This window comes from Neobacillus sp. PVCKKU3, from assembly GCF_058323225.1.
In genome coordinates this window covers 115,344-173,014 of sequence record NZ_JBLVQN010000001.1, presented here as the reverse complement: position 1 = coordinate 173,014, position 57,671 = coordinate 115,344, and the positions used below count along the sequence as shown (strand labels likewise).

61 protein-coding genes and 1 pseudogene (2 of these 62 cut by a window edge) are annotated in these 57,671 nt (G+C 41.6%); 12 read left to right on the top strand and 50 right to left on the bottom strand.

Translation table 11 applies throughout. The annotated features are described in order from the left end of the window. A protein-coding gene (locus ACNQGS_RS00875; protein ID WP_491485696.1) for a Na/Pi symporter crosses the window boundary here: on the top strand, nt 1–463 show its 3' portion. 482 nt of this gene lie to the left of the window's left edge; 463 of the gene's 945 nt are visible here — the last part of the coding sequence; the start codon falls outside the window, past its left edge; its stop codon occupies nt 461–463. 783 nt (nt 464–1,246) lie between these two features. Here the strand turns inward: ACNQGS_RS00875 and mtaB are convergent. The 12 genes from mtaB to gpr all read right to left on the bottom strand — a co-directional run bounded on the left by mtaB (nt 1,247) and on the right by gpr (nt 15,576). After that, on the bottom strand, nt 1,247–2,620 hold the full coding sequence (gene mtaB, locus ACNQGS_RS00870) for a tRNA (N(6)-L-threonylcarbamoyladenosine(37)-C(2))-methylthiotransferase MtaB (RefSeq protein ID WP_491485695.1): 1,374 nt from the start codon (nt 2,618–2,620) through the stop codon (nt 1,247–1,249). Between the two features lie 7 nt (nt 2,621–2,627). After that, a complete protein-coding gene (locus tag ACNQGS_RS00865; RefSeq protein ID WP_491485694.1) occupies nt 2,628–3,377 on the bottom strand; it encodes a 16S rRNA (uracil(1498)-N(3))-methyltransferase in 750 nt (249 codons plus the stop codon). Between the two features lie 110 nt (nt 3,378–3,487). Further along, nucleotides 3,488–4,429 (bottom strand): 50S ribosomal protein L11 methyltransferase, encoded by a 942-nt coding sequence (prmA, locus tag ACNQGS_RS00860; RefSeq protein WP_491485693.1) that lies wholly within the window; start codon nt 4,427–4,429, stop codon nt 3,488–3,490. Nucleotides 4,430–4,446: 17 nt separating this feature from the next. After that, nucleotides 4,447–5,583 (bottom strand): molecular chaperone DnaJ, encoded by a 1,137-nt coding sequence (gene dnaJ / locus ACNQGS_RS00855; protein WP_491485692.1) that lies wholly within the window; start codon nt 5,581–5,583, stop codon nt 4,447–4,449. Between the two features lie 360 nt (nt 5,584–5,943). Beyond that, nucleotides 5,944–7,779 carry a molecular chaperone DnaK gene (gene dnaK / locus ACNQGS_RS00850; protein WP_491485691.1) on the bottom strand — a complete coding sequence of 612 codons (1,836 nt, stop codon included), beginning with the start codon at nt 7,777–7,779 and terminating at the stop codon, nt 5,944–5,946. Between the two features lie 31 nt (nt 7,780–7,810). Further along, the gene (gene grpE, locus ACNQGS_RS00845; RefSeq protein WP_491485690.1) at nt 7,811–8,437 is read right to left on the bottom strand and encodes a nucleotide exchange factor GrpE; all 627 of its coding nucleotides are present in this window, start codon (nt 8,435–8,437) and stop codon (nt 7,811–7,813) included. Between the two features lie 97 nt (nt 8,438–8,534). Next, on the bottom strand, nt 8,535–9,566 hold the full coding sequence (gene hrcA / locus ACNQGS_RS00840; RefSeq protein ID WP_213145290.1) for a heat-inducible transcriptional repressor HrcA: 1,032 nt from the start codon (nt 9,564–9,566) through the stop codon (nt 8,535–8,537). A gap of 77 nt (nt 9,567–9,643) precedes the next feature. Further along, a complete protein-coding gene (gene hemW, locus ACNQGS_RS00835) occupies nt 9,644–10,786 on the bottom strand; it encodes a radical SAM family heme chaperone HemW (RefSeq protein ID WP_491485689.1) in 1,143 nt (380 codons plus the stop codon). A gap of 77 nt (nt 10,787–10,863) precedes the next feature. Then, on the bottom strand, nt 10,864–12,699 hold the full coding sequence (gene lepA, locus ACNQGS_RS00830; protein WP_464491104.1) for a translation elongation factor 4: 1,836 nt from the start codon (nt 12,697–12,699) through the stop codon (nt 10,864–10,866). A gap of 110 nt (nt 12,700–12,809) precedes the next feature. Next, nucleotides 12,810–13,136 carry a DUF3679 domain-containing protein gene (locus tag ACNQGS_RS00825; RefSeq protein WP_491485688.1) on the bottom strand — a complete coding sequence of 109 codons (327 nt, stop codon included), beginning with the start codon at nt 13,134–13,136 and terminating at the stop codon, nt 12,810–12,812. 18 nt (nt 13,137–13,154) lie between these two features. Continuing rightward, nucleotides 13,155–14,354 carry a stage II sporulation protein P gene (gene spoIIP, locus ACNQGS_RS00820; protein WP_491485687.1) on the bottom strand — a complete coding sequence of 400 codons (1,200 nt, stop codon included), beginning with the start codon at nt 14,352–14,354 and terminating at the stop codon, nt 13,155–13,157. A gap of 106 nt (nt 14,355–14,460) precedes the next feature. Further along, nucleotides 14,461–15,576 (bottom strand): GPR endopeptidase, encoded by a 1,116-nt coding sequence (gene gpr, locus ACNQGS_RS00815; protein WP_423799138.1) that lies wholly within the window; start codon nt 15,574–15,576, stop codon nt 14,461–14,463. 221 nt (nt 15,577–15,797) lie between these two features. On the opposite strand from gpr, the gene rpsT reads away from it, so the two are divergent. After that, complete coding sequence (gene rpsT, locus ACNQGS_RS00810) at nt 15,798–16,058, top strand: 30S ribosomal protein S20 (RefSeq protein WP_213120116.1); 261 nt, start codon at nt 15,798–15,800, stop codon at nt 16,056–16,058. Between the two features lie 34 nt (nt 16,059–16,092). Here rpsT and holA read toward each other — a convergent pair whose 3' ends face one another. Then, complete coding sequence (gene holA, locus ACNQGS_RS00805; RefSeq protein WP_491485686.1) at nt 16,093–17,109, bottom strand: DNA polymerase III subunit delta; 1,017 nt, start codon at nt 17,107–17,109, stop codon at nt 16,093–16,095. A 341-nt stretch (nt 17,110–17,450) separates the two neighbouring features. Between holA and ACNQGS_RS00800 the strand changes: the two genes are divergently transcribed. Continuing rightward, the gene (locus ACNQGS_RS00800; RefSeq protein WP_213120113.1) at nt 17,451–17,585 is read left to right on the top strand and encodes a YqzM family protein; all 135 of its coding nucleotides are present in this window, start codon (nt 17,451–17,453) and stop codon (nt 17,583–17,585) included. A gap of 69 nt (nt 17,586–17,654) precedes the next feature. Here ACNQGS_RS00800 and ACNQGS_RS00795 read toward each other — a convergent pair whose 3' ends face one another. The 3 genes and pseudogenes from ACNQGS_RS00795 to ACNQGS_RS00785 form a co-directional block, all read right to left on the bottom strand. Next, nucleotides 17,655–19,985: a DNA internalization-related competence protein ComEC/Rec2 gene (locus ACNQGS_RS00795; RefSeq protein WP_491485685.1), complete on the bottom strand. Its 2,331-nt coding sequence runs from the start codon at nt 19,983–19,985 to the stop codon at nt 17,655–17,657. 77 nt (nt 19,986–20,062) lie between these two features. Then, a pseudogene (locus ACNQGS_RS00790) lies at nt 20,063–20,509 on the bottom strand (ComE operon protein 2); the annotation flags it as partial. A 73-nt stretch (nt 20,510–20,582) separates the two neighbouring features. Next, nucleotides 20,583–21,236 carry a helix-hairpin-helix domain-containing protein gene (locus ACNQGS_RS00785; protein ID WP_491485684.1) on the bottom strand — a complete coding sequence of 218 codons (654 nt, stop codon included), beginning with the start codon at nt 21,234–21,236 and terminating at the stop codon, nt 20,583–20,585. A gap of 87 nt (nt 21,237–21,323) precedes the next feature. Between ACNQGS_RS00785 and comER the strand changes: the two genes are divergently transcribed. Beyond that, entirely contained in the window at nt 21,324–22,148 is an 825-nt protein-coding gene (gene comER / locus ACNQGS_RS00780) for a late competence protein ComER (protein WP_378584100.1), read from the top strand. Nucleotides 22,149–22,855: 707 nt separating this feature from the next. Here comER and ACNQGS_RS00775 read toward each other — a convergent pair. The 8 genes from ACNQGS_RS00775 to ACNQGS_RS00740 are packed head-to-tail and all read right to left on the bottom strand — an operon-like array spanning nt 22,856 to nt 27,882. Next, the gene (locus tag ACNQGS_RS00775; protein ID WP_491485683.1) at nt 22,856–23,605 is read right to left on the bottom strand and encodes a class I SAM-dependent DNA methyltransferase; all 750 of its coding nucleotides are present in this window, start codon (nt 23,603–23,605) and stop codon (nt 22,856–22,858) included. Next, a complete protein-coding gene (rsfS, locus tag ACNQGS_RS00770; protein ID WP_491485682.1) occupies nt 23,602–23,958 on the bottom strand; it encodes a ribosome silencing factor in 357 nt (118 codons plus the stop codon). Before rsfS ends, ACNQGS_RS00775 begins: the two co-directional genes overlap by 4 nt. Next, nucleotides 23,959–24,528 carry a bis(5'-nucleosyl)-tetraphosphatase (symmetrical) YqeK gene (gene yqeK, locus ACNQGS_RS00765; RefSeq protein ID WP_491485681.1) on the bottom strand — a complete coding sequence of 190 codons (570 nt, stop codon included), beginning with the start codon at nt 24,526–24,528 and terminating at the stop codon, nt 23,959–23,961. It lies immediately after the preceding gene. Beyond that, nucleotides 24,518–25,087 (bottom strand): nicotinate-nucleotide adenylyltransferase, encoded by a 570-nt coding sequence (locus tag ACNQGS_RS00760; protein ID WP_491485811.1) that lies wholly within the window; start codon nt 25,085–25,087, stop codon nt 24,518–24,520. The genes yqeK and ACNQGS_RS00760 overlap by 11 nt, the downstream gene beginning before the upstream one ends. Nucleotides 25,088–25,104: 17 nt before the next feature. Further along, a complete protein-coding gene (gene yhbY, locus ACNQGS_RS00755; RefSeq protein ID WP_213144791.1) occupies nt 25,105–25,395 on the bottom strand; it encodes a ribosome assembly RNA-binding protein YhbY in 291 nt (96 codons plus the stop codon). A 3-nt stretch (nt 25,396–25,398) separates the two neighbouring features. Continuing rightward, nucleotides 25,399–26,229, bottom strand: coding sequence for a shikimate dehydrogenase (gene aroE / locus ACNQGS_RS00750; protein WP_491485680.1), 831 nt, complete (start codon nt 26,227–26,229; stop codon nt 25,399–25,401). A 27-nt stretch (nt 26,230–26,256) separates the two neighbouring features. Beyond that, a complete protein-coding gene (yqeH, locus tag ACNQGS_RS00745; protein ID WP_491485679.1) occupies nt 26,257–27,363 on the bottom strand; it encodes a ribosome biogenesis GTPase YqeH in 1,107 nt (368 codons plus the stop codon). A gap of 3 nt (nt 27,364–27,366) precedes the next feature. Further along, nucleotides 27,367–27,882: a YqeG family HAD IIIA-type phosphatase gene (locus tag ACNQGS_RS00740; protein WP_491485678.1), complete on the bottom strand. Its 516-nt coding sequence runs from the start codon at nt 27,880–27,882 to the stop codon at nt 27,367–27,369. 488 nt (nt 27,883–28,370) lie between these two features. On the opposite strand from ACNQGS_RS00740, the gene ACNQGS_RS00735 reads away from it, so the two are divergent. Beyond that, complete coding sequence (locus ACNQGS_RS00735; RefSeq protein ID WP_491485677.1) at nt 28,371–28,511, top strand: sporulation histidine kinase inhibitor Sda; 141 nt, start codon at nt 28,371–28,373, stop codon at nt 28,509–28,511. A 58-nt stretch (nt 28,512–28,569) separates the two neighbouring features. Here the strand turns inward: ACNQGS_RS00735 and ACNQGS_RS00730 are convergent, their stop codons facing one another. Then, a complete protein-coding gene (locus ACNQGS_RS00730; RefSeq protein WP_491485676.1) occupies nt 28,570–29,358 on the bottom strand; it encodes a phosphatidylserine decarboxylase in 789 nt (262 codons plus the stop codon). Nucleotides 29,359–29,489: 131 nt separating this feature from the next. On the opposite strand from ACNQGS_RS00730, the gene pssA reads away from it, so the two are divergent. Both pssA and sigK read left to right on the top strand, forming a co-directional pair. Continuing rightward, nucleotides 29,490–30,029: a CDP-diacylglycerol--serine O-phosphatidyltransferase gene (gene pssA / locus ACNQGS_RS00725; protein ID WP_491485675.1), complete on the top strand. Its 540-nt coding sequence runs from the start codon at nt 29,490–29,492 to the stop codon at nt 30,027–30,029. A gap of 171 nt (nt 30,030–30,200) precedes the next feature. Continuing rightward, nucleotides 30,201–30,920 (top strand): RNA polymerase sporulation sigma factor SigK, encoded by a 720-nt coding sequence (sigK, locus tag ACNQGS_RS00720; protein ID WP_213144785.1) that lies wholly within the window; start codon nt 30,201–30,203, stop codon nt 30,918–30,920. 15 nt (nt 30,921–30,935) lie between these two features. On the opposite strand, the gene ACNQGS_RS00715 is transcribed toward sigK, so the two are convergent. Next, on the bottom strand, nt 30,936–31,910 hold the full coding sequence (locus ACNQGS_RS00715) for a F510_1955 family glycosylhydrolase (protein ID WP_491485674.1): 975 nt from the start codon (nt 31,908–31,910) through the stop codon (nt 30,936–30,938). 159 nt (nt 31,911–32,069) lie between these two features. Here ACNQGS_RS00715 and ACNQGS_RS00710 point away from each other — a divergent pair, with 159 nt between their 5' ends. Together ACNQGS_RS00710 and ACNQGS_RS00705 are read left to right on the top strand one after the other, a co-directional pair. Next, nucleotides 32,070–32,237 carry a hypothetical protein gene (locus tag ACNQGS_RS00710; RefSeq protein WP_491485673.1) on the top strand — a complete coding sequence of 56 codons (168 nt, stop codon included), beginning with the start codon at nt 32,070–32,072 and terminating at the stop codon, nt 32,235–32,237. A gap of 122 nt (nt 32,238–32,359) precedes the next feature. Continuing rightward, complete coding sequence (locus ACNQGS_RS00705; RefSeq protein ID WP_491485672.1) at nt 32,360–34,162, top strand: M3 family oligoendopeptidase; 1,803 nt, start codon at nt 32,360–32,362, stop codon at nt 34,160–34,162. A gap of 431 nt (nt 34,163–34,593) precedes the next feature. Here ACNQGS_RS00705 and ACNQGS_RS00700 read toward each other — a convergent pair whose 3' ends face one another. Genes ACNQGS_RS00700 through ACNQGS_RS00690 form a run of 3 tightly spaced genes read right to left on the bottom strand, consistent with a single transcriptional unit; the run spans nt 34,594 to nt 35,092 of the window. Then, a complete protein-coding gene (locus ACNQGS_RS00700) occupies nt 34,594–34,734 on the bottom strand; it encodes a YrzI family small protein (RefSeq protein WP_213144781.1) in 141 nt (46 codons plus the stop codon). Between the two features lie 38 nt (nt 34,735–34,772). Continuing rightward, nucleotides 34,773–34,913 carry a YrzI family small protein gene (locus ACNQGS_RS00695; protein ID WP_491485671.1) on the bottom strand — a complete coding sequence of 47 codons (141 nt, stop codon included), beginning with the start codon at nt 34,911–34,913 and terminating at the stop codon, nt 34,773–34,775. 38 nt (nt 34,914–34,951) lie between these two features. Further along, entirely contained in the window at nt 34,952–35,092 is a 141-nt protein-coding gene (locus ACNQGS_RS00690; protein ID WP_213144779.1) for a YrzI family small protein, read from the bottom strand. 526 nt (nt 35,093–35,618) lie between these two features. On the opposite strand from ACNQGS_RS00690, the gene ACNQGS_RS00685 reads away from it, so the two are divergent. Next, a complete protein-coding gene (locus tag ACNQGS_RS00685; RefSeq protein WP_491485670.1) occupies nt 35,619–35,879 on the top strand; it encodes a YrhC family protein in 261 nt (86 codons plus the stop codon). 49 nt (nt 35,880–35,928) lie between these two features. On the opposite strand, the gene mtnN is transcribed toward ACNQGS_RS00685, so the two are convergent. Continuing rightward, nucleotides 35,929–36,621, bottom strand: coding sequence for a 5'-methylthioadenosine/S-adenosylhomocysteine nucleosidase (gene mtnN, locus ACNQGS_RS00680; protein ID WP_491485669.1), 693 nt, complete (start codon nt 36,619–36,621; stop codon nt 35,929–35,931). A gap of 190 nt (nt 36,622–36,811) precedes the next feature. On the opposite strand from mtnN, the gene ACNQGS_RS00675 reads away from it, so the two are divergent. Continuing rightward, on the top strand, nt 36,812–37,015 hold the full coding sequence (locus tag ACNQGS_RS00675; protein WP_491485668.1) for a YrzA family protein: 204 nt from the start codon (nt 36,812–36,814) through the stop codon (nt 37,013–37,015). A gap of 30 nt (nt 37,016–37,045) precedes the next feature. Here the strand turns inward: ACNQGS_RS00675 and ACNQGS_RS00670 are convergent, their stop codons facing one another. The 16 genes from ACNQGS_RS00670 to ACNQGS_RS00595 form a co-directional block, all read right to left on the bottom strand. Further along, the gene (locus tag ACNQGS_RS00670; RefSeq protein ID WP_491485667.1) at nt 37,046–37,714 is read right to left on the bottom strand and encodes a YrrS family protein; all 669 of its coding nucleotides are present in this window, start codon (nt 37,712–37,714) and stop codon (nt 37,046–37,048) included. Between the two features lie 94 nt (nt 37,715–37,808). After that, nucleotides 37,809–39,557, bottom strand: coding sequence for a peptidoglycan D,D-transpeptidase FtsI family protein (locus ACNQGS_RS00665; RefSeq protein ID WP_491485810.1), 1,749 nt, complete (start codon nt 39,555–39,557; stop codon nt 37,809–37,811). A gap of 66 nt (nt 39,558–39,623) precedes the next feature. Further along, nucleotides 39,624–40,100, bottom strand: a complete 477-nt coding sequence (gene greA / locus ACNQGS_RS00660; RefSeq protein WP_423799157.1) for a transcription elongation factor GreA — start codon at nt 40,098–40,100, stop codon at nt 39,624–39,626. Between the two features lie 166 nt (nt 40,101–40,266). Continuing rightward, nucleotides 40,267–40,902, bottom strand: coding sequence for a uridine kinase (gene udk, locus ACNQGS_RS00655; RefSeq protein WP_213144773.1), 636 nt, complete (start codon nt 40,900–40,902; stop codon nt 40,267–40,269). 1 nt (nt 40,903) lies between these two features. Continuing rightward, entirely contained in the window at nt 40,904–42,172 is a 1,269-nt protein-coding gene (locus ACNQGS_RS00650) for a peptidase U32 family protein (RefSeq protein WP_491485666.1), read from the bottom strand. Between the two features lie 24 nt (nt 42,173–42,196). Further along, nucleotides 42,197–43,126, bottom strand: a complete 930-nt coding sequence (locus ACNQGS_RS00645) for a peptidase U32 family protein (RefSeq protein WP_213144771.1) — start codon at nt 43,124–43,126, stop codon at nt 42,197–42,199. 2 nt (nt 43,127–43,128) lie between these two features. Next, nucleotides 43,129–43,773 (bottom strand): O-methyltransferase, encoded by a 645-nt coding sequence (locus ACNQGS_RS00640; RefSeq protein WP_491485665.1) that lies wholly within the window; start codon nt 43,771–43,773, stop codon nt 43,129–43,131. A 232-nt stretch (nt 43,774–44,005) separates the two neighbouring features. Then, on the bottom strand, nt 44,006–45,130 hold the full coding sequence (gene mltG / locus ACNQGS_RS00635) for an endolytic transglycosylase MltG (protein ID WP_491485664.1): 1,125 nt from the start codon (nt 45,128–45,130) through the stop codon (nt 44,006–44,008). Between the two features lie 181 nt (nt 45,131–45,311). Then, nucleotides 45,312–45,614 (bottom strand): DUF1292 domain-containing protein, encoded by a 303-nt coding sequence (locus ACNQGS_RS00630; RefSeq protein ID WP_213120080.1) that lies wholly within the window; start codon nt 45,612–45,614, stop codon nt 45,312–45,314. Between the two features lie 12 nt (nt 45,615–45,626). Next, nucleotides 45,627–46,043 (bottom strand): Holliday junction resolvase RuvX, encoded by a 417-nt coding sequence (gene ruvX, locus ACNQGS_RS00625; protein ID WP_423799162.1) that lies wholly within the window; start codon nt 46,041–46,043, stop codon nt 45,627–45,629. Between the two features lie 3 nt (nt 46,044–46,046). Then, the gene (locus tag ACNQGS_RS00620; protein ID WP_066311816.1) at nt 46,047–46,313 is read right to left on the bottom strand and encodes an IreB family regulatory phosphoprotein; all 267 of its coding nucleotides are present in this window, start codon (nt 46,311–46,313) and stop codon (nt 46,047–46,049) included. 55 nt (nt 46,314–46,368) lie between these two features. After that, nucleotides 46,369–49,008, bottom strand: a complete 2,640-nt coding sequence (gene alaS / locus ACNQGS_RS00615) for an alanine--tRNA ligase (protein ID WP_491485663.1) — start codon at nt 49,006–49,008, stop codon at nt 46,369–46,371. A gap of 332 nt (nt 49,009–49,340) precedes the next feature. Then, nucleotides 49,341–50,420 carry an AI-2E family transporter gene (locus tag ACNQGS_RS00610; protein ID WP_491485662.1) on the bottom strand — a complete coding sequence of 360 codons (1,080 nt, stop codon included), beginning with the start codon at nt 50,418–50,420 and terminating at the stop codon, nt 49,341–49,343. Between the two features lie 93 nt (nt 50,421–50,513). Then, a complete protein-coding gene (locus ACNQGS_RS00605; RefSeq protein ID WP_491485661.1) occupies nt 50,514–50,648 on the bottom strand; it encodes a YrzQ family protein in 135 nt (44 codons plus the stop codon). Nucleotides 50,649–50,670: 22 nt separating this feature from the next. Next, entirely contained in the window at nt 50,671–50,862 is a 192-nt protein-coding gene (locus ACNQGS_RS00600; RefSeq protein ID WP_213144764.1) for a YrzR-like zinc ribbon domain, read from the bottom strand. Nucleotides 50,863–50,874: 12 nt separating this feature from the next. Next, on the bottom strand, nt 50,875–51,351 hold the full coding sequence (locus tag ACNQGS_RS00595) for a PRC-barrel domain-containing protein (protein ID WP_213144763.1): 477 nt from the start codon (nt 51,349–51,351) through the stop codon (nt 50,875–50,877). 147 nt (nt 51,352–51,498) lie between these two features. On the opposite strand from ACNQGS_RS00595, the gene ACNQGS_RS00590 reads away from it, so the two are divergent. Then, nucleotides 51,499–52,191 (top strand): N-acetylmuramoyl-L-alanine amidase, encoded by a 693-nt coding sequence (locus ACNQGS_RS00590; protein ID WP_491485660.1) that lies wholly within the window; start codon nt 51,499–51,501, stop codon nt 52,189–52,191. A 37-nt stretch (nt 52,192–52,228) separates the two neighbouring features. On the opposite strand, the gene recD2 is transcribed toward ACNQGS_RS00590, so the two are convergent. From recD2 to ACNQGS_RS00570, 4 genes are all read right to left on the bottom strand, one after another. Further along, nucleotides 52,229–54,655, bottom strand: coding sequence for an SF1B family DNA helicase RecD2 (recD2, locus tag ACNQGS_RS00585; protein ID WP_491485659.1), 2,427 nt, complete (start codon nt 54,653–54,655; stop codon nt 52,229–52,231). A gap of 35 nt (nt 54,656–54,690) precedes the next feature. Further along, the gene (locus ACNQGS_RS00580) at nt 54,691–55,344 is read right to left on the bottom strand and encodes a tetratricopeptide repeat protein (protein ID WP_491485658.1); all 654 of its coding nucleotides are present in this window, start codon (nt 55,342–55,344) and stop codon (nt 54,691–54,693) included. Between the two features lie 260 nt (nt 55,345–55,604). After that, nucleotides 55,605–56,723, bottom strand: a complete 1,119-nt coding sequence (gene mnmA, locus ACNQGS_RS00575; protein ID WP_491485657.1) for a tRNA 2-thiouridine(34) synthase MnmA — start codon at nt 56,721–56,723, stop codon at nt 55,605–55,607. Between the two features lie 41 nt (nt 56,724–56,764). After that, nucleotides 56,765–57,671, bottom strand: the 3' portion of a protein-coding gene (locus ACNQGS_RS00570; RefSeq protein ID WP_491485656.1) for a cysteine desulfurase family protein. It continues 236 nt past the right edge of the window; the window shows 907 of its 1,143 coding nt (coding positions 237–1,143); the start codon falls outside the window, past its right edge — the gene reads right to left on this strand; its stop codon occupies nt 56,765–56,767.

The following is a 57,671-nucleotide window of genomic DNA, read 5'->3' as shown; positions in this document are numbered from 1 at the left end:
ATTCATTCTTTCCATAAATGATAATATTCTGATGAGTTTATTAACGGGTACGGTCATTACTGCCATTATTCAATCAAGTACAGCAATGACCGGGATTACAATGGGATTTCTAACAGCTGGGCTCCTGCAGCTCGATGCGGGAATTGCCATTGTTCTGGGGGCTAATATTGGAACCTGTATCACCGCCATTATTGCATCCATTGGCGGCGGGAAGGAGTCAAAATTGGCGGCCTATGCGCATGTGTGGCTGAATGTTTTTGGCGTATTATTATTTATCCCGCTCATCCCTCTGCTGACCGAAAATGCCCCGCTGCTCGCAGCCAGGAAGGATGTTCAATTAGCTCATATCAGCGTTATTTTTAATGTAGTGTCCTCTCTGTTGGTGCTGCCGTTTGCAACTAAGTTTGGCGAGATGATATTATTTTTACACGACCGGAAACCAAAGCAGCCCATTGTGAAATAATGGGCTGGAATTTAACCTTATTTTCCAGACATTTAAAGAGATTGGCTATCAATAAATTGGAATGATTAGCAAGTCGGGGCCCCAATACAGGGTATAGGTTACCGAGGAGCAGTATATTCACGAGTTGGGGCACCAATATGGGACATTGGCTACCCAAAGACCGAATATTTCATGAGTTGGGGCGCCCACATGGGACATTGGCTACCGAAAGACCGAATATTTCATGAGTTGGGGCGCCAATACGGGCTATTGGCTACCGAAGCACCGAATATTTCATGAGTCGGGGCGCCAATACGGGACATTGGCTACCGAAAGGCCGAATATTTCATGAGTTGGGGCGCCAATACGGGCTATTGGCTACCGAAGCACCGAATATTTCATGAGTCGGGGCGCCAATACAGGCTATTGGCTACCGAAAGGCCGAATATTTCATGAGTTGGGGCGCCAATACAGGTCATTGGCTACCGAAGCACAGAATATTTCATGAGTCGAGGCGCCAATACGGGACATTGGCTACCGAAGCACAGAATATTTCATGAGTTGGGGCACCAATACAGGTCATTGGCTACCGAGAGCCTGAATAATTCACGAGTTGGGGCACTAATACAGGCCATTGACTACCGAGAGCCTGAATAATTCACGAGTTGGGGCACCAATACAGGCCATTGGCTACCGAAAGCCTGAATAATTCATCAATTGGAGAACCAATTCGCTTTTGTTCCAAAATTATTTGCTGAACAATTAAATAAAGAGTGTCCCGTGATGACGGGGCACCCTTTATTATTAAATGGCTGCTTCTTCAGTTGTAAAAACTTCTTCCTTAACAATTGCTGTATCTTCAACCACACGGACAAATTGCCCTTTGTTGTAAGGGTATCCGGCTTTTGTAATCTTTACTTTTACAATTTTGCCAACCATATCTTCAGTTGCCGGGAAAACAACCTTTAAGTAGTTATCAGTGTAGCCAACGTAAAGGCCTGATTCAGCCTCTTCTTTAAACTCCTCTTCCGGAATAACCTCCAGAACCTCACCTTCAAATTCTGAAGCATACTCTTTTGCTAGTTGGTCAGAAAGAGTGATTAAGCGGTGAACGCGGTCATTTTTGGCCTCTTCATCAACTTGATCTTCCATTCTGGCAGCGGGTGTTCCTGTACGCTTGGAGTAAGGGAAAACATGAAGCTCGGAGAATTTATGTTCTTTTATAAAATTATAAGTCTCCATAAATTCCTCTTCCGTTTCACCAGGGAAACCAACAATAACGTCAGAGGTTACAGCTAGACCTGGCAGGATTTCCTTCAAACGTTCCAATCTCTCTGCGAAAAATTCCATCGTATATTTACGACGCATTCTTTTCAAAACAGTATTTGAACCAGATTGAATCGGAATATGCAAATGGCGGACAACAATATTCGAATGCTTGATGACTTCAATTACTTCATCGGTAATTTGGCTGGCCTCTATCGAAGAAATTCTCAGTCGTTCTATTCCTTTAACCTGTGCCTCTAAGTCGCGAAGCAGCATCGCAAGATTATAATCCTTCATATCCTCGCCATAACCGCCTGTGTGAATACCTGTAAGGACAATCTCCTTATAGCCCGCATCCACTAATTGCTGGGCCTGTCGAATAACTTCCTGCGGATCACGTGATCTCATCAGGCCGCGTGCCCATGGAATAATACAGAACGTACAAAAATTATTGCAGCCTTCTTGAATTTTCAAAGAGGCACGTGTTCTGTCTGTAAAGGATGGTACATCCAGTTCTTCATAGACGCGATTCTTCATGATATTGCCGACACCGTTAATTGGCTGCCGTTCTGTTTTATACTGCTCGATATAGTCCAGCATTTTAACACGATCCTGTGTTCCTACAACAACATCTACGCCAGGGATAGCCATGATCTCTGCCGGCGATGTTTGTGCATAACAGCCTGTAACACAGATCACCGCATCTGGGTTCTTTCTAACCGCACGACGGATGACCTGGCGGCTTTTTTTATCTCCTGTATTCGTAACCGTACAGGTATTTATCACATAAACATCTGATATGGATTCAAAATCCACGCGCTCATAGCCTTCATTCTTAAATAATTGCCAAATGGCTTCTGTTTCATAGTGGTTGACTTTACAACCCAATGTATGAAAAGCAACTGTTGCCATTGTATATTCACCTCAGTAATTCAAAATGATAGGAAATGGCCGCAAGGGAATACAATGGGGCCGTTTCCGTCCTTAATATGCGCGGACCGAGTCCGCAAAGATCAAAACCATTATGCGTCAACTGCTGTACCTCTTCTTCTGAAAGGCCCCCTTCGGGTCCAAAGACAAGAAGGAGAGATTCACCAGGTTTTAATTGTTTCAGGACAGCAGAAAAAACGGATGTTTCTCCGTTTCTACTTTCCTCCTCATACGCAGCTAATCTATAATCAAATTCTTTACTTTTAGCAAGCAATTCTTTAAAACTCATCGCTCTTTCCACTTTTGGCAGCACGGCACGATGTGATTGCTCGGCCGCCTCTTTGGCAATTTTTTGCCATCTCTCTATTTTTTTCGCAGCCTTTTTCTCATCCCATTTAACAACCGAGCGTGCGGCCGAGAAAGGGATAAATTGATGAGCTCCTAATTCCGTTCCTTTTTGGATAATCCATTCAAGCTTGTCCCCTTTAGGCAGCCCGCTTGCAATAGTAACTGAAATCGGCAGCTCAGAAACCTCTTCTTTCCATTGTACAACGTCTGCAGCAACTCTTTCATCGGTAATTTCTGCAAGCCGGCAGATGGCCTGCTTTCCATCAGGATCGACACAGATGATTTGATCGCCAAGTTCCATGCGCATCACCTTGACTATATGGTGGCGATCTTCTTCGTCTATGAAAAAACGATCTTCACTTGCTCGGTTTTTAACAAAGTAGCGCTGCACAACTTTGCACCCTCTCTAAAACAGAATACGTCTTATTTTACTAAAATTTAAAGCAATAATAAAGAATGAAATACAAAAAGGGGAATGAATATCCCCCCCTCGCTTCTTCATTATACCCTTTTAGAAATAATGGCAACCCAATCCTCCATTAAAATGGTCTCTGTAATTTCAAAACCGGATGATACAAGCGCCTCTTTTACTTGATCCTTCTTCTGTTGAATAATACCTGCAGTAATAAAGTAACCTCCAGGCTTTACAACCCTGACAGCATCGTCAGTAAATCGCAAAATGACTTCGGCTAAAATATTCGCTACAATCACATCCGCCGAACCGTCTTCAACACCATCAAGCAGGTTATTTTGTGAAATCGCCACTTTATTATGGACTTTATTTAGTTTGATATTTAATTTTGCTTGGGTTACAGCCACTTCATCAAGATCAAAAGCCCTGACATCCTCCGCTCCCAGCATAGCCGCAGCAATACTTAGAACACCCGAACCTGTTCCAACATCAATGACGCGATCACCAGGGCGGACCGTTCTTTCAAGGGCTTGAATACACATCACCGTCGTCGGATGTGTTCCCGTACCAAACGCCATGCCTGGATCCAATTCAATGATTAATTCATCGCTGCTGACGGGGTTATATATCTCCCAAGTAGGTACAATCGTGAACTTTTCAGAGATCTTAACAGGGTTATAATACTTCTTCCAAGCAGTCGCCCATTCTTCCTCGTTTACTTCACTGATTGTAACCTTATTTAAGCCTATATCAATATTGAATAGGATAAGATTATTAATAGAATCTTTAATCGCTTCAACTGTTTCGCCCAAGAAGCTATTAACTGGCAAATAAGCCTTTACAATGACACCTTCCTCAGGGTAATCATCTGGATTAAGCTGGTAGATTTCACCGAATTGATCTTCCCTTTCCTTTGTCAATTCAAATGGATCCTCAATTACAACACCGCTCGCCCCAGCTTCGTGTAAAATATGAGAAATTGGCTCAATCGCTTCATTTGTTGTGTGAATACTAATTTCAGACCACTTCATTCTACCAGCTCCAATCCTTACTCGCCTTTAAAGGCACGTTTTACTTTTGAAAAAAAGCTTTCTTCATGTTCCCCTAGAGGGGCATTGCCGCTTGCCTCATCAAATTCGCGCAGCAATTGTTTTTGTTTATCACTTAATTTTGTTGGGGTGATAACCCGAACAAGAATATGTTGATCGCCCGTACCATAACCACGGACATTTGGAACGCCTTTTCCTCTTAATCGGAATTTTGTTCCGGTTTGTGTACCAGAAGGTACCTTCAATTTTACTTTCCCATGCAAGGTTGGCACTTCAATCTCGGCTCCGAGTGTCGCCTGAACAAACGTGATTGGCATTTCACAATAAATGTCATCGCCATCACGTTCAAAAAATTCATGGTCACGAACGTGGAAAACAACATAAAGATCTCCTGCCGGCCCCCCGTTAATACCACCTTCGCCTTGTCCAGAGAGACGCATCTGCTGGCCATCGTCGATTCCCGCAGGAATTTTCACATGAATCTTCTTCCGCTTCTTTACTTTACCAGTGCCCCCGCATGTGGCACATTTATTTTTAATTTCTTTACCGGTTCCGTTACAGTAGTGGCAGGTACGTCTGTTCACAATTCTGCCGAATGGAGTATTCTGCTCCACACTTACTTGTCCTGAACCCTGACAATGTTTACAGGTCTCTGGCTTCGTTCCAGGCTTTGCTCCTGTACCACTACATGTTTCACATGTTTCTTCACGAGGAATTTCAATATCCGTTTCTTTACCGAATACCGCTTCCTCAAAAGAAATGGTCATAGTATATTGCAGGTCTGCACCCTGTCTTGGCGCATTCGGGTCTCTCCGACGAGAACCGCCTCCGCCAAAAAAGGTATTAAAGATATCTTCAAAGCCGCCAAAACCGCCGCCGAAATCAGAACCCCCGCCAAAGCCTCCGAAGCCTTGATTCGGGTCAGTATGTCCGAATTGGTCATAGTGTGCCCGTTTTTGGTCATCACTCAACACTTCATAGGCTTCTGCAATTTCCTTAAATTTATCCGCTGCATCCGGTTCTTTATTGATATCCGGGTGATATTGTTTAGACAGTTTGCGATAAGCCTTTTTTATTTCATCCTTAGAGGCACCTTTGCTTAAACCAAGCACCTCATAGTAATCCCGTTTACTCATTGATTACCATCACTCCCGAATCTTTTCACATAAAGATTATTCTAACACCCTAGGAAAGGTATAGCAATAAATAAAAACTCGCCGACTGGCGAGTCCATTAGGACTGCTCAGAGGCGTAGTTATATTTATGCGTTCAGAATTTATGGAATAAATTCTGATTAGCTAAAAAAGCCAAAGCCTTTAGTCTGACTTTGACTTTTTTATCAGTAATATAAGTAACCGTCTAATACAACGATTACTGTCTAGCTCCAGCGCCTAGGGGCTCTGGGTCATAAGCCAATCCGTCCTGAAGGTTAAAAAGCAACCTTCATGCCGGCTCGTCTTTTGCCTGTCGCCCCTGGTCAAGGCGCTTCCGCTTTTCTATTTATCGTCTTTAACTTCTTCAAACTCTGCATCAACTACATTGTCGTCTTTTTTGCCAGAGGCATCTTTATCAGCGCCGCCTGCCTGCGCTTGCTGTGCAGCAGCAGCCTGCTCATACAGCTTGACAGTTAAAGCTTGAACGATTTCTTGAAGAGCATCTTTTTTCGCACGCATTTCTGCTAAATCGTTTTTCTCGATAGCTTGCTTTAAAGCATCCTTCGCATCATTTGCTTTTGCTACTTCAGCAGCGTCAACCTTACCTTCCAGATCCTTTAAGGTTTTTTCTGTTGTAAAGACTAGCTGATCTGCTTCATTGCGAAGTTCCGCTTCTTCTTTGCGTTGTTTATCCGCTTCCGCGTTTTCTTCGGCTTCGCGGACCATTTTTTGAATTTCATCATCAGAAAGTCCTGTAGATGATTTAATGGTAATTTGCTGCTCTTTATTTGTACCAAGATCCTTAGCACGAACATTGACGATACCGTTTTTATCGATATCGAAAGTTACTTCGATTTGCGGGATTCCGCGTGGTGCCGGTGGAATATCGGAAAGTTGGAAACGGCCTAATGTTTTGTTATCAGCTGCCATAGGACGCTCCCCTTGAAGAACATGGATATCCACGGCTGTTTGGTTGTCAGCAGCAGTTGAGAACACCTGTGACTTGGAAGTTGGGATGGTTGTATTACGGTCGATTAATTTTGTAAATACACCGCCCATTGTTTCAATACCAAGGGATAATGGCGTTACATCTAGAAGTACAACGTCTTTTACGTCACCAGTGATAACGCCGCCCTGAATTGCTGCACCCATCGCTACAACTTCATCAGGGTTTACACCGCGATGCGGCTCTTTGCCAGTTGCCTTTTTAATGGCTTCTTGAACAGCAGGGATACGAGTAGAACCACCAACAAGAATAACTTTGTCAAGTTCTGATGGAGACATACTTGCATCGCTCAATGCCTGGCGGACAGGTCCCATTGTGCGTTCAACAAGATGTGCTGTTAATTCATCAAATTTAGCCCTTGATAAAGTTACTTCCAAATGAAGTGGACCAGCAGGGCCAGCAGTAATAAATGGTAAAGAAACCTGTGTTGAAGTTACGCCGGAAAGATCTTTTTTCGCTTTTTCAGCAGCATCCTTCAAACGTTGCAAGGCCATTTTATCTTGAGAAAGGTCAATGCCATTTTCCTTTTTGAATTGATCTACTAAATAATCAATAATCACTTGGTCAAAGTCATCACCGCCAAGACGGTTGTCACCAGCAGTTGATTTTACCTCAAAAACACCGTCTCCAAGTTCAAGAATGGAAACGTCAAATGTACCACCGCCAAGGTCATAAACAAGAATCGTTTGATCTTGGTCTGTTTTATCCAAACCGTATGCTAAAGCAGCAGCAGTCGGTTCGTTAATAATCCGTTCTACTTCAAGACCGGCAATTTTACCTGCATCCTTCGTAGCCTGGCGCTCAGCATCGTTAAAGTAAGCAGGAACTGTAATGACTGCCTTTGTTACTGGCTCACCAAGATAATCCTCTGCATAGGATTTTAAATACTGAAGAATGATAGCCGAAATTTCCTGCGGTGTATATTGCTTTCCTTCAATTTCTTCCTTATGGGCAGTACCCATATGACGTTTAATGGATATAATCGTATTTGGGTTTGTGATCGCCTGGCGCTTTGCCACTTCCCCTACTTGACGTTCCCCATTTTTAAAGGCTACAACAGACGGAGTTGTACGGTTGCCTTCAGGATTCGGAATTACCTTTGGTTCCCCGCCTTCAAGTACAGCAACACAGGAGTTTGTTGTACCAAGGTCAATACCAATAATTTTGCTCATTGCCTTTTCCTCCTTAATTAATATGTAAAGTCTACTGATTCACTTTTACCATTGATGGGCGAATAACCCGGTCTTTTAATAAGTAGCCCTTCTGGAATTCCTCTATCACTATGTTTGAGCCATACGCAGCATCATCTCCCTGCATAACTGCATGGTGTTGATGCGGGTCAAATTCCTTTCCCACTGCTTCAATTGGCTCAACACCTTCTTTTTTCAAAGCATCGATTAAGCTGCGGTAGACCATATCCATTCCCTGCAGCACTGACTTTGTTTGTTCGTTGTCTGCCTCAATTTCCAAAGCTCTTTCAAAGTTATCAAGTACCGGAAGTAAATCGGTCACTAGTTTTTGCGCTCTATATTTTTCGCCCGCCTCTTGATCCAAGCGGGTACGGCGTTTGAAATTATCAAAGTCTGCTTGCAGGCGAAGGTAGCGGTTCTCTGCCGCCTCCAGTTTATCCTTTAACATTTGAATTTCCTGCAATTGCGCTTCAGCTTCAGCATGAACAGGCTGTTCAGCAGTTTCTGCCTCCATTTCAATTGTTTGTTCAATTGATTGTCCGGCACGAGCGGCTTCATTATCAGTAAATTCAACGCTTTCGCTACCTCTTAAATCTTCCATTTCTTCATTCAAGGTATTGTTTTTTTCGTTTGACAACATACTCACCTCCCTCAAAGAATCAAATCTTATTTAATGGCTGATAACCATGGTAAGAGGGTGAAATGGTTGATTTCACCCTTACTCAATATTACCAGTGTTATTTGTATTGATACAGCTTTGTTAATACCGCCGATAAATCATGGCTTAATAACTGCAATAAGCTGATAACACGTGAATATTCCATCCTTGTCGGGCCAAGAATCGCAATCGTCCCCAATTTTTCTGTGCCGGCAGAATAAGTAGCCGTGATCAGACTGCAATCTTCCATGATACTATTTTGATTCTCACTGCCTATCTTCACGCTAATACCCTTTTGATTGCTTCTGATTAAATTTGTAATCCAATCTTCTCGATCTATCATGGTTAATAGATTACGTATTTTGGCAATATCATGAAATTCTGGCTGACTTAACATGTTCGTTTTCCCTGCGAAAAATAACTTCTCAGTTGCTGGCATTTTAAAGGTTTCCGCAATGGTATGAAGAAAAAGATCATAACGGCGGATATGCTGTTTTAAAAGCATTGCCACCTCTTTAAAAATCTTATCATGTAAATCTTCAAGCGGGACACCGGATAATTTTTCGTTTAGGATGTTGACAATTTTCTCTAATTCGCTCATATCAAGTACAGCCGGCAGAGAAAAGGTCCTATTTTCCACATGACCAGTATCTGTCACTAAGATTGCAACAGCTGTTTCTTTGTTTAAGGGGATGATTTGAATTCTTTTCAGCTTATTGATGCCGACATCCTGCCCTAGAACAATAGAAGTATAATTCGTCATTTCTGACAAAATTTTCGCAGACCTTTGGATAATTTTTTCAAATTCAAAAATCCTCTCCGCAAAGATGGATTGAATGATTGAAATATCTTGAGGATTTAAAGTCTGCGGTGAAAGCAAATGGTCAACGTAGTAACGATAACCTTTTTCCGAAGGGACACGTCCCGATGAGGTATGGGTTTTTTCGATAAACCCCATTTCCTCAAGATCGGCCATTTCATTTCGAATCGTTGCCGAACTAAAGGAAATTTCCTCTTTTTTCGACAAACTTCTAGAGCCGACTGGTTGTGCAGATCGAATAAAGTCATCAACAATAACCTGAAGAATCAACAATTGACGATCTGTTAACAACATTCATCACCTCTGTTAGCACTCCGCATTAACGAGTGCTAATTATACTAATAAATTATCAAAAAGGAATTATGGTGTCAATTACATACTCCTAAAAACGACTGAAAAACTTCATTTCCTAACAAACGGCCCTTTTTAGTTAAATATATTCTGCCATCCTGTACATTTAACAATTGTCTTGATGTTAAATCAGCTAATTCCTGCTTAAATAATTGCTCGGGATCACGGTCAAATTTCATTTTAAAACGTGAGATTGAAACACCTTCCGTTTTTCGCAGGCCTAAAAACATTTCTTCCTCCATTTGTTCCGCTAATGTTACTTGATGTTCCTCAATGAAGGGAAGTTTTCCACTGTTAATCTGGTCCATATATTTTTTCAAAGGCCCATAATTAGAACGGCGAAAGCCATCTACGTAGCTATGCGCTCCAGCCCCAAAACCAAAGTAGTTTTCGTTGTCCCAATAGGTTAAATTATGCTTACTTTCAAAGCCGGGCTTGGCAAAGTTGCTGATTTCATACTGTTTGAATCCGTGTTTTTCCATTGCCTCCATTACCATTTCGTACATTTGTGCCTCTATATCCTCACCCGGGACTGGAAGGCGGCCTTTTTTCATTAAATTATAAAAAACGGTCTTAGGCTCGATAATTAACGAGTAGGCTGAGTAATGCGTAATGTCCAATGAAAACGCCGTATGAAGAGAAGCTTGAAAGTCTTCAAGTGTTTGCTCGGGCAAACTGTAAATCAGGTCGATACTAATATTCTGAAATCCTGTCTTCTTCACATTGTCAATGGTTCGATAGACATCTTCGGCCCGATGAACACGACCGATTTTTTTCAACAATTCATCATTAAAGGTTTGGACACCAAGACTGATCCGGTTGACACCCGCATCCTTTAATATTTGTAATTTTTCCATCGATAAATCACCGGGATTTGCCTCGAAAGTAAATTCTACATCTGAACTTTTCAATAAATGTCGGTTAATGCTTTCACAGAATCGTTCAAGCTGCTTTTCATTTAAAGAGGTAGGCGTTCCTCCCCCAACAAAAATAGTATCAAGTTCTTTCACTGGATACTGCGCCAGAGTCATTTGCATTTCCCGATCCAGAGCTAGTAAGTATTCATCAACAGGCTGCCCCTTAAGAAACACTTTGTTAAAATCACAATAATGGCAAATATGTTCACAAAAAGGAATGTGCAGATAGGCAGCTTTAATCATTTACGTTTCAACTCCTTACTAATAACAAAAAGAGGCAGGCTTCACCTTTATCGGCTTGTCCTGACCTCGTGTTGAAGTTATTTTTTTGTATTATTGTCGTCCATCTTTAATACAGCCATGAACGCTTCTTGCGGTACTTCAACGGAACCAACCTGCTTCATACGCTTCTTACCTTCTTTTTGCTTCTCGAGCAATTTACGTTTACGGGAAATGTCACCGCCGTAACATTTGGCTAAAACGTTTTTCCGCATCGCCTTAATGGTGGAACGGGCGACAATTTTCTGTCCGACGGCAGCCTGAATAGGAACTTCGAATTGCTGCCTTGGAATTAGTTCCTTCAGCTTTTCGACAATTACTTTTCCCCGTTCATAGGCGAAGTCTTTATGGACAATAAAGCTAAGAGCGTCAACTTTTTCGGCGTTTAACATGATATCCATTTTAACCAGCTTGGACGGTTTATAACCAATCAGTTCATAATCAAATGAAGCATAGCCTCTCGTATTTGACTTCAATTGATCAAAGAAGTCATAAACAATCTCTGCAAGCGGAATTTCGTAAATAATGCTGACCCGGTTTTCATCCAAGTATTGCATATCGATAAAATTGCCGCGTTTTTGCTGACAAAGCTCCATAATTGCGCCAACATAATCATTTGGCGACATCATGGTTGCTTTCACATATGGCTCCTCTACCCGGTCGATTTTTTGCGGGTCAGGCATGTTGGATGGGTTGTCTACGTTGATCAGTTCTCCGTCTGTCATATGGACATGATAGATAACACTCGGAGCAGTCGCAATTAAATCGATTTTAAATTCCCGCTCAATCCGCTCTTGGATGATTTCCATATGAAGCAGTCCCAGGAACCCGCAGCGGAAACCAAACCCCAGCGCCTGTGAGGTTTCCGGTTCAAATTGCAGGGCGGAATCATTCAGCTGCAGCTTTTCCAACGCTTCACGGAGATCATTAAATTTAGCCGTGTCAATTGGGTACATTCCGCAATAAACCATTGGATTTAATTTACGATAGCCTGGCAGCGCTTCTTTAGCCCCGTTTTTGGCATTGGTAATCGTATCACCGACACGGGTATCACCGACATTTTTAATAGATGCCGCCAGATAGCCCACATCACCGACAGTTAATTCATTACGCTGCACTTCTCTTGGATTATGAACGCCGACTTCAGTCACTTCAAATTCCGCACCGGTGGCCATCATTTTAATTTTATCGCCGACCTTTACAGTCCCATCAACGATACGAATATAGGCGATTACACCGCGATAGGCATCATATAGCGAATCGAAAATCAGTGCTTTTAATGGTGCCCCAGGATCTCCCACAGGGGCAGGGACCTTCTCAACAATCTGCTCAAGGATATCTTCAATCCCGATTCCTGCTTTTGCCGAGGCTAAAACTGCCTCAGAAGCATCAAGCCCTATGACTTCTTCAATTTCATTGCGCACCCTTTCTGGGTCTGCACTCGGAAGGTCGATTTTATTAATTACAGGTAAGATTTCAAGATTGTTATCCAATGCTAGATAAACGTTTGCCAATGTTTGCGCTTCAATTCCCTGCGCTGCGTCAACAACTAGAATAGCCCCCTCACAAGCAGCCAGGCTGCGCGACACCTCATAGGTGAAATCGACATGTCCCGGGGTGTCAATTAAATGAAAAATATATTCTTCGCCATCTTTGGCTTTGTATTGTAACTGGACCGCGTTTAATTTTATCGTTATCCCGCGCTCTCTCTCCAAGTCCATCGAATCCAAAAGCTGGGCTTTCATTTCTCGGGAGGAGAGGGCATTGGTTTTTTCTAAAATTCGATCGGCCAATGTCGATTTACCATGATCGATATGGGCAATAATTGAAAAGTTTCTGATTTTTTCTTGTCGTTTCAGTCGTTCATCTCTATTCATGTGGTTCACTCCTACTAAATTGGCGCAGATACACTATTTTTCATTATAACAAGAGGATTATCAAGATTCAACGAAAACTAAAACAGCAGCACCACCACTGGTGCCGCCGTTTATTTCGCTACCAAATCAATCAGACTCTCAGAAGCTTTGGTTAAGCCATCTGACATTTTTCTACCCATTGAGGAGAAAAAATTATAGGCATTGATTTCTTCGAGTTTTTTCTTTTTAGCTTCAATATCATGATTGGAAATATTTTTGCCAAGAAATGTCGCCTTTAGATCAGTCCCTGTTTCATTTATAGAGACCGCGTTTTGAAAATTGGGATCCTGATACCCTTTCATTTTTTGGATTCCATTATTCGCCAGTTCCATTCCCGTTAAAACTGAAATAAACATTAGCGCTGCAATAATAAAACTTTTTACCATGAACATTTTCATATGAAATGCTCCTATCATCTATTGTTTATTAGTAGATTGCCCCGTATCCTTGTTCACCTTTTCTGCCTGCCAGAAATAATCGCTGAACACATCTGCGAGTGCATCCGCCGACCGGTTCAGTTCTTCAAATGTATTATCGACACCGCCAAATTCAATTAAAATGGCATGATCCGAAAGGTTTTGATTGTAGACACTGTTTGACCCAGATTCGTTTTTGACAATAACTCCCCTGCTTAAGCCTTTATATTTCTTATCCATAAGGGTGTGGAGTTCGCTCGCTAGCTGAGCATTTTTTTCATGGTTTGGATTTTTGCCACCGATGATAAAAGCTAGCTTAGCGTAGGATTTCCCATTAATTGAAATGGTCGTTTCATCTTTCCGATGTGAATCGCGATGGACATCAATAAAATATTGCAAATCTCGGTTCGAGGCCATGGCAGTTTGCACAAGTGAGCGAGATTCCGTGTAGGAATTCCAATATTTCAGGCCCTTTTTATTTAGATTTCCTTGGACATCCGTTTTATCTATAAAGGTCCCGATCCCTCTTTCCTCAAGGCTTGTTTTTAATTGGTCTCCAATTTTAGTCACATTAATCTGTGAATGATAGGCCAAATTCGGATTCGTCACACCTTTTAGATACGGTAAATAGGATTCCCGATTATGAGTAAAGTAAACGTAGACAACCTTCCGATCTCCAGTCGTTTGGCCAGGTGCAGGTGACGGATTATCATCCGAAGGTTTGTCCAAACCCTCTATATTCTGCAGGGATGCCTCTTGTTCCGCTTTCATAATTTCAATCGGCGGCGAGGATTCCAATGGCATATTTGTATAATTTGTCCCTTCTCCAGCAACCAGTATCTGCCCATCAAACTGAAAAAATCCTGGCAGTTCTCGGCCAAGCATACTTCTTGGGTCATCCAAATTAATGTTGCTTGACAGTTTAAAAACCAAATTCGTTAATGTCGGCATCGTAAAGTTAGGCTTCACTTTTAAGAAGTGGTGGTTTTCCCAGCCCATTAGTTGAAAAAGAAGTTCACCGTTCACTTTCGTTGCCGCCTGGTTGACGGAAGATGAAGATAGTCTATATTGGGGCTTTAAGGATGTTAAGAGCCCGCTGATAGAAAAAATAAACAATAAAAATATAAACAGTGCGGCCATAAACTTAAGGACACTTGTCCCTTGCACCATTATAAAGGTTCCTGAAGCTTTGGTTTTCATGGTTCCACCTCTCACAAAAAGGATTCTAGTAAATCCTATGACATTAATAGAGTTGGTAGAACCATTTTTTAGAGGCAAGTCCAAATCAGGACTGCCTCTAACATTTTTATCGTGTATAAAACCCTGCGTTACCTTGATCAACGGTGCTGTGGAGGGCGGCGTTTAGTCCATTGGCGAGGAGGTTTGCCATATCTTCAATAAATACATCAACCTCTTTTGGCGTAACCATTAAATTATGGCCAAGCGGTGAAAGGACTTCTTGAATCAGTTTGCGTTTCTCATCATCCGGAAGTGTCCCGACAATGCCAAGGAAGGTTTTACGATGCTTTTCTTCCGGCAAATCTTCTTCGGTCAGTTTGCGTCGTTCTCCAAAGGTCATCCCGGCCGGAGCAAGTGCTCTTGAAGGTCTGTTCCCTTCTTTCATTTCTTTGCCAAAATGCTTTAAGATGAAGTCAATCGTATCACTTGTAATCGAAACGGCATCAACCACTGTAGGAACTCCTACAGCAATAACAGGAACACCCAATGTTTCTTTACTTAATTCCTTTCGTTTGTTCCCCACCCCAGATCCGGGATGGATGCCAGTATCAGAGATTTGGATGGTAGAATTTACCCTTTCAATAGACCGTGATGCCAAGGCATCAATAGCAATCACAAAATCCGGCTTGGTCTTTTCTACAACTCCGAAAATAATGTCGCTGGTCTCAATGCCCGTTAGCCCCATAACTCCTGGTGACAATGCACTGACCGATCGGTAGCCTTCTTCCACATTTTCCGGCTGTAACTGGAAAAGATGGCGTGTCACAAGCAGGTTTTCACAAACCATCGGACCAACCGCATCCGGCGTTACATTCCAGTTCCCCAATCCAACCACAAGACAGGAATCGGTTTTCTTAACGCCTGACCCCTCTAGAAAATGGGCAAACTCGCTAGCAAAGATTTTCTGCACTTTTTGCTGCACTTCCGTATTTTGCTGACGGATCCCCTGGACCTCCAAGGTTAAATATCGTCCGGCTTTTTTTCCAAGCTGCGCCTCTCCTTGTTTCGTCACTTCTACTAGGGAGATTTTTATATCGTCAACATCTTTTTCTTTAATAATGACCCCTTCAATTTGAGACAAGTTTTCCTCTTGTTCAACAGATTGGGCCAGTACCATTTCCCTGGCTTCAATCGCTAAATCAGTGCGGACCGAATATTGACTTAAGTCGATAGATTCCTTCATGTTCAATCCTCCATTAGAAAAAAAAGATTTCCTGCAAATAGAAACTATTTCCTATTTTTGCCCCTTTTCAAAGAAAACATGCAATTTATTCTATCCGAGCTAATGAATTCTATATTGCAATCTAGTTGACCATTTGATAAAATATCTCTTGTTGCGAATAATTGTTTATGAATGTTTAGTCGAGTTCATATAGTCTCGATTCTTTACAGGAGGTGAAATTGATGCCTAACATTAAATCTGCTATTAAGCGTGTAAAAACTAGCGAATCTCGTAATGCTCAAAATACAATGGCGAAATCTGCAATGCGTACTTCAGTAAAGAAAGTAGAAGCTGCTGTTACTCTTAACGACGCTGCTACTGCGAAGGAAGCTTTAGTAAATGCTGCTAGCCAATTAGATAAAGCAGCTGCAAAAGGTCTTATCCACAAAAACGCTGCAGCTCGTAAAAAAGCTCGCCTAATGAAGAAAATCAACGCACTATAATAAAAAAGCGATTCCTTTTTCAGGAATCGTTTTTTTATTTCTTTAATTTGAACAGTAACATTTCAATCAGCAGAGACTTATTCATCCCGCCGGTTTTCATTTGATAGTCGGCTTCGGCAAGGAGGCTCATGAGATTTGCAAGCTCCTCGTCCGCAAATTGCGCTGCCTGTCCAAGAGCTAGCTTCACTCGAAATGGATGGGTCTTCAAGAAACCGGCAATCTGCTGCTGGCCATATCCGCGTCGTGACAGCTCCTTCACTTGATAAATCAAGCGAAATTGATTAGAAAGCAGCGCCAATATTTTGATTGGTTCCTCATTTTGCTTTAACAAATCAAAATAAATCCTTAATGCTTCTTCCAATTTCCGCTGCACCACTTTTTCGATTAGCGTGAAAATATTTTGCTCCAATGAACGAGCAACCAATTTTTCTACAAGCAACGCATCAATTCTTTTCTCATTTGCAGCATATAAAGCAAGCTTTTCTAGTTCACTCGAAAGCATGAATAAGTTGGTGCCCGAAAGCGCGAGCAGCTGCTCCACAGCATCAGCCTCGATTTCGATTCCTGCTGTCTTCGCCCGGTCCCTTACCCAATTTTTCAGTTCATGCTCATTTAATTTTTTGGCCTCGACAACCTCTGTAGTTCGCTTAAGTTCTTTTGTAATTTTCTTTCGTTCATCTAATTTCTCATAAGGTGCCGAAATGACCAAGACAGTATACGGTGCCGGCTCCCTTATATAGGCCTCGAGCTTTGCTATATTATGCTCGACTTTTTCTTTCGATTTTTCAGCTGTTAAAAAAATCGGATTATGTAAAAAAATGACCTTTCTTTCCCCTAAAAAAGGAAAGGTTTCCGCATCCTCTACCGCAATTTCAAGCGGAGTCTCCTCCAAATCATAGGCTGCAAAATTAAAGTCCTTTTCCTCTTCATTTAATATATGGTTTAGCAGCAAGTGCTTGGTCTCGTTGATTAAAAAGCTTTCTGTTCCATATAATAAATAAATTGGAGCAATATGATTTTGTTTAATTTTTCGCCACACATCTGTTACCATTTTGTCCAGCGCTCCCCTTTATTTCACTCTTTATTATCGTAATGAAGCTTGGACAATTTGACAAGTACAAAACACTAGGTTTGAAATAGTTATTTCCGAATAATTAAAAGGGAATTGACAGCATTCGCCATAGTGCCAATTCCCGATCTATAATGAACGCCTGCTTTTATCGGCCCTAGGTACCGATATATCAGGCGGAGTTCCTTTGGTAAGCTTATTGTAGCCCTTTGTTAGTCAAACTATTTTGACAACACTTGTCAGTACAGGAAAAGCATTTAGGGGAGGCTGGATTTTTTTAAGGAAATCGCTTATACTATATTGTGAAATAGGAGGGGTAGACTGTGAACCAATTTGAAAAAAATCCGCAAAGCAAGCGTAACGATGCAATTGATTCAGGGGTTGGATTTGGTGTGTCTTTTGGCTTTTTTGCTGTAATGTTTATCATTGCTACAGTCATTAAGCTGATCGGTTCTTAATTAATGCTACATAAGAGTTTCGAGGAGGCTGTATTACCCGCAGCCTCTTTTTTTATTAAGTGATGTATCTTATGGCAAAAACGTAGAAAAGGTTCCTGTATTTTTATAAAAACTGTAAGTAATTGCTCCCTGCAGGTCAGTTCTATAAATTACTGCATTTACTTCTTTTAAAAGCTTAATCACCTCCTGATGGGGGTGTCCAAATCGATTTTCTTCCCCGACAGAAATAATGGCCGCTTTAGGCTTAACCTGCCGAATAAAGGCTTCAGAGCTTGATGTTTTACTCCCATGATGTCCGGCTTTAAGGACATCCACCGTTAATTCTGGATATCTCTGGATAATTCTTTCCTCACCCGGTTTATCCAAATCTCCGCCAAAAAACCAATTCAACCCTCCGAAACGGGCAAAAATGGCAAGCGACCCGCTGTTTCGTTCTCCTTTAAAGTCCTCATCCGGACTAAGTATATAAAATTGATGATTCGCGTTTCCCCATCGATATCCCGAAGAAACGTGAACGAGATTTATTCCCTTTTTTTCCGCCTCCGCCTTGATTTCTTCCTCCATGGCAGATGGTTCGGCGACTGAGGGCAGAAGAATTTCTTCTACTTTAAGTTCTTTTATTATAGATTTGGCACCCCCGATATGATCCATATCCCCGTGTGTTAAGATTAATTTATTAATTTTTGTGATTCCTTTTCCCTTTAAAAATGGAACAACAACATCTCTTCCCACTTCGTACGGTTTCGCCCGCCTCTGCCAATTTTCATCCATAAAATTCATCGTTCCACCCGTGTCAATCAAATAATTCCCGCCACCACGGGGAAAATGGATGAAGATACTATCTCCTTGACCCACATCGATCATCGTTACCTCACCAAAGGGGTCGGCCCAGTTCCAGCCTGATTGAAATGTCAATAGAGCGGCAGATAAACCGACAAGATGCCATTTTCTATTTGGATAGCCCCTCTTTTCCCAAATGTAAAAAATACAAACAATCACCACAATATCAAATAGTAAAAAGAAAAGATTTGGTCTTCCGGGCACTAATGCAGCAAAGTTTAAATCAGCAAGTAAAGCAATTAAAGTGTTAAAAAGGGAAATTATAGACATGAAGAATTTTATGAGGATTCCCGGAGTCCACCCTAATACAAGTTGAATAAAAAATAAACCATACAATCCAGGAAGATAAACATATGAAAATAACGGGATATAGATTAAGTTAGCTACTATTCCTATGAAGGACAATCCAAAGAAGTGATACAGCAGAAAAGGGAGTGCGGTTAATTGAGAGGCTGCGGAAATGACCATCATTTGGATAATAGTAATCGAGTATTTCCCCAAAATATACTTTGCAGACAAGATGATGGCGGCACTTACTGTAAATGATAATTGAAAGCCGACGTCAAACACCACCAACGGATTAAAGGTCAGAAATATGATACAGGCAAGGCTTATGGCATCAAGGGGCAGCAATTTAAGCTGTTTCTTCCACTTTATTACTGCCAGAACAAGAAAAATCATAAGACCTGCACGAATTACTGACGAAGACGCGCCAGTTAAGATAACATATACAGGCAATACCATCAAAAGAAAATTCGTCATCGTCTGTCTAGTCAAACCCAATCTTATCCCCATATAAAAAACCATCCCGATCAGGAGGGAAACATGGAGTCCTGAGATCGCCAATAAATGAACGAGTCCTGTCTTTTGATAATCCTCCTGTAAATCCGGGCTAAGCATTCCCCTCTCGCCAAAAATTAAAGCGGAAGATAATGATGCAATTTCGGTTGGAAACTGTTTTTCGAGGTAATGTATTCCCATAAAGCGGAGATCTTGAATGAGAGTGAACGGGGAATTTCTCTTTACAGGAGTACAGTTACTCAGAGGATTTTCCTTACTTTCAACAATCCAGTAAATTTCTTTTGTTTTAAGGTAATTACGATAGTCAAAGCCATTCGGATTTTTAGCTATCTTTGGTTTCTTCAAATCACCAGACAGCTTGCATACATACCCATAAAAAGACTTATCTTTAAGGTCTTCTTTTTCTTGTTGTGAATTCATTTTGTAGCGGATAATGAGTTTTTCTTTATAAACATGCTCTTTTGCCTGGATTTGTAATAAATCACCGTCTATTTTGGGGTCTTGAATATATTCAAGGGAAAATGAAGCGACAGTCTCAGGAATTTTCGTATGATTGTAGCTGGCTGCCTGAAAGCCAAAGAGGAAAAATACAAGCCATACTGCGGTTATTACAGATAATAGGTAAGGTTGAAACTTTTTAAAATGGTGCAAAACAAACAGATAAAGGATGGACAACATAAAATAGGGCAGAAAATGGGTCAGTGCTGCCAATACTCCCAAAAGAGCTGCAACTGCAAAATAAATATATTTTCCGGTCATCGTGCCTTCTCCAGTCTTTGAATAATATTGACGCCGGATTCAAGTCCGGCGCCAAACAAAGGTTATGAATTAACCTTTCGAAAATCTATCACTGATTCGGTTAATTCTACCTTTTCCACTTTTACATTCGCTTGTTTAAACAGTTCAATTGCATAAGGATGATTCTTATAATCTTCAGCATAATAAACAGTTTTAATGCCAGCCTGGATAATCGCTTTACAGCATTGCAAACAAGGAAAATGGGTCACATAAATTTCCGCTGCTGCTGTCGGAACGCCAAATTTTGCACATTGCAAAAGGGCATTCATTTCAGCATGAATAGTACGAATACAATGATTATCTACGACATAACAACCTTTATCGATACAATGGTCTCCGCCGGCAATGGAACCGTTATAGCCCCCGGCGATAATCCGCTTATCCCTGACAATGGTCGCCCCAACTGTGAGCCGGGTGCAAGTGCTCCTCAGTGCAAGCAAATGACTTTGCGCCATAAAATATTGATCCCATGAAATACGATTCACCTTAGCCACTCCCTTGATGATGTTTTCTTTGTTTAAGTTTAATAGTGCTTGTCCATGAACGTCAATGATAGAATTATGGCGCCGTAACCAAATCCTTTAATTTTTCATACGTTTTTTCACCGATTCCGCTGACATTCTTTAAATCTTCTGCTCCTTTAAAGGGTCCGCTTGTTTCCCGGTAATCGATGATCGCCGCTGCCTTTGCCGGCCCGATACCAGGTAGGTTTTGCAGTTCATTGACGTCCGCTTTATTGAGATTAATTTTCCCTTCATTCTGACCTGCCCCCCCTGAGACCATTACTCCATTTCCCGATTCCTCCGGGAGAACCACCGCCCCTTCACCCTTTGCCGGAATATAAATGACCATTTCATCCTTTACCCGTTCAGCAAAATTCACTTGGCCTTGCTCGGCCTGTTCGGTTACACCTCCCGCACGGCTAACCACATCAATAACCCGCTCCCCCTCTGAGGCTTTATAAACACCCGGCTGTTTCACCTGTCCCTTTACATCTACCATGATGACTGCAACTGTTTGACTCTGTATCTTCCCCATATTTTCCTCAGATTTTTCTTGAACACTGCCAGCCTCTGATACTTTATCAGTCGCTAAGGGCTGCGGTTCGATAGCTTCACTAGCACCGTTTTGGTAAAAATAAAAAATTAAGACCACGACAAGCAATGCAACAACAACAGCATAACTCTTATGTTCCATCAACCAGTCTTTCACTTGGCTCCATCCTTTCTAAAGGTATATTTTACAAACATTCCTCATAAGGTTATAAAAGAAACTCTGAGGTGAAGGAGGGTCGAAACAATGAATATTGGCATTATCGGCACCGGTAATATGGGGAGGATTTTGGTGGAAGCGTTAATCGACGGAGAAGCCGTATCTCCTTCTTCGATGCTGATTACGAACAGAACGATCGCTAAAGCCATGTTGCTTAAAGATAAATACAAGGAAATTAGGGTTGGGGCAAATGAAGTAGAAGTTGCGGCTCAATCCGATTTAATATTTGTTTGTGTAAAGCCATTAGATGTTTTTAAGGTGATAGATAAGATAAATCCCCATTTGACGGAAAATAAATGTCTTGTTTCGATAACAAGCCCTATCAGTACAGCACAAATTGAGAGTAAGGTTTCTTGTTCTGTGGTAAGAGTCATCCCAAGCATCACAAATCGGGCTCTTTCGGGAGTTTCCTTAATGACCTATGGGGAAAGCTGTCGGGATAATTGGAGATTGGAAATGGACAATTTAATGACAAAGATTTCAGTCCCAGTCGATATTGATGAAAAGGTAACAAGAGTAGCATCGGATATTGTCAGCTGCGGACCTGCATTTTTCAGCTATTTGCTGCAGGCATTTATTAATGCTGCCGTAAAGGAAACGGAAATCGATGAAAAAGTAGCCACAGTTTTGGCCAGTGAGATGATTGTAGGTCTTGGTGAATTGCTTAAGCAAGGCCATTATACCTTACCATCGCTCCAGGAAAAAGTTTGTGTGAAAGGCGGAATTACCGGAGAAGGAATTAAGGTGCTCGACAATGAGCTTGGGGAAATGTTCGAACATGTATTTCAAGCCACCCACGCAAAATTCAAGGAAGATCTTGATAAAGTAGAATTGCATATCTCAAAACATTAATTCGTCAAATTTTTGCAAATTCCTGCATGTATAAATAAAAAAAAAGCCATCTTTTTTATGATGGCTTTCAGGCTGTCGAGAAACTTCCGATAGCCTTTTATTTTATTCATTTTCTTTAATAATTCACGCGTTAATTTGCGATCATATTATTAATAATAAGGCTTTTCACCAAGGCTGTTGATTGGCGCTCCAGGCACTTCGCTTTCCGCGGGCGTGCCGGCGAGCCTCCTCGTCGCTACGCTCCTGCGGGGTCTCCCCTGTCCCGTGCTCCCGCAGGAGTCTTCGTGCCTTCCGCGCCAATCAACAGGTGTATTTAATAAAGTCCTTCAATTTCAATATAATAAGTGGTGAATTTTGTTTAAGCCAAAAGAGTATAGCCAAGTGAATATGAATTTATTTATGAAATGTGCAGCCTGTCAAAATATAAAAAGGATTGCGCACACTTGGCAAGGCTGGAAAATGTGTGTTGCAATACCTCTGGTTGATTTGCCTCCCTGTTGATTGGAGCGGAGGGCACTCGACTCCTGCGGGAAATAGAGGTCACTGGAGACCCCGCAGGCGCCAAAGCGCCGAGGAGGCTCCAGGACCTCCCCGCGGAAAGCGAGTGCCCGGAGCGGAAATCAACAGGCCTGTTAGCAGGGATAAAATAAATTGCCGAGAAAAAGAACCTTTCTCGACAATCTGAAAGCATTTTTTTTATGATGGCTTTATTTTTTGTGTGCAATAAAAAATATTCGTTCTGAATGGGTTTGTGGTTTAGCATGCTCAAAATCAGCATTTATCTCTAATAATTGAAAGCCTGCCTCATCCAGCCAATCGGAATATTGCTGAACACTAAAGGTTCGCTGATAATGAAGCTCATCAAAACGATCGTATCTTCCCGACTTTTCATCCAAGACAAAAAAGCTTAGCTCATGCTCCACGCTATTTGGCTCCTCCCCTGGGAAGCTATTCCAAATATAAGCGATATGGTCTTCATTTAAAGCAAAGGTTTGGTTCATAAAGACTTGAGTGATTTTATAAATAGAATGAACATCAAAAATAAAAAGTCCGCCCTGATGTAAATGTTGAAAAACATGCAAAAAGGTTTCTTTAACCTCTTGTTCCGTTTCCAAATAATTCAAGGAATCGCAAAAGATGCCGATGACATCAAACTGCTCCACGTTTTCGAATTCAGCCATATTCTGTTCAAAGAATGGAATCACAAGCCCCTCTGCTTCTGCTTTTGCTTGGGCAACAGCCAGCATGTCAGCCGACAAATCAGATCCGGTCACTTGGAAGCCCTTCTTGGCAAAACGAACAGAAAGCTGCCCTGTTCCACAGGCTAGGTCAAGCAGCTTGCTGCCTTTAATATCGTATTTGGCAAGCTTCTCTTCAACAAATCGAATCCATTCATCATATGGTGCGTCCTTCATGAGTTCATCATAAAGATAGGCGAAATGCTGGTAGCTTGTCATGAATTTAATTCACTCAAGACGTCAACCCGTGGGGCATCTCCCCACAAGCGCTCCAAATTATAATAGCTTCTTTCGTCACGATGGAAGACATGGGCAACAACGTCCCCCAAATCGATTAACACCCAGCGCGCTTCATCAAAACCTTCCATTCTCTTCACATCAAGCCCTTTTTCATTGGCTTTTTCCCTAATTTCTCTTGCGATTGCCTGAACCTGCTTATCGGAATTTCCATGACAAATCATAAAGTAATCGGCAATTAGCGAAATTCCCTTCATGTTTAGCGCAAGAATGTTTTCAGCCCTTTTATCATCCGCTGCTTTAACTGTCAATTGAAGTAGTTCTTGATTGTCCATTTACTCAACCCTTCCATTTTGGATTAAATCATTATACGTATGAAACGTTTCTGGATAGACAGTCTGATTTTTTTTCATTAAAAATAATATCGTATTTTTGACTGATTGGATTAATGCTTTATCTAAATTCTCTTTTGCCATTTCCCGTACTTCCTCAACACCCGGAAAGTGTCTGCCTGGTTCAATATAATCCGCTAAATAGATAATTTTTTCAAGCAGGCTCATTCCCGGCCTTCCTGATGTATGGTAACGGATAGCATCGAGAATTTCTCTGTCTTTAATCCCTGCTTCCTTCTCAACAAGATAGGTGCCGGCAGGAGCATGCCAAAGTTCAGCATTGAACCTGAGCAGATCCTGAGAAAAACCCTGGGTCCTAATAATTTCCTTCATTTCCTCTTTTGGGCGGAATTTGGCATAATCATGAAAAATAGCAGCCGTTTCGGCCTTTTTTTCATCTGCCCCATACCTTCTAGCTAACGCGATGGCTGTTTCCATTACGCCTAAGGTATGCTGGTAGCGATGCTCCGTTAATTGTTCCTTTACAAGCTTTAATGCTACATCACGTTCCATATAAATGGTTCTCCTCAATATATTGGATGATGGAATCAGGCATTAAATAACGCGCAGTTTTTCCGTTTTTAAATCTTTCTCTAATCATACTTGAAGATACCTCCATCGCCGGTACATCAACGTACAGAATAGGATACTCTGTAAGATGGCTGTAGGAAGGTCTTTGTACGCCGACAAATTGGACAAGCTTAACCAGTTCATCAATTTTATGCCATTTAGGCAAATATTCAATCATGTCGGCTCCAATTATGAAATGAAATTGATGCCCGGGATAGGTTTCATTAAGGACCTTCATCGTATCAAGGGTATAGGATGGCCCCTCCCTGTCAAGTTCGATTGGCTGAATTTTGAATGCCTGATTCCCTTCAACGGCCAAATCCAGCATCTGAAGCCTGTCATTGTTCGAAATCGATTCCGATTTTTTCTTATGCGGAGGCTCTCGATTCGGCATAAGCCAAATTTCATCAAGCGAAAGAGCGGCTAAAACCTCATTAGCAATCAAAAGATGTCCGAAATGTGGTGGATCAAACGTTCCGCCCAAAATTCCAACCTTCACAATACAACCCCACCTTTACTTTAGGGAAGAGTAATTTGTTTATTTTCAACCGATTCCTTATAAAGGACAATCGTATTTCCGATAATTTGTACTAATTCTGCCCCTGCCCCATCAGCAAGCTGCTGGGCAACCACATTTTTATCTTCGTCGCAGTTTTGTAAGACACTTACTTTGAAGAGTTCCCTTGCCTCAAGAGCATCGGCAATTTGCTTCACCATGTTCTCATTTACGCCGCCCTTTCCAACTTGAAAAATCGGATCTAAATGATGAGCCTTTGAACGTAAAAATCGTTTCTGTTTTCCTGTTAACATGTATTAACCTCCGAGTTGTTTGAGCACAATTGCTCTCATTCGTTCTGCATCCGGGAAAGTCCCTGTCCATTTTTCAAAAGCAAGAGCCCCTTGAAAAACAAACATATCAATCCCATTTTGAATTCGTGCACCTTTTTGTTCCGCGTCTTGTAAAAATTTTGTTTTCAGCGGATTGTAAATAATATCACAAACAATTGCCTGTTTATTTAAGTTGTCCAGTTTAAGCGGCTGTTCAGAAATTTCCGGCGCCATCCCAATCATGGTTGTCTGGATAATTAAGTCGTAATCTTCCAAAGCCTGTTCCGCTTCCTCCAAAGAAAAGGCAGCTGATGAATTGGTATACGGACAATCATTAATGAGACTCCAAGCTTTCTCCACAGTCCGGTTGGCAATATCAATCTTAGCGGGTTTTTCCTTTGCCAAAGTAAAATAAATACCTCTGGCCGCACCGCCCGCTCCAATCACAAGAATCTTTTTTCCCTCAATAGAAGCAAATTGGTTTTTCAATCCCGTTAGAAATCCAGGTCCGTCTGTATTATAACCAATCAAACGGCCGCCTTCATTAACGACGGTATTTACCGCACCAATTGCATTCGCCAGTTCGTCTACCTCATCAAGATAAGGGATGATCCTGCTTTTATGAGGAACAGTTACATTAAATCCACCAACCCCAATTGCTTTTAAGCCTTTCACAGCATCCTCGAGGTTCTCCGGTGCCACTTGAAAAGGGAGATAATGGCCATCGATTTGATAAAAAGAAAATAAATCATTGTGCATCACCGGGGACATGGAGTGCCCGATTGGATATCCAATAACCGCATATAGCTTTTTCACGTATTTCTCCCCACCCAGTTTCACTTTTTATATTAATGATTTTCGTAATAATGCTTGAACACCTTTGGGAACATAGGCGATTACCTTAGCTCCTGGTTCATTGACAGTCACCCAGCCAAGACCGGAAAAAACAATATCTGTCTTGGCTTCCTTAATGAAAAACTCTTGTTTGACAAGCTCCGGAAATGTTTCCAGTTGCTCTTGCCGAGGAGGGGTCAGCATTTCCCCAACATGTTTTTCATAAAGCTCATCGGCATTTTCGATTTTTGTCCGATGGATGTTTAAATCGTTGGAAAGATAACAAACAAAAGATCTTCTGCCTCCGCTTACGTAATCAAACCGGGCCAGCCCGCCAAAGAATAATGTCTGCCCCTCATTCAATTGAAAAACCATCGGCTTGATTTCTCTTTTAGGCGTAATCACTTTTAAATCCCTTTTATCAACAAAATGCGCCATTTGATGGTGATTGATAATTCCCGGTGTATCCACTAATGATCTTCCGTCATCAAGCGGAATTTGGATAATATCTAACGTCGTGCCAGGAAAGTGAGAGGTCGTAATGATATCCCCTTCGCCGGTCACCTCTTTTATAATCCGATTGATAAAGGTAGATTTTCCAACATTCGTACAGCCGACTACATAGACGTCCTTTCCATTGCGGTATTCATCTATGGCAGCGGCTGTTTCTTTCATCGTCCATCCCTTTGCCGCACTGACCAAAAATGCCTCCTCAGGACGCAACCCTAGCTCCCGTGCTTCCTGCTTCATCCAATGAATCAATTTATTATGTTTAACTGATTTCGGCAGCAAATCGACCTTGTTGCCAACGAGGATCACTTTATTGCCGCCGACAAACCGGTGCAGCCCAGGAAGCCAACTGCCGTTAAAGTCGAAAATATCGACTATCATGACAACCAACGCATCAGTTTTGCCGATTCCATTTAGTATTTTTAAAAAATCGTCATCAGTTAAGCTGACATCCTGTACTTCATTATAATGCTTGAGACGAAAGCATCTTTGACAAATAATTGTTTCTTTTTCCAATGCGGAAGCGGGAGCATAACCAATTTTCTCAGGGTCTTCTGTCTGAACCTTTATTCCGCAGCCTATGCATATATGTTGTAGGTCACTCACTAATTAATCCTCCCATGAAACCATTCCTTTTTTTCGAAACCAATTTAAAATCCGCCGTTCTGCAAAACGGTTAAATTTTGTGAAAAATCCGTCTGTCTGGGCAACAGGCACCACCAAAATGGTATGAAAGCCGCTGCGGTTTCCGCCAAGCACATCGGTTAACAACTGATCGCCAATCACGACAGCCTCTTCTTTTTTTATGCCCATTTGTGTAATTGCTTTCTTAAAAGCCTTTGCAAGCGGCTTTCGGGCTTGAAAAATAAACGGAATTTCGAGAGGATCTGCAAAGGCTCCTACCCGTTCTTTATTATTGTTTGAAACAATTGTTACTAGGATATTTTGCTTTTTTAATTCCTCAAACCATTTAATTAAAGCGGGAGTTGCGTTTGGACGGTCCCATTCCACCAATGTGTTATCCAAATCAGTAATAATTCCCTTTATGCCTCTTGATTTTAATTGTTCCGGAGATATCTCAAGAATGCTCTTCACGTGTTCATCAGGTAAAAATTGTTTTAGCACTAAGCGTACACCTCATTAAATTACTAATCTTTGGTGATGAAGCCAAGGATTTCCCTATTCTTGTACCATCATAACTAATTTTAACTTTGGTTTCAAAAGAAAAAGCAAAACCATTTTATTCTTAATCTTATTGTTCTTCAAATCCCGACAATACATGATAGGTATGTATGCAAAATAGGCAGAATCATATCAGATTTACAAAGAAAAAGGCAGTTTCATAAAAAAATAAAAATATTTTTCGACAAACATCTGCTTTCCCGACATCTGTGGATAACGTTATTAACATTATACCCATTGAATCATACACTTTTCATCGTTTTATAAACAAGCTAATCACAAGTTATCCACCTTATCCTGTGGATAATTAGAACGATTGTTCTACAGGAATAAATTTGGTAGATTTAGGGTACACCATATGAACTTACTATATTATGTTCCCTTTTACTAAAATAGAACCATCAATTTATAAACCGGAGGTGGAATCAGACATGCGTAAACTTTCCGATGAATTACTGATTGAATCTTACTTTAAAGCAAAAGAATTAAACCTAAGCAGCGAATTTATTAACCTTATTGAGTCCGAAATTCGCCGTCGGTCCCTTTCTTATAAAATAAGAAAATCATCATAATTAACTGCCCAAATGGGCTTTTCTTTTTGCCCAAAAGCAGGCGCTATTTTTGCGCGCCTCATTTTGATTTTAATAGGGTACCAATTTTTTCGCCGACTTTAATTTCTTTAGGAGTTTCTAGATCCACAGCAGGCTCGAAGATGTTATGTTCAAACAGCAACACCACTGTTGACCCAAAGGTAAAATAAGCCATCTCACCGCCTTTTGTTAAATCTGAACCCTCATGAATGGTTTCAATAGAATTGACAAACATAGCCCCAACCTTCACGATCGACACATGTCCAAAATCTGTTTGAACTTCTGTAATAACACGGTAGTTTTTGGCTAGTGTACGAACTCCGTATTTTAGCCCGAGCTTATTAACAGGATAGGATTTTGAACCAAGCTTCCATTGCTTAGTAACCGTACCGCTTACCGGGCTGTGAATCCGGTGGTAGTGACTTGGGCTTAAGTATAGAATCATATACGTACCATTTAAATATTTTGGCAAAGCTCCTGCATCCCCCAGCATTTCTTCGATAGAATACGTTTTTCCTTTTACAAGAATCTCACTATTCTGATTGATTTTCCCAACATCTTCAATGACTGCATCAACCGGACTCACCACAGAATCGGTTGCTTCATCAATTTTCCGTGCATCCTTCTTCAGCCTTCTGACAAATAAATCATGCAGGGTAGGGAACTCGTGCAGTTCCTTCTCCATCTCTCCTAAATTGAGATGATAAACTCTTGCAAAGGAAGGGACAATGACGCGGCTCGCACGGGACCTGGCAAATCTTTTTAAGAAGCTTGATGTCCACCTTCCATTCGTTAATTCAATAAATAATCGGTAAAAGGACTGTATCACTGGTATTACCCCCAAATAGTGTAAAAATACTCTTTACGAATAGACATAAAACCCTTAAAATTAAATATTATAAAGTAAACTGTGGAAATTATAAATTCCTTCGGCTTGAAGAAAGGAGTGGTAGGTAAAAAATGTTTTTATTGGATGTTATAGATCAAACCGTCAAGAAATTAAAATCGCAAACTGCAAATGTCATCACTTTAGCTAATTTATCATTAGGTGGATTTGCCATCGTGTTTGGTCTGCATGGGAATTTGCGATTAAGCTTACTACTCATTTTTATTGCGGCGCTGGCAGATCGATTTGATGGAATGATCGCCCGAAAATTTAATATTGAGTCAGAATTAGGTAAACAATTAGATTCCATGAGTGATATTATATCATTTGGAGTTGCCCCTGCACTATTACTATACCAAGGAATTTTAAATGAATTCGGCGGCCCCGGTTCATTTTTCACTGTATTTTACATTGGTTGCGGTGCCTTTCGTTTAGCTAGGTTTAATATTACCGAAAGCAACGGCTACTTTACTGGTCTGCCGATTACTGCTGCTGGCTGTTTGGCAACCTTAAGCTTTTTGGCGATACCATACCTGCCGTCACAAACGTTCTTATTTATAATTATCATTCTTTCATTCCTTATGGTTAGCACATTTAAGCTTAGAAAGGTTTAAAAATTCGAAATTTAATAAATTTGGCTTACTTGGTTTTAGTACTAAGTAGGTCTTTTTTTTTATATTTCCTACCGCACTCAAATAAAATTAACTGGACAGACACAATTTCCCGTTTTCTTCATAGGAATTAATAATAGGCTAAAGTCCAATAAAGATACGGGGTGGAAGTGAATGTCTGGAATCTTAACGGCTCTTGGCTATTTGGTTAAGGAATTTTTATTTCTTGTATCTTACGTAAAGAACAACGCCTTTCCTCAACCCCTATCCGCTGCAGATGAAAGAAAGTACCTGCGCTTGATGGCAGAAGGGGATTCACATGCGCGTAACATGTTGATTGAGCACAATTTGCGGCTGGTTGCCCATATCGTAAAAAAATTTGAAAATACCGGTGAGGATTCTGAGGATTTAATCTCGATTGGAACAATTGGGTTAATCAAAGCCATCGAGAGTTATTCAGAAGGGAAAGGAACAAAGCTGGCCACGTATGCTGCACGTTGTATAGAAAATGAAATTTTAATGCACCTTCGCGCTTTAAAGAAGACAAAAAAGGATGTTTCCCTGCACGACCCGATTGGCCAGGATAAAGAAGGGAACGAAATTTCCTTAATCGATGTCTTGAAATCAGAATCGGAAGATGTTATTGATACGATTCAGTTGAATATGGAACTTGAAAAAATCAAGAAATATATCGAGGTTTTAGACAGCCGGGAAAAAGAAGTGATTATCGGCCGCTTTGGTCTTGATTTGCAAAAAGAAAAAACCCAGCGCGAAATTGCCAAAGAGCTTGGCATCTCAAGAAGCTATGTATCTAGGATTGAAAAGCGGGCTCTGATGAAGATGTTCCATGAATTTTACCGGGCTGAGAAGGAAAAAAAGAAAAAAAACTCATAGTAAAAAGAGCAGGGGCTACTCCTGCTCTTTTTCCCCTTTTAAAAATAAATTATTCCACGTTTTCCCCCCATCTGAGCTTTCATAAAGGTCATTTTTGTAGGTAGTGAAGGCCATCTGATTTGGATTCTTTGGATTTACTGCCAAATAGGTAATCGGATTATCGTAGTCCAAGAATGGAATGGCAATATTCGTTTGCTCGGCTGTTGCAGGATCTAAAGTTTTTAAAAATATTTTGTCGTTTTCAACACTACAAAATAAAAGAGAATCTCCGGCAAAAGTAAGAGCAGTAACCATAAATGGCTCCGTCACAAGCTTCATCGTGTTTCCATTATCGGTGGAATAATAAATGCCCGACCGAGTAGACATGGCCATAATGTCTCCATTGACCGGGTGGACAGCCATCATTCCAAGCGAATCTGCTTGAAAATCTTTGAATTTACTAGGCTGCCAGGTCTGCCCGTTATCTTTAGAATAATTCACACCAGTATTTAATTGGTCCGTCTCTTGATCACTGATCACATAAAGACCTTTACCTGAATAGCTTGAGGCCATGAAAACATAGTTACCTTTTCCATAAAAGGCCAGCTTTTTTAAGGTCTCCCCTTTATTAACGCTTTTAACAAGCCCAAGCGGATTTTTTAAACCTGTCCCTTTTTGCGGATGTCCGCTTGAGATAAAGCCATCTTCCACGGCCTGAAACCCCATATATTGATGACGGTTCGTTGTCGTTTCGAACCAATTTGCTTCCTTATATATCTTTAGACCATTACCCGCTGCTACATAGAGAGCGTTGTCATTACCAGGATAACCAATCCCATAGATCCGGTTAACCTTTATCGATTTTGCTGCTGTAACATCAAACTTCGGCATTACAGCGGTTTTTTGATCCTGTTCAGTCTTTTTAGATTCCTTCGTATTATTTGTGCAGCCAGCAGCAGCCAAAATAAACACGATTAAAATCGTAAAATAAATTAACTTATGACCCTTCACTTCTATTCCTCCAAGCGAGAATATTAATTCTTATCACTTATAACTCAGCCTTAGTATCATTGTCAAATAATCAGTTTATAGACATTCTTTCAGCAGGTGCCTATTCATTAAGGCATACAACCACATAGACTATTAAAAACAGGAAAAGGGGTGTGTTAGATGGCTTTTGGTTACCCATACGCCCCCACCGGCTTCGGGGCTCCCTATGCTGCATATTCAGCCCCTTGCGCACGGCGCGGCTGGATTTGGTTTGCAGTTGTGATTGTCCTTTTTATACTGCTGTTAATCTTCTTCGCCTGGTGGTGGTTTAGCTGTTTTTATTATTAAACTCTTTGTAGCTTATGCGTTTTGGCATAAGCTTTTTCTATTACCGTCTTGCCATTTCGATGGAATTTTTTGAAAAATAACAATATAATTAAGAACGTACATATAAAAAAGGAGGTCCCATTATGGCAGCGGTTACATATTCAGATATTTGGAATCTTGATGTGTTTTTTAAAGGAGGAAGCGATTCCCCGGAATTGGAGAATCACCTGAAGCAAACCGAAGAATTGATTAACCTTTTCCATACAAAAATAAATAACTGGACACCAAGGAACTCTGCCCAGGACAGTGCATTCCTGCAAGAGGTGCTTCATGATTTTGAGAAAACTGGAAAAAAACTCCATCAGGCAGGTGCATTTATCGGATGCCTGCTGGCACAAAATACCGAGGATAAAAAGGCGTACGCACTTGATGCACAGGTTACCGGATTAAGTGCAGCCTTCCAAACAGCGCTTGGAGCTTTTCACAATCTGCTGATATCAATAGACGATAAAGTATGGGATAACATCATATCTTTAGCTTCTTTAAAGGAACTTGGCTTTATTTTATCGGAATGGCGTGATCGGGCTAAAGAGAAGCTTTCAAAAGAAGAGGAAGCACTCATTAACGCTCTTGGTGTCGACGGCTATCACAGCTGGGGGCAATTATATGACTTAATCGTCAGCAAAATCAAAGTTCAATATACCGACGAAAATGGTGAGGAAAAACAGCTATCTGTCGGTCAGGCTTTCAATAAATTCTCCAACCCAGACAGAGAAATCCGACAAGCTGTTTTTGAAAACTGGGAGAAGGCATGGGGCGATCAGGCAGACTTCTTGGCAAAAACCTTAAATCATCTCTCAGGATTCCGTTTAAATGTATACAAAAAACGGGGCTGGGATGAGGTGTTAAAAGAACCCCTTAGCATCAACCGAATGAAAAAAGAGACGCTTGACACCATGTGGGCGGTCATCACAGAAAACAAGGAAAAACTCGTGAAATATTTAGAGCGGAAGGCACAGCTCCTTGGCCTTGAAAAGTTAAGCTGGTATGACCTTGATGCCCCATACGGCACAACGGAAGCCAAACTTTCTTATCAGGAAGGCGCCCAATTTATTGAAGAAAACTTTGCAAAATTCGGCGAAAAGCTTTCAGCATTTGCCAAAATGGCGTTTGAGGAGCAGTGGATTGAAGCAGCAGACCGGCCAGGCAAAGCACCGGGCGGATTCTGTACCTATCTGCCAGAGAGCGAACAATCCCGCATTTTCATGACATACTCGGGTACGCCGTCAAATGTCTCCACATTAGCCCATGAGCTAGGACACGGCTTCCATACGTACGCAATGAGAGGCGTCCCGCATATCAACCGTCTATATGCGATGAACGTGGCCGAAACTGCCTCCACGTTTGCTGAGATGATTGTGGCCGACGCTTCTGTTAAGAGTGCGAAAAATGAGGATGAAAAGCTGGTTCTCCTTGATGATAAGATTCAAAGAACCGTTGCCCTGTTGATGAACATCCATGCCCGCTTCCTGTTTGAAACCCGTTTTTACGAAGAAAGAAAGCAGGGACCTATTTCTGTTGAGCGGTTAAATGAGGTAATGTTAGAGGCACAAAGGGAAGCGTACTGTGACGCCCTTGAGGAGTATCATCCATTATTCTGGGCATCAAAGCTGCATTTCTTTATTACAGGTGTTCCTTTCTATAACTTCCCTTATACATTTGGATATCTTTTCTCATTAGGGATCTACGCCCAGGCACTAGCGGAAGGGAAAGGCTACGAAGAAAAATACATCTCCTTGCTGCGTGATACAGCATCCATGACAGTGGAAGACCTTGCGGCGAAACATCTTCAGGTAAACCTGACAGAAAAGGATTTCTGGGAAAAAGCTGTAGGTATCTGTTTGAATGACATCGATGAATTCTTGGAGCTGACTGAAGGAAAATAATTAGCATGATAAAAGCATCGGCCAATTGGCCGATGCTTTTTTGTTATTCAACAACACTGATCTCAGCAGAGATTACACAGCCAATTGCGCCCGTAATAACGAAGGCTATTGCCACCATGAACATCTTCCCCACCCCTTAATGGATACTGCTTTCTTACCTTCAATTTATCATATATTCACAGTATCTAACTTAAGGAAATGTGAACATTATGTTAACAAACTTCAATCCTAAAAATGAAATTATGATTCCTTTTTATTAGACTTAAAAATAAGCGACAAAAGCAAAATATGAAGCGGCATACCGACTACCTCCCTATCCGAAATTCCCTTGGCTAAGTGGTATCTTTCAAATCCCAGAAATAAGCTCCTCTTCCCTGCATTAAATAAATCATTATAAAAACCACCTTTCATTATTTAAATTTTGTTTCCACTTACATTACACGGTACATTGATATTTGCCGGTCTTTGTTTTCTTCGTAAAGCTTGTTAATCCTTTCTTGATTAAGAGCTTCATCAAGGCTTTCTTTTCTTTTTGAAATCGTAATCGTTAAAAACAATATATTCAGGGTCATGATTATCACTTCCTTTAGTTTAAACCCTTTAAATTTCCTTACATTAGCTGGTGCATAGAAATCTGACGGTCCTTGTTCTGCTCATATAACCGTTCAACTATCTCCTGCTGGACAGCCTCTTCTAGACTAATTTCTCTTTTTTTGAATGTAACAGTTACAAAGAATAGATTTAAAGTCATTTTCATTCATCTTCCTTTCTGCGGCCTAAAATTCTTCATTACATGAAATTATGCATAGAAATCTGGCGATCCCTATTTTGCTCGTAAAGCTTTTCAACCATTTCCTGCTGAGCGGCTTCCTGCAATGTTACTTTTCTTTTTCGAATTGTGATGGTGAAGAATAAAATATTCAGTGTCATGTTTGATCACCTCCTTATAAAGTTATTTCTGTTAGTCCAACAACATTTTCAGATTATGCAGAACATATCCAAAGTGCTAGTAAAAAGGGCACAAAAAGGCCGCAAGAAGATAGTTCCTTGCGGCCTTTCCCCGAAAAAATGGGCACAAAAATACCGCAAGGCGTCATTCTCCCTGCGGCATGGATATGTAGATGTAAATTAACACACTAAGCAATCCATTCCAATCTGGTCGAATGCATGATATTCAAATATTCAGTTTCAGCCATTGCTTTTGGGACACAACTCGTTACATTAATCGCTAATAACATTACCTTCGACCTCCTTTTTGGAATTTTTTACTTGCTACGGTAATTATATCCACATACAGGTAATTTGTAAACCATTTTTTAGAATTTTTTTGCAAAAATAGTTAAAAGCCCCATGATATTAAATGTTAGGCATCTTTTCAAGAATTTACTTACTGTTTATCGGAATTGTGTATGGTAAAGTGGTTTAGTAGATTTTTAAAAGAAGGGGTGAATCAGCTGTGAAGCAGAAAACGCGGAGTCTTTATGAGAAGATGGTTGATTTTAAGCGGTTCGGAACTGTTTTATTGGCTGTGGGGATCTTTTTCTTTATTGGCGTCATTATTCCGTCCGATACAAAAACGGATATGGATTTAAATATATGCATTCTATCCTCTATGTCCTTCTTGGCGGCATCGATACTTTTCTTTACTTTTTCCAAGCAATGCGAAATGAAATTGCTAGAGATAGAGGATGGACAGGATTATTACTCGAAGAAATAAGCGCCTCTGCTGTAAAGGAGGCGCTTTTTTGTTAATCATGGACTGGACCTTATAAAGCCTTAACCATTTTCATAACTAAGGTTGCCGAATTTGTGGCTGCTTTATCGATAAACTGATCAAAGGAAATTTCTGACTCTTTTCCGGCAATATCCGAAAGGGAACGAATAATTACAAATGGAACACCAAACCGAAAGGCGACCTGCGCAATCGCCGCTGCTTCCATTTCCACTGCCTGTAGATCTTTAAATTTCCCGCGGATAAATTCCACTTTTTTAGGGTCCTCCATAAAGGAATCGCCTGTTGCAATTAAACCTCTGACAATCTGGAAATTTTCCAACTCCCCTGCTGCTGCTTCGGCAATCGACATTAACTTTTCATCAGCCAAGAAAGCTGCCGGCAGCTGGGGTACCTGACCATATTCATAATCAAAAGCCGTTACATCAACGTCATGGTGGCGCACTTCTGTTGAAATGACTGCATCTCCCACATTCAGGTCTGGATTTAAACCTCCAGCAGAACCAGTGTTGATGATGCAATCTGGCTTATATTTATCCAATAGAATGGTTGTAGACATGGCGGCATTTACCTTACCAATTCCTGAACGTAACAGGATGACATCCTTGCCGTGCATTTTCCCAAAGGTAAATTCACAGCCAGCTACTTCTTCTTTTGTTTGTCCTTCAATATGGTCTCTTAGTAAGGTTACTTCCTCTTCCATTGCACCAATAATCGCAATTTTCATAATGTATAAACCTCTCTCCTAAAAGCTTTTGCTTTATTTTTCGCTTAAACGATTGTTTTATTATTTTTCTTCAAATTGATACATCGTATCCGCAAACATCATTGTACCTTTTTTGCTGACAGCTTTCTATCAAATCATTGATTTAGAATAAATATTTCATTAGAATTATGCATGGAAGGAGGTTGTATAGATGAATTTTCAACTTGATTTTATTGAAGATAAAGTGGAGTTTTTTGAAGCCGGAGATTTAAAAACGCTGGAAAAGAAAATCGCGAACCAAATCGAGGTCAACAAAGGAATCCTGCTGGGGGTCCACTCCGTTTCCCATCAAGTCCATGTGAATGAAAAAGGACAAACCTACTTTTCGGCAGTGGTCCATTTTAAAAAGAGATAGGATGGAACCAGTTATGGCCCATCCTGCTCACTATTGCTGGATTTCCGCTAATTCTTCGACCCTTGTCGGCATCCAGCCTTCGCCATCAACCCACTTGATATATACATTATATTTCTGCTGTTTATCCTTGGATGCAACTGTAGCAAAGGATGCATTAGCAGTGGTTTTATCCCGGCCGAGCCAGTAAACAGTCATATTGCCAGAATCCAGCCCAGTTGCATAGGAGACGGCCTGTAGCATTTCCTGCCAATCAACTGAAGATTGATCGTACACAGCTGTATGTTCCCCTGTTTGCGTTGTACCTACTGGCTTCCAAGCTGGATTTTCGATGGTTTTTACCACATTAGGTGAAGTCCCTCCATCAGTAACAATGGCCTGTGAATCATCAGCTTTTTCTGGTGCTGTGGCTTCCTCGCTTTGTTTTTCATCTTCCTCTTTGGCTGCTTTATCTTCTGAAAGCTTTTCCTTTTTCTTGGTCTCTTCAGCATTTTTCTCTTTAGGTGCCGCCTGTTTTTGTTCTTGTTTCGGCGTTTCCTGTTTAGTCACAGCTTTCTCGTCACTTCCGGATGCAAAAATATTATAAGCTACCAAAATTATTAAGGCCAGGACAATGATAATTAAACTATTTAAAACAATATTCGTTTTTTTTCTTTTGGCACGGTAAGTAGACCGTGAATTTTGCTTGAAATCATTATTCAAAAATAATCCCTCCTAAGAAAAAGGCTGTGAATATTTTAACATGATTTCAAAAGAACTTGAAGGAATTTCCTTGATTTAGCACTGAATTAAGCCGTTAATCCTGCTCGGACAGCATTTTCACCATGTCGGCAAATAATAAATTAACCCCACCTTCATTTTCAGTCACATCCAAATTAACCGTTACTAATGCATATTTAGGATTCTGATAGGGAAAATAGCCTGCAAACCACTTATTATGCAGCTGCTTGCCATCCTCATATTTACCCGTTTCAGCTGTACCAGATTTTCCGGCCACCTCATATGGAAGTTCCTTAAACCAGCGGCCTGTTCCATTCGGGTTCAATACGACCTCTCTCAGCAATTTTTGCAGTTTCATCGCCGTATATGGGGAAATGGAATCTCCTTTAAGCGGCTTTTCAGGGAAATTCACCATCGTAGTTCCGTTCTTATACTCTATCTTTGAAACAGCGCGGACCGATTCTTTCTTGCCGCCCCTTGCGATGCTCGCCATCATATTGGCAACAGCCAGCGGAGTTGCCCGGACCTCATTCTGGCCAATTCCGGACATCGCGGCAAAGTTCGGGTCCTTTCTTGCCTCATCGGACAAAAAGACCCTGCCCTTGTCCTCATTATCAAACTGTTTGAAATCGCTGGTATGATAAACGTCTCCCTGCCAGCCGACAGAACCAGTTAAAGACAATTTTTCTGCGTACTCTTCCAATAGATTCGGGTCGATCTTTTGCAGCTCCTTCGCCAGTTCACCAAAGGTGCGATTACAGCTTCTGGCAAAACTGTCCGTAAAATTTAACATGCCGTAATCATATTTTAATTCCGGTTTGCCATTGATTTTTTTACTGCAGTCAAACAGTCTGTTTGGATCATCAAGATTATGGTCAATTGCGGCCGCCGCAACAACTGTTTTAAAAACAGAACCCATGATTTGCTGTTTCAGCATTCTATTAGTAATGCCTGTCCCGCTGTAAGGATCCTTCTTATTGACGTCAGGCCTTGAAACCATAGCCAGTAAACTGTTATCCTCGATGTTCAGCAGAACCAGTCCACCTTTTTTAATTTGATACTTATCAACCAGCTCCTCAGCTTTTTGCTGAATTGTTTTATCAATGGTTGTCCGAACATTGACGGGATAAAATGGATTAGCCGGGTCAACATATTTTACGTTTATGCCAAATAAAGGCGCCCCTCCCCCGTCTACGTGGTAGACAAGCTTCGATTTTCCTTCAGGAAGCAGGAATTCATCAAAGCTTTCCTCAAGCCCAGAAACACCTATTAAGGTTTTCTCGGACAGCTCTTTATTAGGATAGCGCTTTTGTAATTCAGCAGCATTTTCTCCTGTCAGTCCCAGCAATTGTTCTGCCGGCACATTGGCCCGTTCAAATTTCTTCTCTATCGCAAATACGCCAGGTATGTTTAACGCATTGATTCTTTCCATCTGTGAAGGTGTCAATTCAATTGGGGCCGGGTCACCATAGGCAAATGGCTTTTTCGCTGAGTCCACCGCATTTTTCAGAGCAATTTCCGATATGCCTGAGATGTCGGACACCTTTTTAATATCCCAGTCCAACTTTTTTAAGAATGGGAATAAGACAAGTACACTGACTTTTTTATGTGTCAGCATCGTGCCGTTTCGGTCCAGAAAGTTCCCCCTCCCATTATCAATCACCAGTTCCTGTGTCCTCTGCTGGACGCTGTCTTCAAGCAAATTCACATTATGCTTGGAAAAGGTTTCCGTCTCAAACAATTGAATTTGCATAAGACGCCCCATTAAAAGCATAAAGCAAACGATACAAATTATAAGCCAGCCTTTTGCTCTTCTTCTCCACATAAAAAACACCTCGTCAAAAGTTTTGACGAGGTTTAGCGTTTTCAAACTATTCATGCTGATTTTTCCTTATTTTATACTAACAATGCGGACACTCATCTCGCCGCCAGGGGTTTGGACAGATACTTGGTCCCCTACCTTTTTGCCCATTAAGCTCTTGGCAATTGGAGAGTCGTTGGAAATTTTCCCTTCGAACGGATCTGCCTCTGCACTGCCGACGATGGTATAGGTTTCTTCATCGCCGTCCGGAAGCTCAACAAATGTTACTGAGCTGCCTAGAGACACAGTATCCCCTGCCAATTCACCTTCACTGATAATCTTGGCATTGCGGATCATATTTTCTAACGTAGTGATTCTGCCTTCAACAAAAGCTTGCTCTTCTTTAGCAGAATCGTACTCGGAGTTTTCAGATAAATCCCCAAAACTTCTGGCGATTTTAATTCTTTCTACTACCTCTTTACGCTTAACCGTTTTTAAATATTCAAGTTCCTGTTCTAATTTTTCTTTTCCTGCCTGAGTCATTGGAAAAACTTTTTCTGCAGCCAAAACCCTCACTCCTTCTGGTCTCACAACCCCCATAGATTGTGTATGTATGATATGTAAGCATTATGCCAATTGGCAAAAAATTGATAGCAGCGCGTCCTATTATAGGGCGCGCAGCTAATATTCATCCATTTTGTGGACATTTTTAGGATTATCACTTGCTATTGTTTCATAAAAATGACTTTTGTTCAAGAATTGTTTGAATTTTTGTGACCATTAAATCAATCGCCACATGATTATGCCCGCCTTCAGGAATAATGATATCTGCATAACGCTTGGTCGGCTCAATAAATTGGTTATGCATCGGGCGGACAACATTGACATATTGGTCTATAACCGAATCAAGTGTACGCCCGCGTTCCTGAATATCGCGCTGGAGGCGGCGGATAATACGAATATCCGCATCGGTATCAACGAATAATTTAATATCCATTAAATCACGGAGCCGCTCGTCCTCAAGAACCAAAATTCCCTCTAAGATGATAACATCCTTCGGCTCTACATCAATCACCTGGTCAGAGCGTGTATGAATGGAATAATCATATACCGGCTTTTCAATCGGCTCATACCTCAAGAGCTGTTCGATATGCTCGATAAGTAAATCCGTATCAAAGGCAAGCGGATGATCATAATTCGTTTTTAACCGCTCCTCAAACGGCAGATGGCTTTGGTCTTTATAATAATAATCCTGTTCAAGCATTAAAATCGAGTGACCCTTAAAGCTTTCATATATCGCTTTTGACACACTCGTTTTACCGGAGCCTGACCCTCCGGCAACACCGATCACAACCGGCCTATGCATCATGCTAGTTCTCCTTTCGCATCATGTTGTTAGGATAAACCGGTTTGTCCATTTTAAATCGTACAATTTGAAGCGGATGTCTTGCCGCATCCAATTCATTTCCTTTTTCATCCCAAACCTTATCGATTACATGGGTAAAGTTCTCAATTTCCGGTCCAAAGAATTCAACTTCATCACCAGGTTTGAAGTAATTACGCTGCTGCAGGGTAACCATTTGCGTTTCATTGTCATAATCCAAGACAAGACCGACAAATTCAAAACTAGTCTTTTTGCTATGATTACCAAACATTTGCTCTTTATACCCGGGAACACCCTCGAAAAAGGCCGTAGCCGTTTCACGGTTGGCACATTTATCAAGCTCTTTAAGCCATTCCTTCTTAATCACAAAATTATCAGGATCCGCACAGTACGCATCAATCACTTTTCGGTAGACACTTACGACAGTGGCAATATAGTGAATGGACTTCATCCGTCCTTCAATTTTCAAGCTGTCGATGCCCAGCTCAATCATTTTCGGAATGGACTGAATAAGGTTTAAATCCTTCGGACTCATCGCGAACGGAGAATCACCCTCAGCAAATAAGGCATTTTCATCCATGCCCTCTAACTGATACAAGTCATAATCCCAGCGGCATGATTGACAGCAGCCGCCACGGTTAGAATCACGGGCTGTCATGTGATTAGAGAGCGTACAACGGCCGGAATATGCGATACACATCGCTCCATGGATGAAGGTCTCAATTTCAATATCCACCTTCTCCTTCATTTCACGGATTTCTTCCGCACTTGTTTCCCGGGCCAATACGACACGCTCAAGCCCCTCTTCCTGCCAGAATTGAATGGCTTTCCAGTTAGAAAGAGATTGCTGTGTGCTTAAATGAACTTCAATTTCAGGTGCAAGCCTGCGGCAGGTTTCAATAATCAGCGGGTCTGCCACGATAATTCCCGCAATTCCCGCGTCTTTTAGTCCTAGAATATATTCTTCCAGACCGGGAATATTTTCATTATGAGCATAAATATTAGTGGTTACATAAATTTTAGCCCCGTACTTTTTCGCAAACTCTACGCCTTCTTTGATTTCTTCTTGAGAGAAATTGTCGGCATTGGAGCGCAGTCCGTATTCCTGTCCGCCGATAAATACGGCATCAGCACCATAATGAACAGCAATTTTTAATTTTTCAAGATTGCCTGCAGGAGCTAGGAGTTCCGGCTTTTTGACAATGACGCGTTTTCCATCAATAATCTCTGAAATCTTATCTTTTACAGTACTCATGATTTGAACTCCTCCCTTTCTTAATTAGTAAACTGTCTCTTTAAAATAGAATCCTGTATCTAATGGGCGGTTAGCCGGCTGGATTTGTTCAATCGCCTCTAACAGCTCGTCCTTTTTGTCTTCATAATTGTCCGAGTCTTCAAAATAAAGGTCAATGGCTTCGCGGTATAATTTTGTAACAGCTAAAATATATTCCGGACTCTTTAAGATTCCATCAATTTTAAACGAATCAACTCCGGCCTCAAGCATATCCTGTAGCTCATCGATAATGCAGATATCATTTGGGCTCATAATATGAGTTCCATTTTCATCTTCAAAAATCGGGTATTTGTTCTCGCGTTCATTATCGTGGAGGAACATATTCTTTTGCTGTTTGCGGTTTTCGATTTCCATGACTTTGCCTTGGTACTCAAAATAGTTGCCTAAGAGCGAACGCTTCGATTGAAACATGCAGCTCATTCCATGAACGAGAACTTCAATTTCAACCTCTGCTTGTTCTTTTATTTCCACGATTGAATCCATGTTAATTTCGCGGGCAAGGACTGCTCTTTTCGCTCCTTTTCTGCCCCAATAGTTACAGGTATACCAGTTGGTACCAGTTGTCTCGGTGCTCCAATGAAGCTTCATTTCCGGAGCTGTTTCTTTTGCAGCCATTAATACAGCCGGATCGCCAAATATAATAGCATCAGCCTTTGCATCAGATACAAAGCGAATATAATCGTTCAGCTCTGGAAGTTTATCATTATGAAAAATGGCATTCATAGCCACATATACTTTTTTTCCTTTTGAGTGAGCTAGTTCAATAGCTTTTTGCACGTCACTTCGGGTAAATTCCCCTGCAAGTCTCAAGCCGTACCGCTGCTCCCCAACAACAAAGGCATCAGCCCCTGCCTCTGCCAATGGCAAAATGTCATCAACAGAAATGGGAGTTACCAATAGTTCTGTCTTTTTCATTTTCATTCACCTCTTCGTTTACTGATTGCGACCCCATCACCGACTGGGAGAATAACCGTATCAAAATCCTTATGATTCATTAACCAGCGGTTAAATTCGTCTATTTTTTTGACAAGGTTCCGCGTCCTTTTAGATTCTATATCCGATTCTGCAACAAGTCCTTTAAACAGGACATTATCCGTAATAATCAATCCGTCTGCTTTTAAATATTTTGAGTAAATTTCAAAGAATTTTTGATATTGCCCCTTAGCCGCATCAATAAAAATAGCATCGTAGGGAGCATGGCCTCTTACACGCTCTTCAACATCCAGCGCATCTCCTTCGATGAGAAAAATATTTTCATGGTAATCGGACCTAGCAATAAATTCTTTTGCTAATTGAATGCGTTCTTCATCCCGCTCAATCGTGATAATATTCGAATCCGGAAGTGCAAAAGCCATTCTCAATGCAGAGTAGCCAATGGCGGTGCCCACTTCAAGGATATTTTTGGCACCATGGATTCTTAGCATTTGAAGCATCGCTTCCATTCCGGCCAGCTCCATGATTGGAACATGATACTCGTTGGCATAACTCTCCATTTCCATTAACAAAGAATGACGCTCCGGAATTAGACCTTCTATATAAGAATGCAGCTTTTCATTTAACAAGCTGCTTCACCTCAATCCTTTTAAACTGCATTGTTGCCAAAATATAGCTCTTTAGACATAAAAAATAGCGTTCACAGAAAAACAACGAACCGAGTGATATTCATTCGGACCATTGACACTGGCAGTAAACCGCCAAAATAACCTGTGAGTGACGCTATAGATACCTTATGAAACACTTTAGTATTCTACCATAAAAAAAGAGGGAATGCGAATAATTCCCTCGGGAGACGTACTATTTTTTACTGGAAATATGCTTGGCTTTTTCCTGATTGTGTTCTTCTAGCGTTTTAGTGAAAATAACTGTGCCGTCCGCCGTTGCCAGGAAATAATAATAGTCCGTTTGTTCCGGTTCTAACGCAGCTTCGATGGATGATTTTCCTGCATTAGCAATCGGGCCTGGTGGAAGTCCGGGATTTTTATACGTATTGTAAGGAGAATTCACTTCTAAATCCTTATAGACCACTCTTTCCTTATGCTTACCTTGGGCATATAGAACGGTTGGGTCCGTCTGCAGCGGCATCCCCTTTTCCATCCGATTATAAAAGACGCTGGAAATCTTTTTTCGGTCAGCTTTCTCCGTCGCCTCTTCCTCGACCAAGGATGCCATTGTAAGGAGCTGATGAACGGACAGCTTTTTATCTTTCGCCTCATCTGTGTAGTCAGCTAGAACTTCTCTTGTTTTATCAAGCATGGCTGTAACCATTTCCTCAACAGATGGATTCGGTTTAAAGAATGGATAGGTGGCTGGATATAAATACCCCTCTAGCGGGTACATGATTGAAGGGTTCAAGATTTCATTCGTTAGAATATCAGGGTATTTTGCCATTAATGTTTTTATAAATTCTTTATCATTCAATTTGGCAAGTACCTGGGCTTCATCCTGATTTGTTGCCTTCGCCATAATGGCCGTAATTTCCTTCAGCTGTTTTCCTTCTGGTATTGCAATTTTAAACGATGCCTTGGCAAGGACCTTGCCTGTTTTCAAGCGGCTGACAATTTCAGGAACATCCATGGAAGGACTTAATTGATAGTCCCCCGCCATAAAGCCGCCTTCATTTTTGAGCTTTACATAATATTTGAACACCTTGGCATCCTTAATGATCCCGTTTTGCTCAAGCCTTTCACCTATCCCAGTTACTGAGGAGCCAATCGGAATTTCCACATTTTTCTGCACTTTGCTGCTAGAATCTACGGGTTTTAGTGCTGATTGTATATAGAGGTATCCCCCGCCGCCAATGAGGACAATGGTGACCGCCAATATAATCGTAATAATTAACACAATTCTTCTGACGATTCGCGCTTCACTCTGATGTTCGAGCATTTTTTGCCGAATTACATGTTTCTTGTCTTCTGTCATCTAATTTCCCCCCTCCCTGTTAGCTCGGGTGCTTTATTTATTCTTTAATAAACTTGAACCATGTCGTAATAATTTCAGCATAAGGTAGGAAAAATGTCAATTTTACATTTAATTTGTCGACGGAAATTTGACACTAAAAAAAATAAAGGAACCAGCTTTGTCAGCTGATTCCTCCTGATTGTTATTCTTCTTCTTCTTCATCTTGGATGAAGGTATTGTATACTTCTTCGATGATGTCCCATTCTTCATCGGTTGTGACAGGTGATAATTCTCCAATTTCGCCTTCCTCAGTAGGGATGTAGGAATAAGCGTGGACAACGACTTCCTCATCATCCTCTGCCTCACCAACCGGATAACATAAAACGTATGACTTTTCGAATTCATCAGATTCAAAGGTAAACAGAATTTCAAATAACTCCTCGTCACCGTTTTCATTGATCAGGGTAATATATTGTTCATCATCATAATGGTGTTCGTGCGCCATTTTTTCACCTCATTATTTTTTACTATCCAAATAGCCTTGAAGAATCATGGCGGCCGCCATTTTATCTATGACTTTCTTCCGCTTTTTCCTGCTGACATCTGCTTCAAGCAGGATTCGTTCTGCTGCCATAGTGGTCAGCCGCTCGTCCCATAAAACGGTTTGAACGGCAAACCGGCGTTCCAGTTCTTCCGCATAATACTGACTTGCCTCTCCGCGCGGTCCGATTGTACCGTTCATATTCTTTGGAAAGCCTACAACTACAGTATTAATTTGATTTTCGTTGATTAATTGGCCAATTTCCTCAAAACCGAACTGTTTTTTTTCTTCATCAATTTTGAGTGTTTTCAGGCCTTGCGCTGTCCACCCAAGTTCATCACTTAAGGCGATTCCAACTGTCTTTGAACCTACATCTAAACCCATTAAACGCATTGATTAACCCTCTCGCTGCTGTTTTAAATATGATTTTACCAGTTCTTCAATGATTTCATCCCGTTCCAGCTTACGGATGATATTGCGGGCATCGCGATGACGCGGAATGTAGGCTGGGTCTCCAGATAATAGGTAACCGACAATTTGATTAATAGGGTTATACCCTTTTTCCTTTAATGCCTCATACACTTGAAAAAGAACATCATTGACATCATGTTCAAATGGCTCTTCAGGAAAATTAAATCTCATTGTTTTATCAAATGAGCTCATGAACGTGCACCTCGAATTGGAATTGTTACCTACATTTTACACTACTTTGTCCTTATTACAAAACAGATTTTACCCATTCTTCGACAAAGGATAGCGCTGAATCCAGTTTTTCAGGGTCCTTGCCGCCTGCCTGAGCCATATCCGGGCGGCCGCCGCCGCCGCCGCCGCACTTGGCAGACACTTCTTTAATTAACTTGCCGGCATGGTAACCTTGTTCAATTAAATCCTTTGTAACGGCTGCAATTAAATTCACCTTGCCATCTTGGGCGCTTCCCAATACAATCACTGCAGAACCGAGCTTTTGTTTCAGATCGTCAGCCATGTTTCGCAAGTTGTTCATATCCTGCGCTTGAACTTTTGCGGCTAAGACAGTAACTCCATTGATTTCTTTTGCTTTGTTGACCAGATTTCCTGCCTCGATATTGCCAAGCTTAGCAGAGAGCGATTCATTTTCTCTTTGAAGGTGTTTGATTTCAGCCAGTAAACCATCAATTCGATGCCCCACTTCTTTTGGAATAACCTTCAATTTCTCCGCAGCATCCTTTAACATGCCAACCTGCTCATTTAAAGCTTTGTATGCTGATTCGCCGGTAACAGCCTCAATGCGCCTTGTTCCGGCACCAATTCCACCCTCAGAGACGATTTTAAACACGCCGATAACAGAGGTATTTGGAACGTGGCAGCCACCGCACAGCTCCAGACTGTAGTCGCCAACCTTGACGACGCGAACAATGTCGCCGTATTTTTCACCGAACAGGGCCATTGCTCCCATTGCTTTTGCTTCAGCAATTGGCTTCTGGCTAATATCCACTTCGATGCTGCTCCAGATTTTTTCGTTGACAATCTTTTCGATTTGCTCCAGTTCTTCTGGTTTAATTTGACCAAAATGCGAGAAGTCAAAGCGTAGACGGTCCGGTTCTACAAGTGACCCTGCCTGATTCACATGCTCCCCTAATACATCCTTTAACGCACGATGCAATAAGTGGGTAGCTGTATGGTTCTTAATGATTTTCACACGGTTTTCCGGATCCACTTGGGAAGTTAACTGCTGGTTTGTCTTTATTGTTCCGCTTTGCACTGTAACTTTATGAAGGTTCTGGCCGTTTGGCGCTTTTTGAACGTCTTTAACTGAAACCATTGTCCCATCGCCTTGAATGACACCGCGGTCAGCAATCTGTCCACCACTTTCCGCATAGAACGGAGTAACATCAAGAATAAGCTGAACTTCTTCACCGCTTGAAGCCTCATCCACCAGTTCGCCATTTTTAATAATCGCTAAAACTGTGGAGTTTGTGGTCAGTTCATTATACCCAACAAATTTACTTTCAACGGTAATATCTCTTAATACGCCGCCTTGAACCTGCATCGAATTTTCCTCGTGACGGGCCGCACGGGCACGTTCCCGCTGGACTTCCATTTCTGCCTCAAAGCCATCGTGGTCAACCTTCATGCCTTCTTCTTCGGCATATTCTTCAGTCAATTCAACTGGGAAACCATACGTATCATAAAGACGGAAAACATCTTCACCAGAGATGATATCGCTGCCTTTTTCCTTTTCCTTCTTAATAACGCTTGCTAAAATCGCTAAGCCTTCATGAAGGGTTTCATGGAAGCGTTCTTCTTCCGTTTTGATGACTTTCTGAATGAATTCAGCCTTATCCTTTACTTCCGGATAGAAATCATGCATGATTTCACCCACAACCGAAACAAGCTCATACATAAATGGACGATTGATGTTGATTTGCTTAGCGTACCGGACAGCACGGCGGAGCAAGCGTCTTAGCACATAGCCTCGGCCTTCATTTGATGGCAGCGCTCCGTCACCAATCGCAAAGGCTACGGTTCGGATATGGTCAGCAATCACTTTGAAAGCTTCATCCTGCCCCTTCTCGACACCATATTTTACGCCGGAGATTTCTTCAGTCGCCCGAATAATCGGCATAAACAGGTCTGTGTCAAAGTTGGTCGGAACATTTTGCACGACTGATGCCATCCGCTCTAGTCCCATACCGGTATCAATGTTTTTCTTTGGCAGCGGTGTATATGTACCGTCAGGATTATGGTTAAATTGAGAGAACACAAGGTTCCAAACCTCTAAGTAGCGTTCGTTTTCCCCGCCAGGATACAATTCTGGATCGTTAATGTCATTGCCATACTCAGGTCCGCGGTCATAGAAAATTTCCGTATTTGGACCACTTGGGCCTTCCCCGATATCCCAGAAGTTCCCTTCAAGACGGATAATCCGCTCCTCCGGAATGCCGATCGTGTTATGCCAAATTTCATAGGCTTCATGATCTTCAGGATGAATCGTCACAGAAAGAAGTTCTTTTTCAAAACCAATCCATTTTTCGTCCGTTAAAAACTCCCAAGCCCACTCAATGGCTTCCTTCTTGAAATACTCACCGATAGAGAAGTTCCCAAGCATTTCAAAGAAAGTATGGTGACGGGCGGTTTTGCCGACGTTTTCAATATCATTAGTCCGAATCGACTTTTGAGCATTTGTGATTCTTGGATTTTCAGGCACGACACGGCCATCAAAATATTTTTTTAAGGTTGCGACACCGCTGTTAATCCACAACAATGACGGATCATCATGGGGAACTAGAGATGCGCTTGGCTCAACATGGTGACCTTTTTCCTCATTAAAAAACTGTAAAAACATCGAGCGAATTTGCGATCCAGTTAAATTTTTCATATTTTATACCTCCTTTATTTAAAAAAGCACACAAAAAAGCCCTCATCCCAAAACAGGGACGAGAGCATATCTCGCGGTACCACCCTGATTATGGATACAAAAACTGCACCCATCTCTCAAAAACCTTTAACGCAGGTCTTACGGCAGTGGTTAGCTGCACTCCGGATTAGCGTTCTGTTATCCTTCATCCAGAACCCCTTTCAGCCAAGGGGGCCCCTCTCTTCAGCGCATGATGCGTTACAGATGGTCTATAACATACTTGTTCCTTCTTCATTTTAACCAATATTATCTATGACGAATTATAGCTAGTACTGACTTAGTTTGTCAAATACCTATGGCGATGTTTCATTACTTCGGGCAGCGATAAAGTGATTTTTTGCATGAATGATGCCAACCTTCAGAATCGCAACCACCGGAACCGCTAAAATCAACCCTAAGATCCCGCCAATCTCGCCGCCTGCTGTCAGTGCCGCCATGATGACTAAGGGATGCATATGAAGGCTTTTACCCACAATATAGGGCGATAGGATATTACCTTCGAGAAACTGCAATCCAAATACAATAATCAGCGTGATAATAACCAATTTCACCGAGATCGTTGCTGCCACAATTACCGCTGGAACAGCACCGATAATGGGGCCAAAATAGGGGATGACATTTGTCGCTCCTACAATCATTCCTAACAATAAGGGATACTTTAAATCAAACAACCAGAAAAGAAGAGACGAGACTGTTCCGATAATGACACAAACAAGCAGCTGGCCCCTAATGTATCTGCCAAGTGAATCGTCGACATCCTTTAGAAACAGGGTTCCTCTTTTCCGCCATTTTTTAGGTGTCATATACCAAACACTTCGTTTAATTAGGGCAAAATCCTTCAGCATATAGAAGGTGATAAAAGGGATAATCAGCAAAAGTGCTGCTGAATTTAACAATTGACCTAAATAGCCAACAATAATAGATAAAAGAGAATCAAGTCTTTTCTCAAAGGCATCAATGCCGTCATTGATTCTCGTTTGCAGTCCGTCAGGCCATTCTCTTGTATGGGATTGGAGTGTACGAATCCAATCTCGATACTGCTCAGCGAAAACAGGTGCACTTTCCGAAAGGTCTTTTATTTGATCTATGACTGCTGGAATCCCCTTATAAAGGGTAAACCCAAGTCCACCAAAAAATATGACATAAATGAGCAGAATGGCAATGCCACGATGAAGTCCTTTTTCATGCAGTTTTTCAACTATCGGATGCAGCAAATAGGTGATAAATCCAGAAATGACAAACGGAAGTGCAATAATGATGGCCACGTTTACAACCGGCAACCAGACAAAACGTATTTTTAGAAATACGTAAATGACAATTAATAAAAGGAGAGAAAAACCGATTCGGTAATACCATTTCATACGAATATCCAATGCCCGCGCCCTCCTTTAGTGGTTATTTTTGGAGACTCGGTAAATAAATATTCATAAAAAATCCCCCTCTGCATGTGAGGGGGACCTAACCATTTAAAATATCGCTCGTTTTACTTTTCTCTGCATTCTTTTCATTTGCCGGCCTGACATCAATTTATTTCTTTGCGCCAAATTATAAGCAGCCATCCCGGCACCAAAAGCAACCATGGTCGTCATCATTTTGTTCATACGTTTCACCTCTTATTTGGATTTAGAGTGTGTAACGACGTAATTCTTCTTCAAACAAATCGTCCAATGAACTTAAGGTTCCGTCTTCCTCGACTTGATGGGTATTGATAATTCCTTTAGCAACTGACAATTCAATAAAACAGTTCCAGCAATAGTATTGATTGATACCGATTTTTCCGATATCTTTGCTCGCACAATTGGGACACTTAAGCATGGAAAAGACACCTCACGTTTGATTAACGTCAACGATAATGGCATCTTTTCCAACCGTTAAGGGTTTCTCGGACTGAATTACCTGTTTCCCATCAGTGATATCTGAAAAGAAGCCATCCGTGATTTCGTACCCTACGATTGTTCCCACTTCTTCCTGAAAGTATACATCTTTTAACAATCCGAGCGACTGGCCGCTATTGGAAAGCATCATCATCCCCTCAAGTGAATGCTGATGGTTCAATGTAAACTCAGGGGTTTCTTTCAGCTTTTCTAAGCTGCCAGCATCCTCAATCATGACCCCATCCCAGCCAAAGGAAGAAACCTTCTGAATGTCCAAGAAACAGGATTGTTTGAAGAAAACGCCTTTTTTAATCAATAGGCCTTTAACGGTTCCGTTTTTTGAAATGCAAAGATCGCAAACCTCGCCGATTTTCGTTCCTCTTTTCGTTTCAAAAACCGGCTGCCCCTTCAATAAGGAAAATGTTCGCAAAGAGTATCCCACCTCCTTCGAACAATCTTAGTTTCCGTTATTTTTCGTCAAATCATAAGGTGAAACGTTTTCCATAAAGAGCTGTTTGGAATAAGAAAGGTTGTTTAACAAACAATGTAGAAAAGAGGTTAAGCAGAGGTCGAAACAATGAAAAAAAATCTAATCTTTTTTAGTGTCATTTTTATCATGATGATTACTATTTTCCCTTCCCGTGCGCTTGGGGCGGCTACACATGGACAATATATTTTGATGACTAGAGAGGAATTTAAGGATTGGTTATTTCAAAATAAATTTACCAGAAATATAAACCTCATCCAGCAGCATCATACCTGGCTTCCGTCCTACAAGCAGTTTTATGGGAATAATCATTTTAAAATGCTCGAGAGCATGGAAAATTTCCATGTGAAGCAAAGAGGCTGGAAGAATATCGCGCAAAACTTAACAACGTTTCCCGATGGAAAGATTGCAGTGTCCAGGCCGTTTGACATTGCTCCGGAAGGCTCGATTGGCCCGATCGCTAACACAACCGGAATCATGATTGAAAATGTCGGTAACTTCGATATCGGCCATGATGTAATGACAGCTGAGCAAAAAGAAACGATTGTTTACATCACGGCTGCACTTTCCTTAAGATTCGGATTGACTCCCTCCATCGACAGTATTACCTATCATCATTGGTGGAATGTAAAAACGGGTGAGCGAGTTCTAGACAGAGGTCCGGAATACAATGTAAAAACCTGCCCGGGAACAGGTTTTTTCGGGGGGAACTCGACTACCGACGCCATCAATAATTTTTACCCGCTTGTGTCTCGAAAAATACAGGAACTATCAAGTAAATGAATGAAAAAAGGACCCATCCTCCGGGGTCCTTTTTCATTTAGCTGCCAGTTTTCTCCATGAAATCATATGGCGTTATATTTTCCATCCCAATCATTGGATTGACGGCCATTAATTCTTCCTCAAGAGACAATTTGCTCTGTTCTTGGTCCTTTTGAGGCTCGGCTGTTTTATCAGCAATGGCAATGGTTTCCTGAAGTTTTTCACAAAGTGTGGTCAGTCTTGACATTTCATCCGCTCGCGCAACCCCCATTTGCAGTGCATCGACCTCTCCGCATAATATCAAGGATTGTTTACTTCTTGTTATCGCCGTATAAATTAAATTCCTTTGCAGCATTCTGTAATAGCTTCTAGTTACAGGAAGAATGACAATCGGAAATTCACTTCCCTGTGATTTATGGACCGAGCAGCAATAGGCATGGGTAATTTGCGTCAAATCCTGCTTTGTATACTCCACTTCATTACCTTCAAAGGAAATATAAATCATATCCTGTTTTTCGGTATTTTCCTTTGCATAGATGATGGAGATGATTTCCCCGATATCGCCATTAAACACATTATTCTCAGGCTGGTTGACTAGCTGAAGAACTTTGTCGCCAATCCGGTACTTAACATCGCCAAATTGGATTTCCTTTCTTTTGCCATCCGGGTTTGGGTTAAAGATTTCCTGCAGGAGCAAATTTAATCGGTCAATCCCGGCTGGACCCCGGTACATTGGGGCTAGGACCTGAATATCCTTTGCCGTATAACCCTTATTTTTAGCATTTAATGCGACCTTTTCGATTACTTCTGCAATTTGTGCGGTAGTACATCTTATAAAGGAACGGTCGGCTTGTTTTTGGGTTATGTCAGCCGGCAAATGTCCCTTTTTGATTTCATGCGCCAGTTCAATAATAGAGGAGCCTTCCGCCTGGCGGTAGATATCCGTTAACCGTACTGTCGGGATTCTCTCCGATCTTAGTAAATCCTTTAAAACCTGACCTGGGCCGACAGACGGCAGCTGGTCTTCGTCACCAACCATGATGACTTGAATGTTTTCCGGCAACGCTTTGAAGAGCTGATTCGCGAGCCAAATATCGAGCATTGAAGTTTCATCGACAATGAGAATTTTTCCTTCAAGCGGGCTCCCGTCATCACGATCAAAGCCTTCCGTCCCGTTGAAGCCGAGCAGACGATGTATGGTGACAGCAGGCAATCCAGTCGATTCACTCATCCGTTTCGCTGCTCTCCCGGTAGGTGCCGCAAGCAGAAACGGAAATGGTTCGTCCTTTTTTTGATAATCCTTTATTTCCAAGGAGCAGCCGTGGAGCTCTCCATAAAGCTCGACAATCCCCTTGATCACGGTCGTTTTCCCTGTTCCGGGCCCGCCTGTTAAGATTAGCATTGGTGACATTAACGCTGTTTGGATGGCTTCCCTTTGCGTTGGCGCATACTGGACCCCAAGCCGTTCTTCTAAATCACCTAATGCCAGCAAGAATTCCGATTCCGGGAATTGATCCTGATATTCTGTTTGCTGCAGGATTCGTTTAATGCTGGTAACGAGTCCTTTTTCCGCAAAGTATAAGGAAGGCAAGTAAACTCGTTTCTCTTCGCCAATAATTTTACCTTCTTTTTCAAGCCCGATAATTTCGTTTGAGATAGCCAGAAAATCAATGACGTCACGCTGGTTCTCTTCTAGAAGAGCTTTTACTTGTTCAAGCAGTGCTTCGGCTTGCATGTAGACATGCCCTGTCTGCATACATTCATTTTCTAATGTATAGAGGCAGCCTGCCTTAATTCGGTCAGGATGGCTGCCTGATATGCCAAGCTGGTAACCTAGCTCATCAGCCCGGCCAAAACCAATTCCCTCGACATCCTCAACCAGCTGGTAAGGGTTTTTTTGAATAATCTCGAGTGTATTTTCTTTATAAGTTTGATAAATCCGCATCGACAGCTGCGGGCCGAAACCATACTGGTTTAACGCGACCATCACCTGCTCGAGGCCTTGATGCTCCATTAACGTGTCATAAAGCTGCTTTGCTTTATCCGGAGGGAGCTTTGGTACGGTATCAAGGAGGGAAGGCTGATTGAGAATTTTCGAAATCGCATCCTCACCCAGGGTTTCGACGATATTTTCCGCCGTTTTTTTACCGATTCCTTTGAACATTTCGCCGGATAAGTAAGTAATAACCCCTTGCTTCGATTGGGGCATATCCTTGCGAAAATGGTTGACATGAAATTGTGTACCAAAGCGTGGATGCTCTTTAAATTCCCCGTAAAAAATATACGTTTCCTGCTCATGTACTCTAGGAAAATAGCCAGTGACGACGGCTTCTTTGTCATCATACTGATGATTGGTCTCATCTACCCGGATTCGAATCACGGTATAAAGGTTTTGCTCATTGTGAAAGATGGTCACTATCGGACGGCCTTTAATAAATTTGCCCTGCTCACTGAACAAATCAAGCGATTCCTGCTTTTTCACCATATCTGCTCCCTCCTTCCTCGTAAAAAATTAATGGATTACTGATTCATTTCTAATATTTTTTTCGCATTTCCGGCCAATAGATGGTCCGGCTGGATTTCTAACGCTTTGTCGAACATCTCCAGCGCTTGCTGGCCTTGCTCTTGGAATGCGTAGGAAACGCCCAGGTTATAGTAAGCATCTGAATGGTTTGGATCGAGTTCAACGCATTTCTTAAATTGGCTGATGGCTTCGCTAATCAGTTCCAGGTTTGCCAAGCATAATCCGTATTGGAAGTGTGCCTCGGCATCATTTTCATTAAATTCGACACTTCTTTGGAAGTAGGGCAGGGCAAATTTGCTCTGGTCAAGATTGACTAATGAAAGCCCAAGCATAAAATAGTTGTCGCTAGTTTCCAGTCCTTTTCTCATCGCCATTTCAAACATGTTCTTGGCTTCTTGGAAACGGTCATTGCTGAAATATAGATTACCTGCGCTGTAATAGGCTGCACCAGCATTTTCGTCAAGTTCAATCGCCTTTTGGAAAAATTTTAGCGCTTTTTCAGCCTCACCGACAACGCTGAGGACGTTGCCAAAATTAATATAGCCGACTGGGTCAGCAGGATTTTCCTGGATAGCCTCATTGAAAACCTTCACAGCCATTTCCCAGTTGCCTTCTTGCATATATTGAACACCTAATTGGTTTTTGTCCATGTTTTTCAACTCCGTTCTACATGGAAGTATACCATATTTTGATTAAAAGTTGAGGTTGTAAAAGGGGTGCAGGCAGGTGATTTGAGATATCCGCCCAATTTGGCAAGGTATCCGCCAATTTGAAGAGATTATCCGCCAAAACTGGCCGGTTATCCGCCACCACTGTAGGATTATCCGCCGAATTCCAGCAGTTATTCGCCAAACCTATTTTCTTGCACCAAAAAACCCCGACTCCAAAACTGGAATCAGGGTCCTTAAACTTAGCCAACATATGTCAAACGTTCACCATTTTTATAAACTTCATCAATCGTTCCACCGCCAAGACACTCGTCACCGTCATAAAAAACAGCGGCTTGTCCAGGTGTGACAGCACGAATCGGTTCTGCAAAAATAACTTCAACCTTACCACCATCTAATCGACGAACTTTAACCTTGTGGTCTTCCTGGCGGTAACGGAATTTCGCAGTACAACTAAATTCCACAGGCTTTTCTCGGTCAGAAACCCAGCTAACATCCGTCGCAATAATCGAATCGGAATAGAGCTTTTCATTATGGAAACCTTGGCCAACATATAAAACATTTCGTTTTAAGTCCTTGCCAATGGCAAACCAAGGTTCACCCGATCCACCAATGCCGAGCCCATGACGCTGACCAATGGTATGATACATCAGACCTTCATGTTTGCCTTTGACTTCGCCGTCAAACGTTTCCATGTTGCCGGGCTGAGCAGGCAGGTATTGACCTAAAAACTCCTTAAAATTCCGTTCTCCAATAAAACAAATTCCGGTCGAGTCCTTTTTCGCCGCCGTAGCAAGACCTGCTTCCTTCGCAATTTCCCGCACCTTCGCTTTTTCAAGATTTCCGATTGGAAACATGACTTTGCTGATTTGCTCTTGCGACAATTGATTTAGAAAATAGGTTTGATCCTTATTTTCATCAAGGCCTCGCAGCATTTTATATTCACCGTCGCGATATTCAACGCGGGCATAGTGACCTGTCGCGAGATAGTCGGCACCTAAATTCATCGCATGCTCCAAAAAGGCTTTAAACTTAATTTCCTTATTGCACATGACATCTGGATTAGGTGTCCGGCCGGCCCGATATTCAGCAAGGAAATAGGTGAATACCTTGTCCCAATATTGCTTTTCAAAATTAACCGCATAATAAGGAATGCCAATTTGGTTACAGACACGAATCACATCATTATAATCCTCCGTTGCTGTACAAACACCGTTTTCGTCGGTGTCATCCCAGTTTTTCATAAAAATGCCGATTACATCGTAGCCCTGCTGCTTTAACAACAGTGCCGCAACTGATGAATCAACACCTCCGGACATCCCGACAACAACTCGGATATCTTTTGGGTCTTTTCTTTCCATCTAAAAATTCACCTCTCTTTACACACAAAATAATCTTGCTTTTATTTTCTAAGCCGCGAAACAACCTTCGCTGTTTCCTCCGCCGCTTGTAGGATTTCTTCGGTTGTCGTGGTAAAGCCAAAACTAAAACGGATTGCATTCGACAATCGCTCTGAGCCTTTTCCGAACATCGCCACAAGGACATGCGATGGTTCAATTGATCCGGCCGTACAGGCAGAACCGCTCGAAACCGCAATCCCCGCCAAGTCAAGATTAACCAGCATGGCTTCCACGTTAGTTCCGGGAAAGCTTAAGTTTAATACATGCGGCAAGGAATTTTCAAGCAATCCGTTTACAGTGAACTCAATCCCTGATTCTTGAAGTTTGTTCATCAAAAGCTGCTTATACTCAGCAAACTGTTCTCTCTTTGCAGAACGTTCTTCCATCGCAATCAGAACCGCTTCATGGAACCCGGCAATAGATGCGACATTTTCTGTTCCAGCGCGCCGTTTTCTCTCCTGCTCGCCGCCAAATAAACGTGGTGAAATTTTAACATTTGACTTTACATAAAGAAAACCGATCCCTTTTGGTCCATTTATTTTATGAGCAGAAACCGATAGCAAATCAATATAACTTTCATCGACATTTATTTTTTCCAGCCCATAGGCCTGGACAGCATCTGTATGAAATTTTGCCTGATGATCCTTCACAAGCCGGCCAATTTCTGCAATCGGCTGGATGGTGCCAACCTCGTTGTTTCCATACATGACGGAAACTAATATGGTATCGTCCCTTAACGCCTCCTGAAGGTCAGTAACGGAAATCCTGCCTGTTTCATCAACTGGCAAATAGGTGACCTCAAAGCCCATTTTTTCAAGCTTCTGGCAAGCATGAAGAACAGCATGATGTTCTACCTGGGTAGTGATAATATGCTTTCCTAAATGCTGATAGCTTTCCGCAACGCCAAAT

Coding starts and splice junctions, on each gene's coding strand:
- mtaB (WP_491485695.1), bottom strand. CDS start 2,620: ATGGCAACAGTTGCTTTTCATACATTGGGTTGTAAAGTCAACCACTAT.
- prmA (WP_491485693.1), bottom strand. CDS start 4,429: ATGAAGTGGTCTGAAATTAGTATTCACACAACAAATGAAGCGATTGAG.
- dnaJ (WP_491485692.1), bottom strand. CDS start 5,583: ATGAGTAAACGGGATTACTATGAGGTGCTTGGTTTAAGCAAAGGTGCC.
- dnaK (WP_491485691.1), bottom strand. CDS start 7,779: ATGAGCAAAATTATTGGTATTGACCTTGGTACAACAAACTCCTGTGTT.
- grpE (WP_491485690.1), bottom strand. CDS start 8,437: ATGTTGTCAAACGAAAAAAACAATACCTTGAATGAAGAAATGGAAGAT.
- hemW (WP_491485689.1), bottom strand. CDS start 10,786: ATGATTAAAGCTGCCTATCTGCACATTCCTTTTTGTGAACATATTTGC.
- lepA (WP_464491104.1), bottom strand. CDS start 12,699: ATGAATAGAGATGAACGACTGAAACGACAAGAAAAAATCAGAAACTTT.
- ACNQGS_RS00825 (WP_491485688.1), bottom strand. CDS start 13,136: ATGAAAATGTTCATGGTAAAAAGTTTTATTATTGCAGCGCTAATGTTT.
- spoIIP (WP_491485687.1), bottom strand. CDS start 14,354: ATGAAAACCAAAGCTTCAGGAACCTTTATAATGGTGCAAGGGACAAGT.
- gpr (WP_423799138.1), bottom strand. CDS start 15,576: ATGAAGGAATCTATCGACTTAAGTCAATATTCGGTCCGCACTGATTTA.
- rpsT (WP_213120116.1), top strand. CDS start 15,798: ATGCCTAACATTAAATCTGCTATTAAGCGTGTAAAAACTAGCGAATCT.
- holA (WP_491485686.1), bottom strand. CDS start 17,109: ATGGTAACAGATGTGTGGCGAAAAATTAAACAAAATCATATTGCTCCA.
- ACNQGS_RS00795 (WP_491485685.1), bottom strand. CDS start 19,985: ATGACCGGAAAATATATTTATTTTGCAGTTGCAGCTCTTTTGGGAGTA.
- comER (WP_378584100.1), top strand. CDS start 21,324: ATGAATATTGGCATTATCGGCACCGGTAATATGGGGAGGATTTTGGTG.
- ACNQGS_RS00775 (WP_491485683.1), bottom strand. CDS start 23,605: ATGACAAGCTACCAGCATTTCGCCTATCTTTATGATGAACTCATGAAG.
- rsfS (WP_491485682.1), bottom strand. CDS start 23,958: ATGGACAATCAAGAACTACTTCAATTGACAGTTAAAGCAGCGGATGAT.
- yqeK (WP_491485681.1), bottom strand. CDS start 24,528: ATGGAACGTGATGTAGCATTAAAGCTTGTAAAGGAACAATTAACGGAG.
- yhbY (WP_213144791.1), bottom strand. CDS start 25,395: ATGTTAACAGGAAAACAGAAACGATTTTTACGTTCAAAGGCTCATCAT.
- ACNQGS_RS00735 (WP_491485677.1), top strand. CDS start 28,371: ATGCGTAAACTTTCCGATGAATTACTGATTGAATCTTACTTTAAAGCA.
- pssA (WP_491485675.1), top strand. CDS start 29,490: ATGTTTTTATTGGATGTTATAGATCAAACCGTCAAGAAATTAAAATCG.
- sigK (WP_213144785.1), top strand. CDS start 30,201: ATGTCTGGAATCTTAACGGCTCTTGGCTATTTGGTTAAGGAATTTTTA.
- ACNQGS_RS00710 (WP_491485673.1), top strand. CDS start 32,070: ATGGCTTTTGGTTACCCATACGCCCCCACCGGCTTCGGGGCTCCCTAT.
- ACNQGS_RS00705 (WP_491485672.1), top strand. CDS start 32,360: ATGGCAGCGGTTACATATTCAGATATTTGGAATCTTGATGTGTTTTTT.
- ACNQGS_RS00700 (WP_213144781.1), bottom strand. CDS start 34,734: ATGACCCTGAATATATTGTTTTTAACGATTACGATTTCAAAAAGAAAA.
- ACNQGS_RS00695 (WP_491485671.1), bottom strand. CDS start 34,913: ATGACTTTAAATCTATTCTTTGTAACTGTTACATTCAAAAAAAGAGAA.
- ACNQGS_RS00690 (WP_213144779.1), bottom strand. CDS start 35,092: ATGACACTGAATATTTTATTCTTCACCATCACAATTCGAAAAAGAAAA.
- mtnN (WP_491485669.1), bottom strand. CDS start 36,621: ATGAAAATTGCGATTATTGGTGCAATGGAAGAGGAAGTAACCTTACTA.
- ACNQGS_RS00675 (WP_491485668.1), top strand. CDS start 36,812: ATGAATTTTCAACTTGATTTTATTGAAGATAAAGTGGAGTTTTTTGAA.
- ACNQGS_RS00665 (WP_491485810.1), bottom strand. CDS start 39,557: ATGTGGAGAAGAAGAGCAAAAGGCTGGCTTATAATTTGTATCGTTTGC.
- udk (WP_213144773.1), bottom strand. CDS start 40,902: ATGATGCATAGGCCGGTTGTGATCGGTGTTGCCGGAGGGTCAGGCTCC.
- ACNQGS_RS00650 (WP_491485666.1), bottom strand. CDS start 42,172: ATGAGTACTGTAAAAGATAAGATTTCAGAGATTATTGATGGAAAACGC.
- ACNQGS_RS00645 (WP_213144771.1), bottom strand. CDS start 43,126: ATGAAAAAGACAGAACTATTGGTAACTCCCATTTCTGTTGATGACATT.
- mltG (WP_491485664.1), bottom strand. CDS start 45,130: ATGACAGAAGACAAGAAACATGTAATTCGGCAAAAAATGCTCGAACAT.
- ACNQGS_RS00630 (WP_213120080.1), bottom strand. CDS start 45,614: ATGGCGCACGAACACCATTATGATGATGAACAATATATTACCCTGATC.
- ruvX (WP_423799162.1), bottom strand. CDS start 46,043: ATGCGTTTAATGGGTTTAGATGTAGGTTCAAAGACAGTTGGAATCGCC.
- ACNQGS_RS00620 (WP_066311816.1), bottom strand. CDS start 46,313: ATGAGCTCATTTGATAAAACAATGAGATTTAATTTTCCTGAAGAGCCA.
- alaS (WP_491485663.1), bottom strand. CDS start 49,008: ATGAAAAATTTAACTGGATCGCAAATTCGCTCGATGTTTTTACAGTTT.
- ACNQGS_RS00605 (WP_491485661.1), bottom strand. CDS start 50,648: ATGAACAAAATGATGACGACCATGGTTGCTTTTGGTGCCGGGATGGCT.
- ACNQGS_RS00600 (WP_213144764.1), bottom strand. CDS start 50,862: ATGCTTAAGTGTCCCAATTGTGCGAGCAAAGATATCGGAAAAATCGGT.
- ACNQGS_RS00590 (WP_491485660.1), top strand. CDS start 51,499: ATGAAAAAAAATCTAATCTTTTTTAGTGTCATTTTTATCATGATGATT.
- recD2 (WP_491485659.1), bottom strand. CDS start 54,655: ATGGTGAAAAAGCAGGAATCGCTTGATTTGTTCAGTGAGCAGGGCAAA.
- ACNQGS_RS00580 (WP_491485658.1), bottom strand. CDS start 55,344: ATGGACAAAAACCAATTAGGTGTTCAATATATGCAAGAAGGCAACTGG.
- mnmA (WP_491485657.1), bottom strand. CDS start 56,723: ATGGAAAGAAAAGACCCAAAAGATATCCGAGTTGTTGTCGGGATGTCC.